The sequence below is a fragment of the Streptomyces sp. MAR4 CNX-425 genome, assembly GCF_048656465.1.
Lineage (GTDB): Bacteria > Actinomycetota > Actinomycetes > Streptomycetales > Streptomycetaceae > Streptomyces.
This window is the reverse complement of the sequence record NZ_JBMDLF010000002.1, coordinates 452967-510393: the sequence shown is the minus strand read 5'-3', so window position 1 is coordinate 510393 and position 57427 is coordinate 452967. Positions and strand designations below refer to the sequence as shown.

General features: G+C 75.8%; 47 protein-coding genes (2 of these 47 only partly in view). 30 read left to right on the top strand and 17 right to left on the bottom strand.

What is annotated here, in order from left to right:
• The 6 genes from ACHZ99_RS07490 to ACHZ99_RS07465 form a co-directional block, all read left to right on the top strand.
• Window positions 1-682: the 3' portion of an extracellular solute-binding protein gene (locus ACHZ99_RS07490; RefSeq protein ID WP_420303591.1), read on the top strand. The gene continues 569 nt to the left of window position 1, outside the view; the window shows 682 of its 1251 coding nt (coding positions 570-1251); the start codon falls outside the window, past its left edge; the stop codon is at window positions 680-682.
• Window positions 683-785: 103 nt separating this feature from the next.
• Entirely contained in the window at window positions 786-1661 is an 876-nt protein-coding gene (locus tag ACHZ99_RS07485; RefSeq protein WP_420303590.1) for a carbohydrate ABC transporter permease, read from the top strand.
• A 1-nt stretch (window position 1662) separates the two neighbouring features.
• Window positions 1663-2496: a carbohydrate ABC transporter permease gene (locus ACHZ99_RS07480; protein ID WP_420303589.1), complete on the top strand. Its 834-nt coding sequence runs from the start codon at window positions 1663-1665 to the stop codon at window positions 2494-2496.
• A 13-nt stretch (window positions 2497-2509) separates the two neighbouring features.
• A complete protein-coding gene (locus ACHZ99_RS07475) occupies window positions 2510-3961 on the top strand; it encodes a beta-N-acetylhexosaminidase (protein WP_420303588.1) in 1452 nt (483 codons plus the stop codon).
• The gene (locus ACHZ99_RS07470) at window positions 3958-5388 is read left to right on the top strand and encodes a cellulose binding domain-containing protein (protein WP_420303587.1); all 1431 of its coding nucleotides are present in this window, start codon (window positions 3958-3960) and stop codon (window positions 5386-5388) included. The genes ACHZ99_RS07475 and ACHZ99_RS07470 overlap by 4 nt, the downstream gene beginning before the upstream one ends.
• 294 nt (window positions 5389-5682) lie before the next feature.
• Window positions 5683-6264, top strand: coding sequence for a hypothetical protein (locus tag ACHZ99_RS07465; protein WP_420303586.1), 582 nt, complete (start codon window positions 5683-5685; stop codon window positions 6262-6264).
• A gap of 57 nt (window positions 6265-6321) precedes the next feature.
• On the opposite strand, the gene ACHZ99_RS07460 is transcribed toward ACHZ99_RS07465, so the two are convergent.
• Window positions 6322-7830, bottom strand: coding sequence for an arylsulfotransferase family protein (locus tag ACHZ99_RS07460; RefSeq protein WP_420303585.1), 1509 nt, complete (start codon window positions 7828-7830; stop codon window positions 6322-6324).
• Between the two features lie 95 nt (window positions 7831-7925).
• Window positions 7926-9041, bottom strand: coding sequence for an isoaspartyl peptidase/L-asparaginase family protein (locus ACHZ99_RS07455; protein ID WP_420303584.1), 1116 nt, complete (start codon window positions 9039-9041; stop codon window positions 7926-7928).
• A gap of 192 nt (window positions 9042-9233) precedes the next feature.
• On the opposite strand from ACHZ99_RS07455, the gene ACHZ99_RS07450 reads away from it, so the two are divergent.
• The gene (locus tag ACHZ99_RS07450) at window positions 9234-13052 is read left to right on the top strand and encodes a S8 family serine peptidase (protein ID WP_420303583.1); all 3819 of its coding nucleotides are present in this window, start codon (window positions 9234-9236) and stop codon (window positions 13050-13052) included.
• 101 nt (window positions 13053-13153) lie between these two features.
• On the opposite strand, the gene ACHZ99_RS07445 is transcribed toward ACHZ99_RS07450, so the two are convergent.
• Complete coding sequence (locus tag ACHZ99_RS07445; RefSeq protein WP_420304010.1) at window positions 13154-14170, bottom strand: LuxR C-terminal-related transcriptional regulator; 1017 nt, start codon at window positions 14168-14170, stop codon at window positions 13154-13156.
• Between the two features lie 133 nt (window positions 14171-14303).
• Between ACHZ99_RS07445 and ACHZ99_RS07440 the strand changes: the two genes are divergently transcribed.
• Window positions 14304-17744, top strand: coding sequence for a S8 family serine peptidase (locus ACHZ99_RS07440; RefSeq protein WP_420303582.1), 3441 nt, complete (start codon window positions 14304-14306; stop codon window positions 17742-17744).
• Window positions 17745-17999: 255 nt separating this feature from the next.
• Window positions 18000-18764, top strand: a complete 765-nt coding sequence (locus ACHZ99_RS07435; protein WP_420303581.1) for an SDR family NAD(P)-dependent oxidoreductase — start codon at window positions 18000-18002, stop codon at window positions 18762-18764.
• Window positions 18765-18855: 91 nt separating this feature from the next.
• Here ACHZ99_RS07435 and ACHZ99_RS07430 read toward each other — a convergent pair whose 3' ends face one another.
• The gene (locus tag ACHZ99_RS07430; RefSeq protein ID WP_420303580.1) at window positions 18856-19104 is read right to left on the bottom strand and encodes a hypothetical protein; all 249 of its coding nucleotides are present in this window, start codon (window positions 19102-19104) and stop codon (window positions 18856-18858) included.
• Window positions 19105-19435: 331 nt separating this feature from the next.
• Here ACHZ99_RS07430 and ACHZ99_RS07425 point away from each other — a divergent pair, with 331 nt between their 5' ends.
• The 3 genes from ACHZ99_RS07425 (at window position 19436) to ACHZ99_RS07415 (ending at window position 21495) form a co-directional block, all read left to right on the top strand.
• Window positions 19436-20257, top strand: coding sequence for a helix-turn-helix domain-containing protein (locus tag ACHZ99_RS07425; protein ID WP_420303579.1), 822 nt, complete (start codon window positions 19436-19438; stop codon window positions 20255-20257).
• A 2-nt stretch (window positions 20258-20259) separates the two neighbouring features.
• A complete protein-coding gene (locus tag ACHZ99_RS07420; RefSeq protein WP_420303578.1) occupies window positions 20260-20508 on the top strand; it encodes a DUF397 domain-containing protein in 249 nt (82 codons plus the stop codon).
• 177 nt (window positions 20509-20685) lie between these two features.
• Window positions 20686-21495, top strand: coding sequence for an SAM-dependent methyltransferase (locus ACHZ99_RS07415; RefSeq protein WP_420303577.1), 810 nt, complete (start codon window positions 20686-20688; stop codon window positions 21493-21495).
• Window positions 21496-21519: 24 nt separating this feature from the next.
• Here ACHZ99_RS07415 and ACHZ99_RS07410 read toward each other — a convergent pair whose 3' ends face one another.
• A complete protein-coding gene (locus ACHZ99_RS07410) occupies window positions 21520-22155 on the bottom strand; it encodes a YdeI/OmpD-associated family protein (RefSeq protein ID WP_420303576.1) in 636 nt (211 codons plus the stop codon).
• 106 nt (window positions 22156-22261) lie between these two features.
• Here ACHZ99_RS07410 and ACHZ99_RS07405 point away from each other — a divergent pair, with 106 nt between their 5' ends.
• Window positions 22262-22777 (top strand): GNAT family N-acetyltransferase, encoded by a 516-nt coding sequence (locus ACHZ99_RS07405; protein ID WP_420303575.1) that lies wholly within the window; start codon window positions 22262-22264, stop codon window positions 22775-22777.
• 118 nt (window positions 22778-22895) lie between these two features.
• Here ACHZ99_RS07405 and ACHZ99_RS07400 read toward each other — a convergent pair whose 3' ends face one another.
• Genes ACHZ99_RS07400 through ACHZ99_RS07390 form a run of 3 tightly spaced genes read right to left on the bottom strand, consistent with a single transcriptional unit; the run spans window position 22896 to window position 25908 of the window.
• Window positions 22896-23732 carry a heme ABC transporter ATP-binding protein gene (locus tag ACHZ99_RS07400; RefSeq protein ID WP_420303574.1) on the bottom strand — a complete coding sequence of 279 codons (837 nt, stop codon included), beginning with the start codon at window positions 23730-23732 and terminating at the stop codon, window positions 22896-22898.
• Window positions 23729-24892 (bottom strand): FecCD family ABC transporter permease, encoded by a 1164-nt coding sequence (locus ACHZ99_RS07395; RefSeq protein WP_420303573.1) that lies wholly within the window; start codon window positions 24890-24892, stop codon window positions 23729-23731. Before ACHZ99_RS07395 ends, ACHZ99_RS07400 begins: the two co-directional genes overlap by 4 nt.
• Window positions 24889-25908, bottom strand: a complete 1020-nt coding sequence (locus tag ACHZ99_RS07390; RefSeq protein ID WP_420303572.1) for a heme/hemin ABC transporter substrate-binding protein — start codon at window positions 25906-25908, stop codon at window positions 24889-24891. Before ACHZ99_RS07390 ends, ACHZ99_RS07395 begins: the two co-directional genes overlap by 4 nt.
• A gap of 107 nt (window positions 25909-26015) precedes the next feature.
• Between ACHZ99_RS07390 and ACHZ99_RS07385 the strand changes: the two genes are divergently transcribed.
• The 11 genes from ACHZ99_RS07385 to ACHZ99_RS07335 all read left to right on the top strand — a co-directional run bounded on the left by ACHZ99_RS07385 (window position 26016) and on the right by ACHZ99_RS07335 (window position 40334).
• A complete protein-coding gene (locus tag ACHZ99_RS07385; RefSeq protein WP_420303571.1) occupies window positions 26016-27494 on the top strand; it encodes an HtaA domain-containing protein in 1479 nt (492 codons plus the stop codon).
• Window positions 27495-27524: 30 nt separating this feature from the next.
• Window positions 27525-29159 carry an HtaA domain-containing protein gene (locus tag ACHZ99_RS07380; protein ID WP_420303570.1) on the top strand — a complete coding sequence of 545 codons (1635 nt, stop codon included), beginning with the start codon at window positions 27525-27527 and terminating at the stop codon, window positions 29157-29159.
• Window positions 29160-29576: 417 nt separating this feature from the next.
• A complete protein-coding gene (locus ACHZ99_RS07375; protein WP_420303569.1) occupies window positions 29577-30584 on the top strand; it encodes a hypothetical protein in 1008 nt (335 codons plus the stop codon).
• A 61-nt stretch (window positions 30585-30645) separates the two neighbouring features.
• On the top strand, window positions 30646-32169 hold the full coding sequence (locus ACHZ99_RS07370; RefSeq protein ID WP_420303568.1) for an amino acid permease: 1524 nt from the start codon (window positions 30646-30648) through the stop codon (window positions 32167-32169).
• Between the two features lie 45 nt (window positions 32170-32214).
• Window positions 32215-34785 (top strand): nitrate- and nitrite sensing domain-containing protein, encoded by a 2571-nt coding sequence (locus ACHZ99_RS07365; protein ID WP_420303567.1) that lies wholly within the window; start codon window positions 32215-32217, stop codon window positions 34783-34785.
• A complete protein-coding gene (locus tag ACHZ99_RS07360) occupies window positions 34782-35222 on the top strand; it encodes a roadblock/LC7 domain-containing protein (RefSeq protein ID WP_420303566.1) in 441 nt (146 codons plus the stop codon). The genes ACHZ99_RS07365 and ACHZ99_RS07360 overlap by 4 nt, the downstream gene beginning before the upstream one ends.
• Window positions 35222-35578: a DUF742 domain-containing protein gene (locus ACHZ99_RS07355; protein ID WP_420303565.1), complete on the top strand. Its 357-nt coding sequence runs from the start codon at window positions 35222-35224 to the stop codon at window positions 35576-35578. Before ACHZ99_RS07360 ends, ACHZ99_RS07355 begins: the two co-directional genes overlap by 1 nt.
• Window positions 35565-36173 (top strand): GTP-binding protein, encoded by a 609-nt coding sequence (locus ACHZ99_RS07350; protein WP_420303564.1) that lies wholly within the window; start codon window positions 35565-35567, stop codon window positions 36171-36173. The genes ACHZ99_RS07355 and ACHZ99_RS07350 overlap by 14 nt, the downstream gene beginning before the upstream one ends.
• Window positions 36174-36188: 15 nt before the next feature.
• Window positions 36189-37667 (top strand): FGGY family carbohydrate kinase, encoded by a 1479-nt coding sequence (locus tag ACHZ99_RS07345; RefSeq protein ID WP_420303563.1) that lies wholly within the window; start codon window positions 36189-36191, stop codon window positions 37665-37667.
• Window positions 37660-39090 (top strand): NAD(P)/FAD-dependent oxidoreductase, encoded by a 1431-nt coding sequence (locus ACHZ99_RS07340; RefSeq protein WP_420303562.1) that lies wholly within the window; start codon window positions 37660-37662, stop codon window positions 39088-39090. The genes ACHZ99_RS07345 and ACHZ99_RS07340 overlap by 8 nt, the downstream gene beginning before the upstream one ends.
• Window positions 39087-40334: an NAD(P)/FAD-dependent oxidoreductase gene (locus tag ACHZ99_RS07335; RefSeq protein ID WP_420303561.1), complete on the top strand. Its 1248-nt coding sequence runs from the start codon at window positions 39087-39089 to the stop codon at window positions 40332-40334. The genes ACHZ99_RS07340 and ACHZ99_RS07335 overlap by 4 nt, the downstream gene beginning before the upstream one ends.
• A 33-nt stretch (window positions 40335-40367) precedes the next feature.
• Here the strand turns inward: ACHZ99_RS07335 and ACHZ99_RS07330 are convergent, their stop codons facing one another.
• Window positions 40368-41552 (bottom strand): endonuclease/exonuclease/phosphatase family protein, encoded by a 1185-nt coding sequence (locus tag ACHZ99_RS07330; RefSeq protein ID WP_420303560.1) that lies wholly within the window; start codon window positions 41550-41552, stop codon window positions 40368-40370.
• A gap of 202 nt (window positions 41553-41754) precedes the next feature.
• Here ACHZ99_RS07330 and ACHZ99_RS07325 point away from each other — a divergent pair, with 202 nt between their 5' ends.
• Together ACHZ99_RS07325 and ACHZ99_RS07320 are read left to right on the top strand one after the other, a co-directional pair.
• Window positions 41755-42606: a glycerophosphodiester phosphodiesterase gene (locus tag ACHZ99_RS07325; RefSeq protein WP_420303559.1), complete on the top strand. Its 852-nt coding sequence runs from the start codon at window positions 41755-41757 to the stop codon at window positions 42604-42606.
• 143 nt (window positions 42607-42749) lie between these two features.
• Window positions 42750-43697: a beta-ketoacyl-ACP synthase III gene (locus ACHZ99_RS07320; protein WP_420303558.1), complete on the top strand. Its 948-nt coding sequence runs from the start codon at window positions 42750-42752 to the stop codon at window positions 43695-43697.
• A 34-nt stretch (window positions 43698-43731) separates the two neighbouring features.
• Here the strand turns inward: ACHZ99_RS07320 and ACHZ99_RS07315 are convergent, their stop codons facing one another.
• The 4 genes from ACHZ99_RS07315 to ACHZ99_RS07300 form a co-directional block, all read right to left on the bottom strand.
• Window positions 43732-44634 carry an aldo/keto reductase gene (locus ACHZ99_RS07315; RefSeq protein WP_420303557.1) on the bottom strand — a complete coding sequence of 301 codons (903 nt, stop codon included), beginning with the start codon at window positions 44632-44634 and terminating at the stop codon, window positions 43732-43734.
• A gap of 66 nt (window positions 44635-44700) precedes the next feature.
• A complete protein-coding gene (locus tag ACHZ99_RS07310; protein ID WP_420303556.1) occupies window positions 44701-45465 on the bottom strand; it encodes a hypothetical protein in 765 nt (254 codons plus the stop codon).
• Window positions 45466-45498: 33 nt separating this feature from the next.
• On the bottom strand, window positions 45499-46158 hold the full coding sequence (locus tag ACHZ99_RS07305) for a hypothetical protein (protein WP_420303555.1): 660 nt from the start codon (window positions 46156-46158) through the stop codon (window positions 45499-45501).
• A 203-nt stretch (window positions 46159-46361) separates the two neighbouring features.
• A complete protein-coding gene (locus tag ACHZ99_RS07300) occupies window positions 46362-46721 on the bottom strand; it encodes a hypothetical protein (protein WP_420303554.1) in 360 nt (119 codons plus the stop codon).
• A 256-nt stretch (window positions 46722-46977) separates the two neighbouring features.
• Here ACHZ99_RS07300 and ACHZ99_RS07295 point away from each other — a divergent pair, with 256 nt between their 5' ends.
• From ACHZ99_RS07295 to ACHZ99_RS07280, 4 genes are all read left to right on the top strand, one after another.
• On the top strand, window positions 46978-47619 hold the full coding sequence (locus ACHZ99_RS07295) for an exonuclease domain-containing protein (protein ID WP_420303553.1): 642 nt from the start codon (window positions 46978-46980) through the stop codon (window positions 47617-47619).
• The gene (locus tag ACHZ99_RS07290; protein ID WP_420303552.1) at window positions 47616-48548 is read left to right on the top strand and encodes a dihydrodipicolinate synthase family protein; all 933 of its coding nucleotides are present in this window, start codon (window positions 47616-47618) and stop codon (window positions 48546-48548) included. The genes ACHZ99_RS07295 and ACHZ99_RS07290 overlap by 4 nt, the downstream gene beginning before the upstream one ends.
• 99 nt (window positions 48549-48647) lie before the next feature.
• Entirely contained in the window at window positions 48648-51686 is a 3039-nt protein-coding gene (locus ACHZ99_RS07285; RefSeq protein ID WP_420303551.1) for a family 16 glycoside hydrolase, read from the top strand.
• 183 nt (window positions 51687-51869) lie between these two features.
• On the top strand, window positions 51870-52604 hold the full coding sequence (locus tag ACHZ99_RS07280; RefSeq protein WP_420303550.1) for a YqeB family protein: 735 nt from the start codon (window positions 51870-51872) through the stop codon (window positions 52602-52604).
• 70 nt (window positions 52605-52674) lie between these two features.
• Here ACHZ99_RS07280 and ACHZ99_RS07275 read toward each other — a convergent pair whose 3' ends face one another.
• The 4 genes from ACHZ99_RS07275 to ACHZ99_RS07260 form a co-directional block, all read right to left on the bottom strand.
• A complete protein-coding gene (locus ACHZ99_RS07275; RefSeq protein WP_420304009.1) occupies window positions 52675-55431 on the bottom strand; it encodes an FAD/NAD(P)-binding protein in 2757 nt (918 codons plus the stop codon).
• A gap of 209 nt (window positions 55432-55640) precedes the next feature.
• Window positions 55641-56180 (bottom strand): carboxymuconolactone decarboxylase family protein, encoded by a 540-nt coding sequence (locus ACHZ99_RS07270; RefSeq protein ID WP_420303549.1) that lies wholly within the window; start codon window positions 56178-56180, stop codon window positions 55641-55643.
• Entirely contained in the window at window positions 56177-57070 is an 894-nt protein-coding gene (locus ACHZ99_RS07265) for an SDR family oxidoreductase (protein ID WP_420303548.1), read from the bottom strand. The genes ACHZ99_RS07270 and ACHZ99_RS07265 overlap by 4 nt, the downstream gene beginning before the upstream one ends.
• A 127-nt stretch (window positions 57071-57197) precedes the next feature.
• Window positions 57198-57427, bottom strand: the end of a protein-coding gene (locus ACHZ99_RS07260) for a PQQ-dependent sugar dehydrogenase (protein ID WP_420303547.1). The gene runs 907 nt beyond the window's last position; the window shows 230 of its 1137 coding nt (coding positions 908-1137); its start codon lies beyond the right edge, outside the window; the stop codon is at window positions 57198-57200.

The window sequence follows — 57427 nt, the reverse complement described above, 5'->3', positions numbered from 1 at the left end:
CCAGAACTGGTACCTGCTCGCCGGCCTCATCTGGGACGAGGGCGGCGACCTCGCCGTACGGGACGGGGACGGGTGGAAGGGCGCCCTCGACACCCCCGAGGCGCTGGCCGCCATGGACTACTACCGCCGGCTCCAGGCCCTCGGGGAGGGGCCCAAGGACTCCGACGAGGCCGAACCGCCCCAGGTCGACATCGTCGCCAAGGGCGACGTCGCCCAGGTCGTCGCCGTCCCCGGCGGCGCGAAGCTCATCGAGGAGGCCAACCCCGAACTGAAGGGCAAGCTCGGCTTCTTCCCCGTCCCCGGCAAGACCGCCGCCGAGCCGGGCGCCGTCTTCACCGGCGGCTCCGACCTCATCATCCCCGAGGCGGCGGGCCGGCCCGACGAGGCGTACGACTTCATCAGGCTGCTCACCGGCGACCGGTGGCAGAAGAAGCTCGCCACCACGATGAGCTACGTCCCCAACCGGACCACCCTCGCCGGCGTCCTCGACGACGACCCCGGCGCCGCCGCCATGGCCGCGGCGGCCGCGGGCGGCCGGGCCACCCCCAACTCGCCCCGGTGGGCCGCCGTCGAGGCCGACAACCCGATCAAGGAGTTCCAGACCCAGGTCCTCACCGGAAAGGACCCCCGCGAGGCCGCCGAGGAGTCGTCCGCGGACATCACCGAGGCGCTGGACGGCTGACGCCGATGACCACCCACCTCTCCGCCGCCCGGCCCCGGCCGGCCCCGCGCCGGCCGGGCACCCGGCGCCCGGCCGGCGCGGCCGGCGCCGTCGCGCCGCCGCCGTGTGGCCGTACCTGCTCGTCGCCCCCACGGTCCTCGGCGCCGCGTTCCTCCTCGCCTACCCCCTGCTGCGCAACCTGGTCATCTCCGTGCAGCACTTCGGCATGGCCGAGCTGATCCGCGGCGGCGCCTCCTTCGCCGGCCTCGCCAACTACCGCGAGCTGCTGAGCGGCGGGGAGTTCTGGCGGGTGCTGGTCCGCACCCTGGTGTGGACCGGCGTCAACGTCGTCCTGATCATGGTGATCGGGACGCTGGTGGCGCTGATGCTCCAGCGCCTCGGCCGGGTGCTGCGGCTGCTGGTGCTGAGCGCGCTCGCGCTCGCCTGGGCCACCCCGCACCTGGCGGCCACCACCGTCTTCCAGTGGCTCTTCGCCTCGCAGCTCGGGGTGGTCAACTGGGCGCTGACGGCGGTCGGCTTCGAGTCGTACGACGGCTACGCCTGGTTCGCCGACGGCCGCGCCACCTTCACCATCCTCGTGCTGCTCGTCGTCTGGCAGTCGGTGCCGTTCGTCGCCATCACGCTGTACTCCGCGCTCGTCACCGTCCCCGCCGAACTGTACGAGGCCGCCCGCATCGACGGCGCCGGCGCGTGGCGCCTCTTCCGCTCCGTCACCCTGCCGCTGCTGCGCGGCGTGTTCGGGCTCGTGCTGTGCCTGGAGGTCATCTGGGTCTTCAAGTGCTTCACCCAGATCTGGGTGATCAGCGAGGGCGGGCCGGACGACGCGACCACCACGCTGCCGGTCTACGCCTACCGCGTCGCCCAGTCCCTGCACCGCTACGACCTCCAGGCCGCCGCGTCCACCGTCACCGTCGCGCTGCTGGCCGTCGCCCTGTTCGTCTATCTGCGCCAGCTGTTCCGGCAGGAAGGGGAGCTGTGACGTGAGGCATGCGAGGCTGCGCCGGCTGCCGCTCAACCTGACCGCGCTCGCGGTGTTCGCCGTCACCCTCTTCCCCGTCTACTGGATGGCCGTCACCGCCTTCAAACCCACCGCCGACATCACCGCCGCGACCCCCGTCTTCCTGCCCACCGACCTCACGCTGGAGCACTTCCGCACGGCCGCCGGCGCCGACGGCTTCGCCCGGTTCTGGCGCAACAGCCTGCTGGTGACGGTGAGCGCCGTGCTGCTCTCGCTGCTCGTCGCGCTCGGCGCCGCGTTCGCCGTGGCCCGGATGCGCTGGCGCGGCCGGCGCGCGTTCGTGCTGATGGTCTTCGTCGCCCAGATGGCGCCCTGGGAGGCGATGCTCATCCCCGTCTACGTCATCGCCCGCGACGCCGGCATGCTCGACCGGCTGTCGATGCTCACCCTCGTCTACTTCATGGTCACGCTGCCGTTCACCGTCATCGTGCTGCGCGGGTTCCTCGCCGGCGTACCCGTGGAGCTGGAGGAGGCGGCGCAGGTCGACGGCTGCACCCGGGCCGGGGCCTTCCGCCGGGTGACGTTCCCGCTGCTCGCGCCCGGGCTGCTGGCGACCTCGCTGTTCGGCTTCATCACCGCCTGGAACGAGTTCGCCTTCGCCAACATGCTCATCGTCAACAGCCAGGACGACCGGACACTGCCCGTCTGGCTCTCCTCGTTCAGCAACACCTTCGGCACCGACTGGGGCGCCACCATGGCCGCCGCGACCCTCTTCGCGCTGCCCGCGCTTGTGCTCTTCCTCGTCCTGCAACGCCGCGTCGCCGCGGGCTTCGCCACCGGCGCGGTCAAGGGCTGACGGGAGGAGACCGATGCTGATACCCCGCCCCCACCGGCTGGTGCGGCTGCCCGGCCGCTTCCCGCTCGGCCCCGGCACCGCCCTGCGCGCCGGCGACGGCGCCCAGCGGGCCGCCGCCCTGCTCCGCGGCTACCTCGGCCTCGACCTGCCCGTCACCCCCGACGGCGCCTTCGTCCTCGCCCTCGACCCCGCGCTGCGCGGCCTCGGCGCCGAGGGCTACGGGCTGACCGTCGGCCGCGACGGCGTACTCCTGCGCGCCCCGCGCCCGGCCGGGCTGCTGCACGGCGTGCAGACCGTGCGCCGGCTCGCCGCCGCGGCCGGCGGCGCGAGCCTGCCGTGCGTCCAGGTCAGCGACCGGCCGCGGTTCGGCTGGCGCGGCGTGCTCCTCGACGTCGCCCGGCACTTCCTGCCCGTCGGCTACCTGCGCGACTTCGTCGACCGCTGTGCCGGCTACAAGCTCAACGTCCTGCACCTGCACCTCACCGACGACCAGGGCTGGCGGCTGCCCGTCGCGGGCTACCCGCTGCTGACCGAGGTCGGCGGGTGGCGCAAGCAGACCGTCGGCGACGGCGTCCCGCACGGCGGCGCGTACACGCCCGCCGAGCTGCGCTCCCTCGTCGCGTACGCGGCGGAGCGCGGGATCACGGTCATGCCCGAGATCGAGCTGCCCGGGCACGCGCGGGCCGCGCTCGCCGCGTACCCGCACCTGGGCAACGTGCCCGGCCGCCGGCTGCCGGTCTGGGAGCGCTGGGGGGTGTGCGAGAACATCTTCGGCGTCCACGACGAGGTCTTCGACTTCCTGCGCACCGTGCTCGGCGAGACCCTCGACCTCTTCGACTCCCCGTACGTCCACATCGGCGGCGACGAGTGCCCGACCGCGGAGTGGGAGACCTCCCCGGCCGCCCGCGAACGCGCCCGCGCCGCCGGGCTCGCCGGGCCGCGGGAGCTGCACGGCTGGTTCCTGCGCCGGGCCGGCCGCCTCCTCCTCGACCACGGCCGCACCCCGGTCTGCTGGGCGGAGACCGGCGCCGCGGGGATGCTGCCGCGCGAGTTCACCGTCATGCCCTGGCGCGACGCCGCCCACGGCCTGGCCGCCGCCCGCCGCGGCCACGACGTCGTCATGACGCCGCACCGCTCCACCTACCTCGACTACCCGCAGTCCGACGACCCCGCCGAGCCCGCCGGGCAGCAGCCCGGCACCGTCACCCTCGCCGACGTCTACGCGGGCGAGCCCGCCCCCGCCGACTGGGAGCCGGCCGCCGCCGCCCGGGTGCTCGGCACCCAGGCGCAGCTGTGGACCGAGTACGCGCCCACCCCCGCGCACGTCGACCACCTCGCCTTCCCGCGGCTGGCCGCCCTGGCCGAGACCGCCTGGTCCCACGAGCGTGACCTCGCCGACTTCCGGCGCCGCGTGGCGGCGCCGGGCACCACCCCACGAACCCCCACCAAGGAGGAACGACCGTGACCAGAACACCGCGCAGGACCGCGCGGCTGCGCACCCCCTCCGCACTCCTCGCCGCCGCCGGACTGCTGGCCGCCGGGGCCGTCACCGCCCCGGCCGCCTCCGGCGCGCCCGCCGCGGCCGAATCCGTCACCGCCCAGTACCACGCCGGCTCCACCGGCGGTGAGCAGGCCGAGCCCTGGCTGAAGCTCACCAACACCGGCGACACGACCGTGCCGCTGAGCGGTCTGACGATCCGCTACTACTTCAAGGCCGACCCCGGCGCGCCCGGCTACCGCTTCGCCTGCTCCTGGGCGGTGCGCGGCTGCGCCCACGTCACCGGCACCTTCGGCTCGCTCGCCAGCCCCACGGCCGACGCCGACCGCTACCTGGAGATCGGCTTCACCGCGGGCGCCGGCTCACTCGCTCCGGGCGGCAGCAGCGGCGACCTGCAACTGCGCTTCCACCGCACGGACTGGCAGTCGATGAACCAGGGCGACGACTACTCCTTCGGCGCGTCCCAGACGACGTACGCGGACTGGAGCAAGGTCACCGTGCAGCGCGGCGGGGCCCTGCTGTGGGGCACCGCGCCCGAGGGCAACGACCCGGGCGACCCCGGCGACCCGGGCGACCCGCCCGACCCGAACGGGCCCGCGCTCTTCGACGACTTCGACTACACCGGCCACACCGACAGCCGCCTCGGACAGCGTGGCTGGACCGTGCGCTCCGGCTCCGGCGGCCCCGGCGCGCCCGGGGTGAGCTGGGCGCCCGATCAGGTCACCTTCCCCGGTGACGGCGCCGCTTCCGCGCTCAACCTGCGCACGTCGACCGACGGCACCGCCGGCGGCACCCGGCAGACGGAGCTGTACCACCAGCGCAAGTTCCAGCAGGGCACGTACGCCGCCCGGGTGCGCTTCAGCGACACGCCCGTCTCCGGACCCGACGGCGACCACATGGTGCAGACGTTCTTCACCATCACCCCGCTCGACGCGCCGATGGACCCGAGCTACGGCGAGCTGGACTTCGAGTACCTGCCCAACGGCGGCTGGGGCGAGCCGTCGAACATCCTCTACGCCACGTCGTGGGAGACCTACCGGCCCGACCCCTGGGAGGCGGTCAACACCCACACCGAGGCGCGGCAGAGCTACGCCGGCTGGCACGACCTCGTGATCACCGTCGACGGCGACTCCATCGACTACTACGTCGACGGACAGCCGTTCGCCGTGCACGGCGAGCCGTACCTGCCCGAGACACCGATGTCCATCAACCTCAACCACTGGATCATCTCCGGCGGGCTCGTGGGCAGCACCACCCCGCGGGCGTACGATCAGCAGGTCGACTACGTCTACTTCGCCAAGGACCAGACGCTGACGCCCGCCCAGGTCGACGCGCAGGTCGCCGCGTACCGCGCGGACGGGGTGACCCACCAGGACACCGTCCCGGCCGGCTGACGGACCACGGCCCCGACCGGTACGCCGCCGCCGCGCCCGCGGCGGCGGCGTACCGCCCCCGGCGCCCGGCGAAGCCGCCGCCGGACGGCCCTTCGCGGCTCACCGCCGGGTTGCGCGGCGTTCATCTTGCGGCCGGAACCTCGGCAGCACCGCCACGTCAGGACTCGGCACCCGGCAGGACTGGGAGGGCGTCATGGGCCAGCGACTTCGTCACCACGACCACCGCCACCGGCACGGCGGCGCCGCCGCCGGCGCCGCGGACCCCGCCGTCCGCACCGCGACCAGCCGCCGCGCATGAGCGGCGGGTACGTCCTCGGCGCCGACTCCGGACTGACCGAGCTGCGCGCGGCCGACCACCTGCTGCACGCGCTCGCCGGCGACCTGCGGCTGCCGCGGACCGCGTACGGCTGCACCCACCTCGTGACGGGGGAGCGGCCCCGCATCGCCGTCTCCCTCGCGCTCGCCGGCGCCGCCGAGGCGGCCGCCGCCTGGCGCTGGCTCACCGCCCGCGGCCACGCCGTCGCCGGGCTGCCGGGCGGCACCCGCCACGGCCCCGGCGAGGCCGCCGCGGCGGCGGCCCGCGCCGCCGCCGAGCACGCCTCGCGCAGCGTCGGGCGGGCGGTGCTCTACCCGGGGGCCGACGCGCTGACCGGGACCATGACGGTCGGCGAGCTGCTGGCCGCCTCGGCGATCGAGCAGGTCGTGCTGCTCGGCGCGCCCGGCGGCCCGCCGGGGGAGGCCCGGATGGTCACCCGCGGGCATGTGCGCCCGCAGTGGCTCGACGGGCGGCTGGTCCTCGCGGTGATCCCGGCGGCGGCGGAGACCCTGATCCCCTTCGAGGCCCCCGCCCCGGCGCCCTGCTGCACGGCCCGCTGACCGGCGGCGCCGCCGCGGGCCCCGCCGGTCCTCGGCGGCCCCCGGGTCAGCCCCCGGTCAGTCCGCGCCGTCCGCGTGCAGCGTCCGGGTCGCCAGTACCTCCCCCGCCGCGTCCACGGCGCTGACCCGTACCACCTTCGCGCCGTCCGGCACCGCGACCTCCGCCGTCGTGACGAAGCCTGCCCGGTCGACGGTGCGGGCCGCCGGCGTCCGGCCCGGGGCGCCGGTCTCGATCCGCCAGGCGTCGACCTCCGTGGCGCCGTTCCAGCTCATCGCGAGCGTGCCGGGGTCGCGCCACTCCACCGTCGGCTTCGTCGCGGGCGTGCCCGTCCAGTCGGCGCGTATCACCCGGTAGCTGTACGTGTCCTGCGGGAACGTCCCCGTGAACACCGGCTCCCCGCCGGCGAACTCCACCATCCGCCCCGCGCTGCCGTAGCCGAGCAGGATGTTGCCGCCCGCCGTCTGCCGCGCCGACCCCGCGAAGAACGTGAAGACCGGCTCCGGGGTCTGCACGTTCTCGACGAGCCGGGCGGTCATCGCCTTTTCGTCCAGCTCGTAGACGGCGCCGCGGGAGTACTGCGGGGTGCGCTTGTTGCCGTTGTCGAAGAGCATCAGCCGCCCGTCCGGGCGGCGCCGGGCGTCGTGCTGGTAGCTGGGCCGCTGCGCGGGGTCGGGGAAGGTGAAGTCGCTCGCCTCGCCGCCGAGGCGCCACCGCACGGCGCCGGTCTCCCGGTCGATCTTGTAGACGGTGCTGGTGTGCCGGGCGCTCATGAGCAGGTCGCCGTCCGCGTCGTACGCCAGGGAGTTGGTGTGGACCGGGTCCACCGTCTCCCCGGTGAGCGGCTCCTGGGTCTCCGTCAGCGGGATGTGGTCCAGCGCGCTCCACTCGAAGAGCACCTCGCCGGTGTCGGCGTCCTGCTCCTGGACGACGGCGTCGATGACCTGGGCGTCCGGCCTCCCGCCGTACTCGGTGAGGTCGCGGGTGACGTACTCGAAGCCGAGCAGCAGCACGCGGGAGCCGTCGGGGCTGATCTCGAACTCGTGGCTGTCGGTGAAGGAGCCGTTCATCCGGTAGGAGGCGATCTCCCGGTAGGCGGAGTCCAGCAGGACGTACTCGCCGCCGAGGTCGGTGTTGTCGTAGACGCTCAGGGCCGGCTCGCCGCGGAAGGTGACGGGTTCCAGGTTCATGTACGGGCCCGGCTTCCACCACACCGGCTCGCCGGTGTTGTCGTAGATGGCCGCGCCCGCGAGGTCGCCGCCGATCGGGGCGGGCGTGGTGAGGAGCACGCCGTCGTCCTCGCGGCCGGTGGTGGTCGTGGTGAGCGCGGGCGGCGCCGCGGCGTCCGGCCGCGCCGTACCGCCGCCGAGCGGCGGCACGGCGCCGTCCGGGGCGGCGGCGCCGGGGTGCGGGTGCGGGTTCGCGGGCGGGGCCGCGGGCGCGGCGGCCGCGCCGCCGGCGAGGGCGACGGGGGCGCACAGCGCCGTCGCGGCGCCGAGCACCCGGGCCCGTAACAGACGGGGGCGCGGGCGGGCGGGGGTCTGCGGTGACCGCTGCTGTTGACGCACGGGAATCTCCTTGACGGTGGGGGCGCCCGGCCGGGCGGGGGCACCAGGCTGGTGGAGGGGGCGGCGGGAGACAAGCCCCTGCCGCCCCCCTCACGTCACTCGTCGGCGAAGATTTTGACCACGATCTCGCCGTCGGCGGTGGCGTACCCCCGGTACATGCCGGAGGTGTTGAAGGTGAAGGCGAGGTTCTTGCGGGAGTCCAGCGCGATGACCCCGCCGGTGTCGTCGCCGCCGATCGCCTCGGTCTTGTCGATCGCCGACCCGGCCGCCTTCGACACCGACCGGTGCAGGTACTCGACCTGCGCGGAGATGGTGTGGGTGACGGCCTCGCGGATGAACAGCTCGCCGGTGCCGGTCGCCGACGCCGCGATGTTGCCGTTCTTCGCGTACGTGCCCGCGCCGACGATCGGCGAGTCGCCGACGCGGCCGACGGGCTTGTTCGTCAGCCCGCCCGTGGACGTGCCGGCGGCCAGGTCGCCGTCCTCGTCGAGGGCGACGGCGCCGACCGTGCCGGTCTCGCCGAAGTCGAAGTCCGACTCGCCCCCCTTGGCGGCCATCAGCGACTCCCAGCGCCGCTCGGTGAAGAAGTAGTCCTGGGTCACCAGGTCGATGCCGCGGTGCTGGGCGAAGCGCTCGGCGCCCTCGCCGCTCATCAGCACGTGGCGGGAGTGCTCCATCATCTCCCGGGCCAGCGAGATCGGGTTCTTGACGTGGGTCACCCCGGTCACCGCGCCGGTGTCGAGGGTCGCGCCGTCCATGAGGGACGCGTCCAGCTCGTTCTCCGCGTCCGTGGTGAACACCGCGCCCTTGCCGGCGTTGAACAGCGGCGAGTCCTCCAGCACGTTGATCGCCGCCTCGACGGCCGCGGTGCTGTCCTGCCCGCCGGCCAGCGCCCGCTGCCCGGTGCGTACCGCCTCGGTGAGCTTGGCCCGGTACTCCCGCTCCAGCTCGGGCGGCATGTCCTCGCGCCGCAGGGTGCCGGCGCCGCCGTGGACGGCGAAGACGACGTCGCGGGCGCGCTCGCTGGTGTTGGGGTCGCCGGACCCGCCGCGGTCCTGGACGGTGCGGGTGCCGGACGCCGCGGCCGGGGACCGGTCGCCGGGCGCGTCCTGCCGCGGCGCGGCGGCCGCGCCGAGGGCGGTGACCGGGATGATCACGACCGCCGCCGCGAGCAGCGCGGTGCGTGCGAGCGTCGATGTCCTGCGAAACATGTGCCGCTCCTCTCGCTGGTGCACGTTGTCACCGGCGGCCGGACGCGCGTGCCCGGCCGCCGGGGGCGAGCATGACGACGTACGGGCCCGCTGCCAAGTGCCGCCGACACCGTTGTCGTACAGGCGACATGTCGCAAGCCCGGCACCGCAGAGATCGTGACAGCCGGCCCGCCGGGGCCGAATGCTTGCCCCGTGCATCTACGACGAGTACAGCTGCCGGCGCTCGCCACCGCGGGCGCGCTCCTGGTCACCCTGGCGCCCTCCGCGGCCCCGTCCGCCGCCGCACCCGGCGGCGCGACGGCCGCGGACCGGGCGCCCCGCTCCTCGCTCAGCGTCGTCACGCTCGTGACCGGCGACCGCGTACGGCTTGAGCGCTACCCCGACGGCCGCCAGGCCGCCACCGTCATACCGCGCGACGGCGCTTCGGACGCCGGCGCGGCCGGCGGCTTCGAGCAGCTGGAGATCGACGGCGACCTGCACGTCATCCCCTCCGACGCGGTGCCGTACGTGGGCTCCGGCGCCCTGGACCGCGACCTGTTCAACATCTCCGAGCTGGTCCGGCAGGGCTACGGCGACGGACGCAGCAAGCGGATCCCGCTGATCGTCTCGTACGCGAAGGGCGCGCGCGCCGCCGACGCCGCGAAGCTGCCCGGGGTACGGGCCGGCGCCGCGCTGCCCAGCCTCGGCGCCCGCGCCGTCAAGACCGGCAAGGACAGCGCGGACCGGTTCTGGGAGGCCGTCGACGACGACCGCAAAAACGTCCGTACGGCGGCGGAGCCGCGGCTCGCCGGCGGCATCGAGCGCATCTGGCTGGACGGCAGAGTCCGCGCCTCGCTCGACCGCAGCGTGCCGCAGATCGGCGCGCCCGAGGTCTGGCAGGGCGGCCACGACGGCACCGGGGTCACCGTCGCCGTGCTGGACACCGGCGTCGACGCCGGACACCCGGACCTCAAGGGCAAGGTTGACGAGGCCCGCAACTTCTCCGACAGCCCCACCACCGGCGACGCCTTCGGCCACGGCACGCACGTGGCGGCCACCGTCGCCGGCACTGGCGCCGGTTCCGGCGGCTCCCGCAAGGGCGTCGCCCCCGGCGCCCGGCTGCTGGTCGGCAAGGTGCTCGGCGACGACGGCTTCGGCTCCGAGTCGCAGGTGCTCGCCGGCATGGAGTGGGCCGCCGGGGCCGGTGCCGACGTGGTCAACATGAGCCTCGGCACCGACGCGCCCACCGACGGCACCGACGCGCTCAGCCTCGGCCTGAACCGGCTGACCGCCGAGACCGGCACCCTCTTCGTCGCCTCGGCCGGCAACACCGGCCCGCGCTCCGCCACCGTCGGCTCACCCGGCGCGGCCGACGCCGCGCTCACCGTCGGCGCCGTCGACCGCGACGACGCGCTGGCCGACTTCTCCAGCCGCGGCCCGCGCGTCGGCGACCTCGCGGTCAAGCCCGACATCACCGCGCCCGGCGTGGACATCGTCGCCGCCCGGGCGGCGGGCACCGCCATGGGCACGCCCGTGGACGACCTGTACACCGCCGCCTCCGGCACCTCCATGGCCGCGCCGCACGTCGCCGGCGCCGCCGCGCTCCTCGCCCAGCGCCACCCCGGCTGGGACGCGCAGCAGCTCAAGGACGCCCTGGTCAGCACCGCGCAGCGGCACGACGAGCTGACCGTGTACGAGCAGGGCGGCGGGCGCGTGGACGCCGCCCGCGCCGACGCCCAGCAGGTGTACGCCACCGGCACCCTCGGCTTCGGCAGCGTCGAGCCGGGCGGCGCGCCGGTCCGCCGCGAGATCACGTACACCAACGCCTCCGACGCCCCCGTGACGCTGCAACTCGACGTCTCCCTGCGGGCGTCCAGCGGCAAGCCGGTCCCGGCCGACGCCGTCGGGCTGCCCGGCGGCGGCACCGTCGAGATCGCCGCGGGCGGCACCGCGACCGTCCCCGTCACCCTCGACCCGGCGGGGCTGAACCCCGGCCGCTACGGCGGGTACGTCACCGCCACCGCCGGCGGCACCGTCGCCCACACCACCATCGGCGCCGTCCGTGAGGCCCCCACCCGCACCGTCACGCTGCGCGGCATCGACCGCTCCGGCGAGCCCGCCTTCGTCAACCCCGTCACCCTCTTCGGCGAGGACGACCGCTACGACGTCGTCTCGTACATCCCCGAGGGCAGGTCGATGACCGTCGAGGTGCCGGAGGGCGACTACTTCCTGCACGCCGTGATCTCCGACAAGGTCGTGAACGGCAGCGTCGACAGCCTCGTCGTCGACCCGCAGCTGACCGTGGACCGCGACCTGGAGGTCGTCCTCGACGCCCGCGAGGCGAACGAGGTGCGGATCGAGACGCCGAAGCCGGCGGTGCAGGAAGCCGCGATGAGCTTCTACAGCCACCGCGAGTTCGGCAGCCGCAGCATCTCCCACGGGCACATGGAGTTCAGCGTCGACGGCCGCAAGCTCTACGTCACGCCGACCGACCGGGCCCGCGACGGCGTCTTCGAGGTCTCCTCCCGCTGGCAGCTGGAGGCGCCGATGCTGACCGGCACCGTGCGCTGGCCCGGCGGGCGCGAACCCGTCGACGCCGTCCGGCTGATGGGCCGCTCCCCGGCGCTGGACGGCACCCGGCGGCTGCCGCTGGCCGACGCCGGCGCGGGCACCGAGGCGGAGTTCGCGGCCCTCGCGGACCGCGGGGTCGACCTCTCCCGCGCCGCCGTCCTGGTCGACGGCAAGAGCCCGCAGGACGAGAACGTCGTACGGGCCGCCGCGGCCGCCGGCGCGCGCTACGTCATCGTCGCCGGCCCCGAGGGCTCGCCGGCCTGGAGCGTGTGGCGGCCCGGCGGCGAACGGCTGCCCGCGGTGGGGGCGATGGTCCGGCACGACGTCGGCGAGCGGCTGCGCGCGGCGCTGGCCGAGGGCCGGACGACCGTCGAGCTGCGGGGCACGCCAGCCAGCCCGTACATGTACGACGTGATGCAGGTGGCGAAGCAGCGGGTGCCCGAGCACGTGGTGCACCGGGTGAGCGGCGCGAACACCGCCACCGTCCGGACCGGCTACCGCGACTCCGGCGGCACCCCCTGGACGAAGGAGCAGCGCTTCGGCTGGCGGCCGTGGATGGACACGGCCATCAACCAGTACCAGCGGCACGTGCCCACCCCGCACGAGCGCACCGAGTACGTGAGCGCCGGCGACACCCTCTGGCGCCACAACGTCCACCACCGCTACACCTACGACACCTTCAACCCGCTGGCGGGCGGCATGATCCAGCCGGCCCGCACCTACCGGCCGGGGGAGCGGGTCCGGGAGACCTGGTTCGCGCCGGTGGTGCGGCCCGCGATCCCGCGCGGGGTGCCGGGGCTGACCTCGTACCGCGAGGGTGACCGGCTCACCGTCCGGATCCCGGAGTTCGCCGACTCCGAGGACGGCCACTACAGCCGCCTCGACGGCGGCGACTGGGGCGGCGTGCCGGCCGACGAGTCGTCCGCGGCGCTCTACCGCGACGGCGAGAAGCTGGCCGAGGGCCGCACGGCCTGGGGCGCGTTCCCCGCGGGCGGCGACGGCGGGAAGGGCGAGTACCGGCTCGACCTCGCGGTCGACCGGACCACCCCGGAGTGGCGCACCTCGGTGAGCACCCGCACCAGCTGGGAGTTCACGGCCGACCGCCCGTCGGCGGGCGAGCAGGAGCTGCTGCCGCTGCTCCAGCTGGACTACGACGTGCGGACCGACGACTGGGGCGCGGCTCGCGGCGGGCGGTTCGCCTCGCTCGGCATCACGGCGCGGCACCAGGACGGCATCGACGGCCGGCGCATCAAGGGGATGGAGGTCGCCGCGTCCTTCGACGACGGCGCCACCTGGGACGACGCCGTGGTGATCCGCTGGTGGGACGGCGGCCACCGGGTCTTCCTGCGGCACCCCCGGGTGGGCGACGACGGCGGCTTCGTCTCGCTGCGCGTGAAGGCGTGGGACGACGCCGGCAACAGCGTCGAGCAGACGGTGAAGCGGGCGTACGCGCTGAAGTGACCCCCTGTGTCACCGGTGCGGCCGGAACCCTCCGGCCGCACCGGCGGCCGCCGTCACCGCGGTCGGCGCCGCGGTCGGTGCCGTCGGCGCGGCCACGCCCCTCACGGCAGCCAGTCGCGGCGGGCCGCCTGCCACACCAGCTGCGCCCGGGTGTCCGCGCCCACCCGGCCCATCATGTCCCGCAGCCGGCGCTGCACCGTGCGCTGGCTGATGCCCAGCTGCGTCGCGATCGCCTTGTCCGCCAGCCCCGCCACCACCAGCGACAGCAGATAGCGCTCGTCCTCCGCGAGGGCCGGGCCCGGCGCCCCGGCGCCGTCCCCGAGCCCGGTCAGCTCGCCCGCCCCGGTGACGTGCAGCGGGGAGGCGGCCGCCCACTGGCTCTCGAAGAGCGCGATCAGCGCGTCCAGCAGCGCGCTGCCGCGGACCACCGCCACCGTCGGCTCGCCGAACCTGCTGTCCGCGCTCGGCACCAGCGGACACAGCGCCAGCGCCCCGTCCGCGATCATCAGCCGCACCGGCAGGGCGCTCGCCGCCCGCGCGGCCTCGCCCGCGCGCACGCCGAGCGCGACGTTGCCCAGCATGCCGGGCTCCTCCAGCAGGGCGCGCTCGTAGATCACCCGGTAGCGCACGCCCTTGGCGAGCATCTCGAACTCCTCGTCGTTGTCCTCCGACGGCATCGCCACGTGCCCCGCCTTGCAGAGCGCCAGCACCTCCCGCCGCGAGCCGTACGCGAGGTCGCGTATCTGCTGCCGGATCGCCGCCACACCCGTGACCACCTCGACGAGCTGGCGCGCGTCGCGCCGCCGGCCGCCCGCCCGGAACTCCTCGGCCAGCTCCGTCACCCCGCGCCGGGCCCGCTCCAGCTCCTCCTGGCCGCGCAGCAGCCGCGGCCCGAGCGCCACGTCCGGCGCCACCGGCACGAAGTGCCCCGCGCCGCCCCGGCGCCGCTCCGGGCCGCTGACCAGACCCTTCTCGTGCAGCGAGGTCAGCAGCGACTCCGCCCGCGACAGGCCGAGGCGCAGCTCCGCGGCCACCGTCTGCGCGTCCGCGCCGTGCAGCCCGACCAGCAGCCGGTACACCCGTTCCTCCGTCGGCTCGACGCCCGCCGGCTCCAGCACCGTCTCCACACTCCCTCCGCCCCGGGCCGCCGCCGCGTGCCGTACGCCCCGTCTGACCAATTGCCGACATGGCGACAAGTCGCCATCAGCAACCGCTTCCAGGGGGCCGGACCAGCCGGTTACAACCCCAGTCATGCATCTTTCGCTCCGGCGTCACCTGCCCGTTCGGGCCGCCGTGCTCGGCTGTCTCGCCACCTTCCTGGCCACCGTGCCCTCACCAGCCACTGCGCTGCCGGAATCGTCAGTGTCACATCCGGCGGCGTCCGCCCCCGCGGCCACCGCCGTCCCGGGCGCCCCCGCCGTACCCGCGTCCGGCCCGGGTGCCGGCGCCGCGGCGGCGGCCGCGCCGGGCACCGAGGTCACCCTGGTGACCGGCGACACCGTCACCTTCGGCCCGGTCACCGACGGCCGTCCGACCGTCTCGGTCGCGCCCCCCGAAGGCGCCGCCGGGGGCGCGTCGTTCACGACCCTGCGGGAGGACGGTGACGTGTACGTCGTCCCCGACGACGTCGCCCGCCTGGTGCCCCGCGTCCTGGACAGGGAACTGTTCAACGTCAGCGCGCTCGCCGCGATGGACTACGACGACGCCGCCACCGACACCCTCCCGCTGATCGTGCGCGGCCCCCGCCCGCTGGCCGCGCTGGACGGGGCGACCGGCGCCCGCCGGCTGCCCAGCGTCGGCGCCACCGCCGTCGAGGTGCCCAAAGAAGCCGCCGCCGCCTTCACCGAGCGGCTCACCGCCCCGGCCGGGCCCCGGGCCGCGGCCGGGGTGACCAAGGTCTGGCTCGACCGCGAGGTCCGGGCCACCGAACTCGACTGGAACCTCGGCATGGTCGGCGCCCCCGAGGTGTGGGAGAGCGGCCTCAGCGGCGCGGGCGTCGACGTCGCCGTCCTCGACTCCGGCATCGACGCCGGCCACCCCGACCTGCGCGGCCGGGTGACCGCCGCCGCGGACTTCACCGGCAGCGGCAGCACCGGCGACCCCCACGGCCACGGCACGCACGTCGCGTCCCTCGTCGCCGGCACCGGCGCGGCCGCCGACGGCGCCCGGCGGGGGGTCGCCCACGGCGCCCGGCTGCTGAACGCCCGGGTGCTGGACGGCGAGGGCCGGGGGCAGTCGTCCTGGGTCATCGCCGGCATGGAGTGGGCCGCGGAGCAGGGCGCCGAGGTCGCCAACCTCAGCCTCGGCGCGCAGCCCGCGGGGGGCGACGACCCGGTCGCCCTGGCGCTGGACGCCCTCACCGCCGACACCGGCACCCTGTTCGTCGCCGCGGCCGGCAACTCCGGCCCGTGGGGCTCCACCGTCCAGTCGCCGGGCGTCGCGGCCAGCGCGCTGACCGTCGGCGCCGCGGTCCCGACGGGGCGGCCGGCGCACTTCTCCAGCGTCGGCCCGACCCGGGGCACGTACCGCGCCAAGCCCGACCTGATGGCGCCGGGCGCCGGCATCACCGGCGCCCGCTCCGGCGGCGGCACGGCCGATCCGTACACGACCATGGACGGCACCTCGCAGGCCACGCCGCACGTCGCGGGCGCCGCGGCGCTGCTGCTGGAGAAGCACCCCGACTGGAGCTGGCAGCGGGTCAAGACCACGCTGATGACCACCGCGGACGGCGACCCCGACCGGACCCTGTCGCAGGTCGCCGGCGCCGGGATGCTCGACCTGCCCGGCGCCGTCTCCGACACCCTCGCATTCGACCGCGGCAACGTCGACTTCGGCTACCTGCGCCACCCCGACAGCGCCGAGCCGCGGTCCGTCGCGTTCTCCGTCACCAACCACGGCGACCGGGCCGAGCACCTGGAGCTCACCGACAACGCCCGCGACGTCTACGACGACGCCGCGCCCGGCGACCTGGTCACCCTGAGCCCCGCCCGGGTCACCGTCGAGCCCGGCGAGACCCGGCGGATCACGGCCACCCTCGACCCCGCGGCGGCGCAGCCGCGCGTCTACCACGGCGGCGTGGTGGTGCGGCGCGACGGGCACGACACCGTCACGCTGCCGCTCAACGTCTACGTCGAACCGCCCCGGCACGACATCCGGCTGACCGTGCTCGACCGCGACGGCGAGCCCTGGGCGGGCGGCACCGTGTGGGTCGCCAACATGGACGACTACCGCCCGGTGACCGGCGGCGGCTCGCAGGCCGTGCATCTGGACGAGAACGGACAGGGCACCGGCCGGCTGCTGCCCGGGCCGCTCAGCGTGCTGGCGAAGGTCGAGACCCCGGCGCGCGACGGCTCCCCGGCCACCGTGGCGTTCGCCGGATCGCCCGAGGTCGTGCTCGACCGCGACATGGAGTACACCATCGACGCCCGGAAGGCGAAGCGGCTGCGGCCCGCGCGGGTCGCGGGCGCCGACACCCGCGTCGGGCACGTCTCCGTCCACTACCAGCGCGGCGACGCCCGCAAGGGCGTCGGCATCGGCGACGGGATCTACGCCACCGGCGAGGAGGTCGAGAGCGGCCGGGTGTTCCTCCAGCCGACCGGGCCGGTGGAGCGCGGCACCGTGGCGTTCGAGACCCGCTGGCGGCTGGAAGCGACGGGGCCGGAGCGCAGCCGCCGGGCCGACGTGTACGACCTGGTGCTCGGCGGCGAGACGGTCGCCGACCCGCCCGCCTACGAGGTCTCCCGCGCCGAGGTCCGCGACCTCGCCCGGCTGCGGGCCGACTACCGCTCGCTCCTCGGCCGCCCCGACGGCTACGTCGAGACCCGGGCCGCCTACTCCTCCCGGATCTCCGCCGCGTACTCCATGAGCGAGCCGCTGGACGTGCCGCGGCGCCGGACCGAACTGGTCACCGCGGGCCCGGAGGTGAGCTGGCGGCACTGCGTGGCGGCGCCGGCGGCGGCGGACACCTCGCTGTGCGGGGCGACGACGTCGTACGAGCAGGGGGAGCGGCGCTCGCCCGTGTGGTTCCGGGGCACGGCGCCGGCGGTGGTCTCCGGCGTCCACTACGGCGGCAGCATCTCGCTGCCCTTCCGGCACCTGAGCGACGGCGAGCACCACGGCGTGGTGGGCGACGCCGACGCGCTGGGCACCGGGACCCGGCGGCTCTACCGTGACGGCGTCGAGGTACCGCCGCGCGGGCCCCGGAGTTCGTACTACGACGTCCCGCCGGAGCCGGCGACGTACCGCCTGGAGCACACCTCGCGGCCGGACACCGCGCTGCTGCCGATCGGCACCCGCACCCGCACCAGCTGGACCTTCCCGTCCCACGGGCCCGAAGCCGGCGGCCCGGCCACCCATCCGCGGCTGCTCGCCGTGGACTACCGGCCGCCCACCCGCGCCGACGGCTCCCTGCGCGCCGGGGTCCCGCTGCTGATGGGGGCCCGGATGGTGTCCGCCGCCGAACCGACCGACTGGCGCGAGGAGAACGGCAGGCTGCGGCTGTGGGTGTCCACCGACTCCGGTGAGCGCTGGCACCGCATGGTGGTCGTACCGCTCCCGGACGGCTCCGTGCTGGCCGCCGCGGTGGGGGTGCGGCTGCGCGCGGGCGACACCGTGTCCGTACGGGCCGAGGGCCGGGCCGCCGAGGGCCGGGCGATCGACCAGACCATCGTCGACGCCTACCCGGTGCGCTGAGGCGCGCCGGGGGCGGAGACGGTGGCGGGGGCCGCTGCGTGACCGGCGGGCGCAGCGGCCCCCGCACCCCGCACCGCGATCCCGGTCATAGATCCGATGAATTCCCCCCGAGGTGACGGATCTTCGCTCCGCGGGGTGTCGAAGACGGCGATCGATCTGATAAACATGCAGTTCGTGCTACGTGCCCGTGTGTGCCGCGCCTGACGGATCCGCGCACACCGGGAAAGTCGTCGGAGGACGGGAGGCCGGTCAAGGATGAGGGACTTCGACGGACTCAAGGCCGTGGTGACCGGCGGGGCTTCGGGCATCGGCCTGGCCACCGCGCGGCTGCTGGCCGAGCGCGGCGCCCGGGTCGCCGTCCTCGACCTCGACGCCGAGGGGGTACCGCACCCCCTGCTCGGCCACCGCGCCGACGTCTCCGACGACGCCTCCGTCGCCACCGCCGTCAGCGACGCGGCCGGCGCCCTGCGCGGCATCGACGTCCTCGTCAACAACGCCGGCATCGGCGCCGCCGGCACGGTCGAGGACAACGACGACGACGAGTGGCACCGCGTCCTCGACGTCAACCTGCTCGGCGTCGTACGCACCACCCGCGCCGCGCTGCGCCACCTCCGCCGCTCCGCCCACCCCGCGATCGTCAACACCTGCTCCGTCGCCGCCACCGCCGGCCTCCCGCAGCGCGCGCTGTACTCCGCGACCAAGGGCGCGGTGCTGTCGCTGACGCTGGCCATGGCCGCCGACCACGTGCGCGAGGGGATCCGGGTCAACTGCGTGAACCCCGGCACCGCGGACACCCCGTGGGTCGGCCGGCTGCTGGACCGGGCCCCCGACCCGGCCGCCGAGCGCGCCGCGCTCAACGCGCGGCAGCCGATGGGCCGGCTGGTCACCGCCGACGAGGTCGCCGCGGCCGTCGCCTACCTGGCGAGCCCCGCCGCCGCGTCCGTCACCGGCACCGCGCTGGCCGTCGACGGCGGGATGCAGGGCCTGCGGCTGCGGGCACCGGAGCCCGACCGGTCCTGACCGGCCGCGGCCCGCCCGCGGTCACGCCCGCGGCCCGACCGCGGTCACGCCCGCGGCGCCCGCCCCGTACCTCCGCACGGCGCGCCGGCCGTCAGGCGCGCGCCTCCTCGATGGCCTCCGGCGCCGTCGTCCACTCGACCCCGCCCCCCACCGGCACCAGCCACGCCATCCGCGGCCCGGCGGTCTGACGCGGCGCGGGAGCCGACCACGCCGAACGGGTCTCGGGCTCGGGGCAGATGGCGCGGAGTACGCCGGTGCGGCCGGAGGTGCGGTCCAGCACGAGCTTGCCCAGTAACGGATGGCGTTCGTGTCCCAGGCCGAGGCCCAGTCTGCTGCTCACGATGCGCTCCTCGGAGGTTCGTACGCGGTCGAGGATGTGCCCCCTCCCGGCCGTGGTCGCCGACCGGGTTCCGGAGTCGCCAACTGCCGTGCGACCGGACCGCGGTGGTGTGGGGGCCGTGGGCGCGGTCGGCGTGGCAGGCAGGTCACCACACTATGACCCTCGACAACGGCAGTCCGCAAGCATCGGCCTGATAATTTCAGAATGTGTGCGGCCCCCCTGTCAGTCTCAGACGGGGCATGACACACTCCCGGAGTAGCAGCCGTGCCGGGAGGGGAGGAACGTGGGCGATACACGCTCGGGTGGCGGAAGCGCCCCGACCGTGCTGCGCATGGTCCTGGGCAAGCGGCTGCGGCACCTGCGCGAGCAGGCGCGCGTCAGCTTCGAACAGGCCGCCGAGGCCATCGACGTGACGCCGCTGACCGTGCGGCGGATGGAGAAGGCGGAGGTCGGCCTGCGCATCCCGTACGTGCGGGAGCTGCTGCGCACCTACGGCGTCTCCGGCGCCGAGACCGACGACTTCCTGAGGATGGCGAAGGAGGCCAATCAACCGGGGTGGTGGTACAAGTACCGGACCGTTCTCCCCGACTGGTTCCGCGCGTACGTGAGCCTGGAGAGCGACGCCACCGTCATCCGCATCTACGAACCGCACTACGTACCCGGACTCCTGCAGACACCCGACTACGCCCGCACGCTCTTCCGCATCGGCTTTCCCAACGAGCCGGACGAGGACATCGAGCGGCGGGTGACGCTGCGCACCACCCGCGCGGACCTGCTGACCGCGCCGACGGCGCCCGCGATGTGGGCCGTGCTGGAGGAGTCGGTGCTGCGCCGGCCGGTCGGCGGGCGCGAGGTGATGCGGGCGCAGATAGACCGGCTGATCGAAGCGATCGAACTGCCGAACGTGAAGATGCAGATCATGCCGTTCTCGGCCGGGCCGCACCCCGGCGCGTTCGGCCCGTTCCACTACTTCCGCTTCGGCTTCACCGAACTGCCCGACATCGTCTACACGGAGAACCTCACCGGCGCGGTCTACGTGGACCAAGCCGACGACGTCGTCGGGTATCTGGAAACACTGGACCGGATGGCCGTCCAGGCCGATCCGGTGGACCGGACCAGGGCACTCCTGGTGGAGATGCGTAAGGAGTACTGACCATGCGAGCCGACCCCCCGACCTTCCGCACCGGCGTCCCGGCTACCGAACTCGGCACCGAGGGCTGGCAGAAGCCCTGGAGCGGCACCAACGGCGGGAGCTGCGTCGAGGCCAAGCGGCTGCCCGACGGCAGCGTCGCCCTGCGCCAGTCCACCGACCCGACCGGCCCGGCCCTCGTCTACACCCGCGAAGAGATGGTCGCCTTCCTGGAGGGCGCCAAGGCCGGCCAGGCGGACTACCTCGTCGCCTGACGAGCCGCGGGACCGGCCTTCTGCCGGGGGAGTGGACCGGGGCGTACGGCACCGCCCGTCCGCCCCGGTCCGCCCCCGGCGAACGGCCGAAACGGTCCGTACGACCGAGCACTGAACAGTAAGTTGGACGGCACGCGAGACGGCGGCACCCGAGCGCCGCAGGGCAGGAGATTCCCGATGGCAGAAGGCCGGGCCACCCCCGCGGAGGGGGCCCTTTCCAAGATCGACACAACGGTGCCGCACTCGGCCCGGATCTGGAACTACTGGATGGGCGGGAAGGACAACTACGCCGTCGACCGCCAGGCGGGCGACGAGTACCGCGAGATCGCCCCGAACATCGAGACGATGGCCCGGGCCTCGCGTGACTACCTGATCCGCACGGTGACCCACGTGGCCGGCGAGGCCGGCATCCGCCAGTTCCTCGACATCGGCACCGGCCTGCCGACCTACGACAACACCCACCAGGTCGCCCAGCGGCTCGCGCCCGAGTCGCGCATCGTCTACGTCGACAACGACCCGTTAGTGCTGCGGCACGCCCAGGCGCTGCTGACCAGCACCCGCGAGGGCGAGACCACCTACGTCGACGCCGACCTGCACAAGCCGGAGACGATCCTGGAACAGGCGCGCAGGACGCTCGACTTCTCGCAGCCGGTGGCGCTGATGCTCATGGGCATTCTCGGCCACATCAAGGACTACGAGGAGGCCAAGTCCATCGTCCGCCGCCTCCAGGCGGCGCTGCCCTCCGGCAGCTACTTCGTCCACTACGACAGCACCGCCACCGACACGGCCCTCCAGGAGGCCCAGCAGGGGTACGACGACACCGGCGCCGTCCCGTACGTGCTGCGCAGCCCGGACGACATCACGGCGTACTACGACGGCCTGGAGCTGATCGAGCCGGGGATAGTCTCCTGCCCCCTGTGGCGACCCGAGGCCGGCACGGAGCCGGAGCCCACGGACGTCTACGGCGGGGTGGCGCGCAAGCGCTGACCGGGGGTGGGCTGGGGCGCCGGGCTACGGCCTCCGCTCGTCCGGACGCCGCCCGGCGGCCAGCGTCTCCGTCACCCGCGCCAGCTGCGCCGCCCGGCTCTCCGCCGTACGGGCCCGCAGCAGCCGCAGGATCACCCGGTAACGGTCCGTCTTCCCGAGCCCGTCGAAGAAGGCGGCCGCCCGCGGGCTGCCCGCCAGCGCCGCGGCGAGGTCGGGCGGCACCTCGGCGTCCTTCTGCGACGCGTACGCGGCCTCCCACCGGCCGTCCGCCTGCGCGGCCCGCACCGCGGCGAGCCCCGGCGCCCGCATCCGGCCGGCCGCGGTCAGGACCCCGACCCGGTCCACGTTCACCTGCGACCACTGGCTGCGCGCCCGGCGCGGCGTGATCTTCTGCAGGTAGTGGGAGTCGTCGAATCCCTTGCGCAGGCCGGTGATCCAGCCGTAGCACAGCACGGCGTCGTCGACCTCCGCCGACGTGACGGAGGCGATCCCCGAGCCCTTCTTGGCGACCTTGAGCCACAGGCCCGACCGCAGGTCGTGGTGTGCGTCGAGCCAGGACTCCAGCCCGGCGGCGTCGGCGAACGCGCGGACCGGCGCGCCGTCGGGGGAATCGGCGCCGGAGGAGTCCGCGCCGGGGGATTCGCTGCCGGTGGCCGCCATGGGTACGTGTCCTTTCACCGCCGCTACGGCCACCGTACGTCGGGCCGGGGTACTCCGCCGTGGCCCGCGCGGGCGGATGTCGTACCCCGCGGTTAGCGTGGGGGACATGACGACGTACGACGAGCAGCCCACGCTGCGGCCCGCCCGCCCCGGGGACGCGGCGGAGGTGGCGCGCATCTGGCAGAGCGCGTGGCGGGACGCCCACCTGGGCCATGTCTCGGACGAGCTGGTGGCGATGCGCACGCCGGAGTCGTTCGCCGCCCGGGCGGCCGCGCGGGTGCCGGACACGGCGGTCGCCGAAGCCGGCGGCGCGCTCGCGGGGTTCGTGACCGCCGTGGGTGACGAGGTGGAGCAGCTCTTCGTCGCGGCGGAGCACCGCGGCACGGGAGTGGCCGCGCTGCTGCTGGCGGAGGGGGAGCGGCGGGTGGCCGCCCGGGGGTACGGGCGGGCCTGGCTCGCGGTCGTCACGGGCAACGCGCGGGCGCGCCGGTTCTACGCGCGGCAGGGATGGGCGGACGAGGGCCCGCTGGACTACCGGGCGGAGGGACGCGACGGCCCGGTGACGGTGGACTGCCACCGGTATGCGAAGCCGGTGACGGGCGGCGCGACCCCCGGGGCGTGACGGCCGCGGCCCGCGCGGGCGCCGCGCGGCCCTGCTCACGGAAGGGGACGGAGGCGCCGGCGCACCCGCGCGTCGAGCCGCCCCCGGAGCGGCCTCCCCGCCGCCGCGGGCGGGCCCGTCACGGCTCGCGGCGCGGGAGCACCAGGACGGCGCCCGTGCGCGGGTGCGTGAGGACCTCCACCGGGTGCCGGTAGACCGCGCCGAGCAGCGCGCCGTCGAAGACCTCCGCCGGCCGCCCGGCGGCCGCCACCCGGCCCCCGTCCAGCACGGTGACCTCGTCCGCGTACGCCGCGGCCAGGCCCAGGTCGTGCAGGACGACCACGACGGCGTCGCCCGCGGCGGCCCGCTCCCGCGCCAGCCGCAGCACCAGCTCCTGGTGCCGCAGGTCGAGCGCGGCGGTCGGCTCGTCGAGAAGGAGCAGCCCCGCCCGCTGGGCCAGCACGCGCGCGAGGGCGACGCGGGCGCGCTCGCCCCCGGACAGCTCGGCGAAGGGGCGCCGGGCGAACTCCGCGGTCTCCGTCACCTCCAGCGCCCACGCCACCGCCTCGTCGTCGGCGTCCTCGGCGGGGGTGCCGGCCCAGGGCGCGCGGCCCATCCGCACGACGTCCCCGACGGGGAACGGGAAGGCCAGGGAGGCGGACTGCGGCAGCACCGACCGGCGCAGCGCCAGCTCCGCCGGCGACCATCCGGCGATGTCCCGGTCGCCGACCCGTACCTCCCCGGCCTCCGGCGTGAGGTCGCCGGCCAGCGCGGCCAGCAGCGTCGACTTCCCGGCGCCGTTCGGCCCGACGAGGGCGGTGAGGCGCCCGGCGGTCGCGGTCAGCCGCACGCCGTCGAGCACGGTCCTGCCCCCGAGGCGTACGACCAGGTCCCGGGCCTCGGCGGCGGTGGTGCCCGCCGGCAGCGGCGCCGGGAGGGACCGGCCCGGCCGGGCGCCCAGCAGCGTACGGATCATGCCCAGCCCCCCTGCCGGCGGCGGGTCCTGCGCAGCAGCCAGAAGAAGAACGGGCTGCCCACCAGCGCCGTCAGCACCCCGAGCGGCAGCTCCGCCGGATCCGCCACGGTGCGCGCCGCGAGGTCCGCGACGACCAGCACCAGCGCGCCGCCCAGCGCGCTGCCCGGCACCAGGAACCGGTGCCCGGGCCCCGCCGCCATCCGCAGCAGGTGCGGCACCACCAGCCCCACGAACGTGATCACGCCCGCCACCGCCACCGCCGCGGCCGTCAGCAGCGCGACCACCAGCACCAGCGCGATCCGCAGCCGCTCCACGTCCACCCCGAGGTGGCGCGCGGGCCGTTCGCCGAGGGCGAGCAGGTCCAGCTTCCGCGCGTACAGCGGCGCGACCGCCAGGCCCACGGCCGCGCAGGGCAGCACGGCCAGCACCTTCGGCCACGTCGCCTGCGAGAGCGAGCCGAGCTGCCAGAAGGTGATCTGCGTGACCTGCGCGTTGTCGGCGAAGAAGACGAACAGGCCGATGAGCGCGCCCGCGAAGGCGTTGACGGCGATGCCGGTGAGGATGAGCGTGACGACCTCGGTGCGCCCGCCGGAGCGGGAGAGCGCGTAGACCAGCAGCACGGTGGCGAGCCCGGAGAGGAACGCGAAGGCGGAGACGGTCCAGTTGCCGAGGACGTCGGCGCCGAGGGCGATGGCCCCGACCGCGCCGACCGCGGCGCCCGACGAGATGCCGATCACCCCGGGCTCGGCCAGCGGGTTGCCGAACACGCCCTGCATGAGCGCCCCGGCGCAGCCCAGCGACGCCCCGACGAGCACGGCGAGCACGACGCGGGGGAGGCGGACGTTCCACAGCACGCTCTCGCCGACGCGGCCCAGGTCCCCGCCGCCGAGCCGCAGGCGGTGGGCGGTGGAGGAGAGGACGTCGCCGGGGGAGATGTCGTACGCGCCGATGCCCGCGGCGAGGACGACCGCCGCGAGGAGCGCGGCGGCGAGGGCCGCGGTGAGGACGGCGGCCCGGCCGCGTACGGCGGCGGGGGCGCCGGGCGCGGGCGGCGGGCCCGGGGTCTTCGTACGGTACGGGGCCGGGGCGCCCGCCCGGCGAGCGGCAGGGTCGTCCGCCGGGGCCCCGGCGGACGGCGGCAGTTGTGCCGAGGAGGTCACCGGCCCTCGCCCGGGCCGTGGATCTGCGCCACCAGGCTGCGCAGCACGGCGTCCGTGCGCGGCCCGTAGTTGAGCAGCACGCCGTCGTCGACCGACGCGATCCGCCGGTCCATCGCCGCGGGGGTCTGCGCGACGCCCGGCAGCTCCACGAGCCCGTCGACCCCGCCCACCGACTCCAGCCCCTTCGTCATCACCAGCAGCACGTCCGGCGCCGCCTTCGCCAGCGCCTCGCTGGTGATCGGCGTGAAGTCCTTGCCGAGCCCGGACTCCTTGCCGGCGTCGACGCCCCCCGCCGCCTCGATCAGCGAGGACGCCCCGGAGCGCGCGCCGCCCAGCAGGTACACGGAGGCCGAGCCGCGCACGTACAGGAACGCCACCCGCGGCTTGTCGCCGCCGTCCGGGATGTCGCCGCGGGCGGCCTCGATCCGCTCCGCGGTGTGCGCGCGCAGCCGCGCGCCCTCGTCGGGGACGCCGAGCGCGGCGGCCACCGCGTCGATGCGGCCGGCGACGTCGTCGAGCCCCGCCGCGGGTTCGAGGACGACGAGCGGCACGCCCGCGGCGCGTATCTGGTCGACCGCCTCCGCCGGCCCGGTGGTCTCCTCGGCCAGCACCACGTCCGGCTCCAGCGACAGCACGCTCTCCGCGGAGACGTCGTGCGCCTGCGTGACCACCGGCAGGTCGCTCGCCTGCTCGAACGTGGCGGTCACGTCGCGGGCGACGACGCGGTCGCCGAGCCCCAGCGAGAAGACGAGTTCGGAGAGCGAGCCGCTGAGCGGCACGATCCGGTCCGCCTCGGCGACGGTGACCTCGCGCCCGTCGGCGGACGGCACGGTCGCGGGCAGTTCGGGTACGGCCTTCGCGGTGACCGGCTCCACGCGGTCGGCGGGCGCCTTTGCTCCCGTGCCCGCGCCGCCGTCCCCGGAGTCCGCGCCGGACGTGCCGCCGCAGCCGGCGAGGGCGAGGGCCAGGGCGGCGGCGGCCGCAAGGGCGCGGGAGATACAGGGAGTTCGCGGCACCGGTTCCACCTTCGGCGTTCCAGGGGGCTCGCAGAGCCGGGGGCTTCCGGCCTGCTCGGCGATAGCTTAGGTTAGCCTCACCTAAGAAACCAGATCGGAGGGGACCCATGCTGCGGCGCCTGCGCGTCCTGGCCGCCACCTTGCTGCTCACCGGCGCGCTCGCGGCGGGCGCCGGCGTCGCCGTCGCGCCGCCGGCGCAGGCGGCGGCCCGCACCGTCGACGGCGGCCGGCTCGACTGGGGCGTCAAGGAGTCGTTCCTGACCTACGTCACCGGGCCCGTGGCGCAGGGCGGGTGGACCCTGCTCGACGGCGCCGCCTCCGGATTCCGCTTCCACTCCGCCACCGGCTCGTACGACCCGGAGACCGGCGCGCTCACCGCCGCGTTCGGCGGCGGCGTGCGCTTCACCGGGCACGAGCAGAACGGCACCCACCGGCTCGACCTGACCCTGCGCGCGTTCACCGTCCGCATCGCGGACGGCCGCGGCACCCTGCACGCCGACGTCGCCGGCAAGGACCGCGAGACCGGGCGGACGAGCACGTCCAGCCAGGCCGCGCTGGCCACCCTCGACCTCGGCGGGCTCGACATGCGCGGCGCCGGCAGCCCGATCGCGCTCGACGGCGTGCCCGCCACGCTCACCGCCGAGGGCGAGCGCGCGTTCGCCGGCTACTACCCCGCCGGCACGGCACTCGACCCGGTCAGCCTGTCGGTCGACGTCCGCGCGCCCGGGGCCGGTTCGGACGAAGAACCCGCTCCGCCGGAGAAGCCGGCCGACGGCAGCGGCGAGCGAGGCGAGGGCGCCGGGAAGGCCGCCGCCGGGAAGATCCTGGACGGCGCCGTCGACTGGGGCGTACGCCGCACCTTCCGCGACTACGTCACCGGCCCCGTGGCGCAGGGGAGCTGGCGGCTCGGCGGCGGCGCCGAGGACGGCGGCGCGCTGTTCCGCTTCGGCCGGGCGGAGGGTTCGTACGACGCGGAGAAGCGGCGCCTCGACGCCCGCTTCGCCGGCACCCTGCACTTCACCGGCGAGCGCCTCGACCTCCGGCTGAGCGGCGTCTCCGTGACCGTACGGGACGGCCGGGGCACCCTCGTCGCGGACGTCACCGACGACGGCGACACGGCCGGGAACACCCCGGTCGTGACCTTCCCGGCCGGGCGGCTGAAGGCGGCGGAGGGCCTCGTCGCCGTCACGGACGCGCCGGCGAAGCTCACCGCGGCGGGCGCGCGGGCCTTCGGCGGCATGTACGAGGCGGGCACCGCCATGGACCCCGTCTCCGTCGCCGTCGCGCTCGACGCCGGCGCCGACCTCCCCGCCCTGCCCGACCTGGGCAGCGACCCCGGCCCGAGCGCGAGCCCGCAGCCCGCCGACGCGGCGGGGAAGCGGCGCGCCGCGGCCGGCGCCGCCGGGGAGACCGGCTCGTCGTCCACGTCTCCCGCGGTGCCGCTGGGCGTGGGCGCGGCGGGCGTGCTGCTCGCGGCGCTGCTCGGTTACGCGGCGGTGCGCCGCCGCCGTACGGCGTCCGCCGCCCCCGGTCCCGAAGCCACCGAAGCCACCGATGACGCCGGGAAGCCCGGCACGACCGACTGAAGCACCGACACTCCTGAGGAGAACCACGACATGACCGCCACCCCGCTGCGCCTCACCGCAGCCATCGCCGCCGCGACCGCCCTGGGCGCCGTCGCGCTGGCCCTGCCCGCCGCGGCCGCCGGCGGCGAGACCGGGGCCGGGGCCACGGCCGTCGACCTGACCGACGGCACCCTGACGTGGGGCGTGAAGCAGTCCTGGCGCAGCTACGTCGTGGGCGTCGCGCACGGCGGGATCACCACCGCGACCGGCGCGGAACAGGCGCCGGACAACGGGCTGTTCACGTTCACCGGCGGCACCGGCACGTACGACCGGCCCACGCACGCGGTGGACACCTCCTTCGACGGCAGCGTGCGCTTCGTCTCCACGCAACACCGCTTCGACATCGAGCTGGCGGACCTGAAGCTCACCACCGAGGACGCCACCACCGGCGCGATCACGGCCGACGTCACCGCCGCCGGGCGGACGGCGCAGGACGTGGAGTTCGCGGACCTCGACCTGTCCGGCGTCCGGCCCGGCGGCGGCGCGGACGGCGCGATGACGTTCGCCGACATCCCGGCGACGCTGACCGCCCAGGGCGCACAGGCGTTCAACGGCATGTACGCGGAGGGCACCGAACTCGACCCGGCGACCCTGTCGGTGCGTGCCGCGGGCGACGGCGGCGCGGACGGCGGCGCCACGAACGGCGGCGGCACCGGCGGCACGGCGGGCTCGGCCGGCGGGTCGGACGGCGGCGGAACGGGCGGGACCGGCGGAACCGGCGGAACCGGCGGAACCGGCGGAACCGGTGGGACCGGCGGGTCGGGTGGCGGCGGCGACCAGGGCGGCACCACGGCGACCGGCGGCTCCACGGGCTCCGCCGGCTCGTCCGGTACGGACGGCGGCACCGGGCAGGGCCCGCAGACCCCCGGGGCCCTCGTCGACGGCCGGCTGGACTGGGGCGTGAAGAAGTCCTTCCGCGACTACGTCACCGGCCCCGTCGGCCACGGCAGGATCGACGTCTCCGGCGGCGCCGCCGAGAACTCCGGCGGCTTCCGCTTCCCCGACGCGCAGGGGGAGTTCGACGCCGACGGGCCGTCGCTGGACGCGGCGTTCGGCGGCGCGGTGCGCTTCCGCGCCCACGAGGAGGGCGGCGCGTACGCGCTGGACCTGAAGTTCGGCGACCTGAAGGTGCGCGCGGACGGCGACGGCGCCGCGCTGGTCGCGGACGTCTCGTCCAAGGACCGGGAGAGCGGCGAGGTCACCGAGAGCGACGACGTCGCGGTGGCCGACCTCGACGTGGCCCCCGCGGAGCTGACGCCCACCGACGACGTCGTCCGGCTGACCGACATCCCGGCCGCGCTCACCGAGGACGGCGCCGCCGCCTTCGGCGGTTTCTACGAGCCGGGCGCCGCCCTCGACCCGGTGAGCCTGGCCGTCACCCTCGACGAGGACGCCGAACTCCCCGGCACCGGCGACCCCGGCGACGCGGCCGCCGGCGGCGCCCAGTCCACCGGCGGCGCCGCCACCGCGGGCACCCCCGCCTCCGTGGGCGGCGCCGGCGGCTCCCTCGCCGACACCGGCAGCGGCACCCCGGCCACCCCCCTCATCGCCGCCGCCGCGGCCATGACCACCGCCGGCGCGGCCGCCGTGTACACCATGCGCCGCCGCCGCCCGGCCGCCGGCTGACGCCCCGCCACCGGGAGCGCCGCCCGTCACCCACGGCGACGGGCGGCGCTCCCACCCGAGCCGTACGGCGGGTCGGACGGCGATTGGCGGTCCAGACCTTTCGTTGCTAGTCGGCAACAATCTTCGGTGGATTACACAGACGGCCCTCCTGTCGCTACGATCCCATCGACCCCATCACGTACGTCTGTTGGAAAGCCGCGCACCAGCACCACGTACCACCCGCGTGCGCGCGCCCGAGGTTTCGATGAACATCGCAAGGCAGTCGCCGCGGCGCCTCCGCTTAGCCGGGCCGCCCGGCCCCCTGTCGCGTCGCCCCACCCGCGGGCCCGGGCCGCCGGATCCCGCCCGCGCCGGGGGGCGCCGTCCACGTACGCACGCACCGCACGCGCGAGTCAGCGCGCTCCGCGGGGGGTGGTGATGGCGCGCGGCGGTGCCTCCGGCCGTGGCGGGGACTTCCGGCCCGTCTACCATCTCGCCGGCCTCGACGACGACTTACGGGCCGTCGTCGACGACCTGCGCGTCGGCCGGTGGATGTCCATGCGGGCGCTGCTCGCCCGCACCGGCGCCGACTGGGCGGCGCGTACCGCGCGCTCCCAGGTGCTCGGCGTGGTGGCCGCCAAGTCGGCGGTGGTGCAGATCTGGCTGGACGAGGAGCCGGAGAGCGCCGACGCGCGGATGATGCTGGCGCGCGTCGCCGTCGGGCGCGCGGTGCAGGCGCACCGGCAGCGGCACCCCAGCGCCGGGCAGCTGGAGGAGGACGCGCGGCAGGCGTGCCGGGAGGCGGCGCTGCTGCACCCCGGCGATCCGGTGCCGTGGGTGTGCCTGCTGGCGCTGGCGCAGGCCGACCCGCGCCAGCTGCGCCCCGAGCACCGCTCGGGCCCGCCGGAGAACCTGCTGCCGCGCGGGCCGTGGGGGCTGCTCGACGAGGTCGTCAAGCGCGACCGGTACAACCGCGAGGCGTACCACCGCGTGCTCCAGCTCTGCGCCGCCGCGGGCGGCTCGCAGGCGTACGCGATGGACTTCGCCCGCTGGGTGGGCTCCTGGGCCCCGACCGCCTCCCCGCTCCTCGTGCTGCCGCTCTTCGCGCACGCCGAGCACTACCACTTCGAACGCCGCCGCGGCCGCGGCGACGCGCTCGTGCACCGCCAGTGGTCCCGCGAGGACATCCTGCGGGACTCGCTGCGCGCGCTCGACGGCTGGTTCGACGTCACGAACGCCGACGTGCGCTCCGTGCTGGACCTGAACCACCTGGCCCACGCGCTCAGCGCGGCCCGCGAGTTCGACGGGGCGGCCCGGGTGTTCACCGCGCTGGGCCCCTACGCCACCCTTCTGCCCTGGGCGTACGTGTCCGAGGACCCCGACCGGCAGGACCTGGCCGAGGCCGAGTTCTTACGCGCCCGCTCGCTGGCTCTCGGTAGCGGGTGACGGCCGTACCTGTCCCCTTTTGACTGTCATGCCCCTGCCACTCCCCATCGGAGGTCACCCCATGTCACAAGCGCCGGTCAGCACCGCCGGCACGTCCCGGCGCAAGGACGACGACGCCCACCTCCGCGATCTCGGCTACGAGCCGGAACTCGCGCGGCGCATGGGCCCGTTCGGCAACTTCGCCATCTCCTTCTCGGTCATCTCGATCCTCTCCGGGTGCATGACCCTGTACGGCTTCGGGCTCAGTACCGGCGGCCCGGCCGTCATGATGTGGGGCTGGGTGGCCGTCGGGCTCTTCGTGCTCTGCGTCGGCATGGGCCTGGCCGAGGTGACCAGCGCGTACCCCACCTCCGGCGCGCTCTACTACATGGCCCACCAGCTCGGCGGCCCCCGCTGGGGCTGGTACACCGGCTGGCTCAACCTCCTCGGCCTGCTCGGCGCCATCGCCGGCATCGACTACGGCTGCGCGCTGTTCCTCGGCGCGTTCTTCAACCTCCAGTGGGGCTTCGAACCCACCGCGGAGAAGACGCTGCTGATCTTCGCCTGCATCCTGGTGCTGCACATGACGCTGAACCTGCTGCGGGTGCGCGTCGTCAGCCTCCTCAACTCGATCAGCGTCTGGTGGCACCTGGCCGGCGTCGCGATCATCGTCGCCGTCCTGATCATCGCCCCGGACAGCCACCAGTCGGCCGGCTTCGTCTTCGGCGAGTTCAACAACGACACCGGCTGGAACAACCCGTTCTACGTCACCGCCATCGGACTGCTGCTCGCCCAGTACACCTTCTCCGGCTACGACGCCTCCGCCCACCTGTCCGAGGAGACCACCCAGGCGCAGGTCAGCTCCGCCAAGGGCATCGTCCGCGCGATCTGGGTCTCCTGGGTCGCCGGCTTCGTCCTGCTCGCCGGGCTGACCTTCGCCATCCAGGACTACGTCGGTACCCAGAACTCCGTGACCGGGGTGCCACCCGCGCAGATCTTCATCGATGCCATCGGCGAGGGCGGCGCCAAGGCCCTGCTGCTCATCGTCATCTGCGCGCAGCTCTTCTGCGGCAACGCCGAGACCGCCGCCACCGCGCGGATGGTCTTCGCCTTCTCCCGCGACGGCGCGCTGCCCGGCTCCAAGCTGTGGCGCCGGGTCTCGCCGAGCACCGGCGTGCCCACCCGGGCGGTCATGCTGTCGGTCGCGGTCGCGTTCTGCCTGGCGCTGCCGTCGCTGTACTCGGAGACCGCGTACGGCGCGGTGGTCGCCATCAACGTCATCGGCATCACCCCCGCCTACGCCATCCCCATCTTCCTGCGGCTGCGCGCGAAGAACCGCTTCGTGCCCGGGCCGTGGAACCTGGGCCGGTGGAGCCCGGTGGTCGGCTGGATCGCGGTGTGCTGGGTGGCCGTGATCACGGTGATCTTCTGCCTGCCCCAGGAGTCGCCGGTGAACGTGAGCAGCTTCAACTACGCCTCGGTGGCCCTGGCCGCGGTCCTGCTGCTGGCCACCGTCTCGTGGTGGGCGGCCGGCCGGCGCTCGTACAAGACCCCCCTCTACACCGCCGACCCCGAGATGGCAGAGCTCGGCAAGGACCTGGTGTGACGGCCGCCGGGCCGACCGAAACCGACCAGCGCTCCGTGAGGTCCGATGTCCGCATCCACTCCCACCGCTCCCGGCGGGCGTCAGCTGCGCCTGCGCACACTCCTCCGCTTCCTGGCCGCGGTCGTCGTGGCGGCGCTGACGGCGCTGGCCGCGACCGGCGCCGTCCGGGAGCTGAACCGGGCCGGTGCCGTGCAGGACTACGCCGACACCCTCGACCGGCTCCAGGAGCCGTCGTTCGCGCTCGTCGCCGAGTTGCAGGCGGAGCGCCGGATGACCGCGCTGCACTGGGCCCGCGGCCCGGTCAACGCCGCCCAGCTCGGCAACCAGCAGGCCCTCACCGACGAGGCGGCCGTCGAACTCCGCGAGCTGGCCGCGGAGCTCCCCGACGCCTCCGCCCGCCCGCCGGTCGAAGCCGCCCTGCGCCGCGTCGCCGCACTCGGCGCCGTACGCGAACGGGCCGCCGCCCGCTCCGGGGACCGCGACGAGGTGCTGACGGCGTACACCGACGCCATCGGGGAGACCATCGGCGTGCACTCCCGGCTGCGCGCCCACAACGGCGACCTCGCCCAGGGCGCCCGCCCGGTGACCGCCCTGCTCCAGGCCGGCGAGTCGCTCGCGCTCCAGGACACCCTGCTGGCCGGCGCGCGCGACGGCCGGCTCCGGGCCGCCGACCACGCCCGGTTCGCCGAGGCCGCCGGCGTGCAGCGCTTCGCGTACGGGACGCTGGCCGGACCGCTGCTGCCCGGCGGGGAGAAGGACCGCTACGACGCCCTCACCGCCTCGGCGGAGTGGGCCGCGAAGTCCCGCATCGAGGACGCGGTGATCGACGCGGGCCGCGACTCCGGCGGGGCGGTGGCGCTGCCCGCCGCGGCCGAGGGGTGGTCGCGGGCGTACGAGCGCGTCGGCCCGAGCCTCGCGGGCCTGGCCACCGCGCGGATCCAGGCGCTCGCCGACCGGGCGGCGGACCGGGCCGACGAGCTGCGCCTGACGGCCTACGCCATCGCCGCCGGCGGCCTCGCGCTGGTCGGGATCGTGCTCGGCGTGGTGCTGTGGATCAGCCGCACCATCGTCCGGCGGGCCGAGGAGGTGCGCTCCAGCGCGCTGGCCGTCGCCCGCCGGCAGCTGCCGCAGATGATCGTCCGGCTCCAGCGCGGCGAGGAGGTCGACCTGTCGGCGCTGCCGACGCAGGTCGCCGCCGCCGACGAGTTCGGCGAGATCTCCAACGTCGTCGCCCGGCTCGCGGAGGAGGTGGTCGAGGCGGCGCGGATCGTGCACGAGGAGCGGTTCGGCTTCGAGAAGTTCGCCGAGGGCGTCACCATGCGGGCCGTCACCCTCATCGTCGCCGTGCTGCGCACCCTGGACGAGCTCCAGCACCGCTACGCGGACACCGACCCCGCGCTCCTCGCCGAGCTGTACGAGCTGGACCACCTCACCGTGCGGGTGCGGCGCCAGCTGGAGAACCTGCTGGTGCTCTCCGGCGGCGCCGTGGCCAACCCGCACACGGAGCCCGTGCACATCGCCAACCTGATCGTCGACGCGGCCGGCGAGTCCCGCGGCTTCGCGCAGGTCACCAAGGAGTTCCGGGCCGAGGCGTGGGTGGTGCCGGAGGTGGCCGGGGAGCTGACCCACCTGATCGCCGAGCTGATCGAGAACGCCACCACCTACTCGCCCAGCGGCTACGAGGTCTTCGTCCGCGCCACCGACACCGCCACCGGCGTCGCGATCGAGGTCGAGGACAAGGGCCGGGCGCCGGAGAGCTGGTTCTTCGAGGCGCTCAACGGGCGGCTGCTGGACGTCCCGCCGTACGCGGTGCTCGCCAAGTCCTCCGACCAGCTCGGCCTGTTCGTCGTCGGGCAGCTCGCACAGCGGCACGGGATCCGGGTCACGCTCCAGCAGGGCCGCTTCGGCGGCGTGCTGGCGGTGGTGCTGGTGCCGTCCGCGCTGCTCAGCGGCCCGCCGGAGCAGCTGGCCGACCGCACCCCGGCGCGCAGGTCGCTGCCGGGCCGCTCGGGCCCCCGGCCCGCGAGGCGGCGGGAGCCGACGGCGGCCGGCCTGGTGCGCCGCGAGCCCGCCCGCCCCGGCGGCGCCGCGGGTCCGGTACGCCCCGTCGATCCGGCCCCCGACGCCGCTCCCGACACCGCCCCCGGCGAAGGCGACGGCGGCGCGCCGGCCCCGGAGCCGCGCGGCCTGCCCGCCCGCCGGCCGGCCGCGCCCGCGGAGCCCGCCGCCCCCGAGCACGTACGAGCCGAGGAGCCCCTGCCCGTACGCACCAGGAAGCCCCGCCCCGGGCCGGGCCCCGGGACCCACCCCGAACCGGCCGGTGAACCCGCCCACGAACCGACGGAGGAAGTGCCCCTGACCGTCCCCGCCACCCCCGGGACCGAGACCGTCCCGCCGCCGCACGCGCCCGAGCCCCAGCCCGGGGCCGAACGCCCCGCCGCCCGGGCCACCGGGCTGCCCCAGCGGGTGCCCGGCTCCAGCATGGCCGGCCAGCTGCGCGACGGCAGACGCCGGCCCGCCACCGCCATGGACGGACGTCCGCTCGACAGCATCGAGTCGGCGTTCACCCAGCTTCAGGAAGCCCTGACCGACCCGGAGGAAGACAGCGACCGATGAGCAGCCTCAGGCACGTGAAGAACGTCATCCCCGCGAGCCCGGAGGACGCGGCCGTCTTCGACAACCTCCGCGACAACCTGCAACTCGTCCCGGACCTCACCGGCTTCGTGCTGCTCGCGGACGACGGCCTGGCCCTCTGCGGCTACGGCCTGGACTGGAGCCGCGACGACGTCCAGACCATCGCCGCCGCCTGTTCCGGGCTCGCCAGCCTCGCCGACGGCCTGTCGATGCCGGTCGACGGCGGCTCCGTACTGCACCTGAACATCACCATGGAGCGCAGTCACCTGATCCTCACCGCCTGCGGAAACGGCAGCACGCTCGTGGTCTACACCTCGGGCCCGGAGTCCATCGGTCTCGCCATGCGCGAGACGGTCCGCGTCGCCCGCGCCTTCAAGCACCAGCTCGGCGTCGGGTCCCGCAGGGACCGCATCCGGTAATGAGCGCGCCACGGGGAACGCGCAGAACGCGGACGTTCGCGCTCACCGGCTCACGCACCGACCCCGCGCCCGGTGAGCAGTTCACGATGCACTCCACGGTCCGCGCCGCCGTACTGGCCGACGACGTGCGCAATATCCCCGAGGAGTGGCAGACCATCCTGCGGCTGTGCAGCGGCCCCGGCATCGCCGTGGCCGAGCTGGCGGCCCGTATCGAGATGCGGCTGACCCCCGCCGCCGTCCTCCTCGCTCAGCTGCTGGAGCAGGGGCTCATCGAACACAGACCGCCGATGAGCGATCCGGACGCCATGAACATCGACTTCCTCCGACGAATCAGGAGCGGCCTTGAACGAGCCTGACACCCGGGCCCCCGACGCCGTCTGGGACGCCTACCTCCCACCCGTCAAGATCCTCGTGGCCGGCGGGTTCGGGGTCGGCAAGACCACGGCGGTCGGCGCCGTCAGCGAGATCACGCCGCTGCGCACGGAGGAGCAGCTGAGCGCGGCCGGGGTGGGCGTGGACGACCTGTCCGGCATCGAGCAGAAGTCCGCGACCACCGTGGCCATGGACTTCGGGCGGATCACCCTGGACGTGGCGGTGCTGATGCTGTTCGGCACGCCCGGCCAGGAGCGGTTCTGGTTCATGTGGGACGACCTGCTGCGCGGGGCGCTGGGCGCGGTGGTGCTCGTCGACACCCGGCGGCTGGACCGGTCGTTCGCGGCGGTCGACTTCTTCGAGAGCCGCGACCTGCCGTTCGTCGTGGCCGCGAACTGCTTCCACGGCGAGCAGGACTACGATCCGGAGGAGATCCGCGACGCGCTCACCCTGAAGGAGCCCACCACCCCGATCGTCCTGTTCGACGCCCGCGAGCGCGAGTCGGTGCGGGGCGTGCTGCTCGCCCTGATGGACCATCTGATCGCCGCCGCGGAACCGGCCCACGCCCAGCGACCGTAGGAAGGCCCGCCCGCCATGACGACCGTGCTCGCCATCGACCAGGGCACCTCCGGCACCAAGGCCCTCGTCGTCGACCCAGCGGCTTCAGGCGACGGCGGTGCCGGCGGCGCCGGGGTCCTCGCCCTCGCCGAGGTGCCGGTGACCCCCGACTACCTGCCCGGCGGCGGCGTGGAGCAGGATCCGGCGCAGCTGCTCGCGTCGGTGCTGGCCGCCGGGCGGCAGGCCGTCGAGGCCGCCGGCCGGCCGGTGGACGCCGTCGCGCTCGCCAACCAGGGCGAGACGGTGCTCGCCTGGGACCGCGCCACCGGCAAGCCGCTGTCCCGCGCGGTCAGCTGGCAGGACGCGCGCTCGCAGCGGCAGTGCGACGAGCGCGCGGACGCCGCCGGGTGGGTCGCCCGGCGCACCGGGCTGGTGCTCAACCCGTACTTCTCCGCGCCGAAGATGACCTGGCTGCGCGAGAACGCCACCCGCGAGGGCGTCGTCACCACCACCGACACCTGGCTGCTGCACCACCTCACCGGCGCGTACGTCACCGACGCCGCCACCGCCAGCCGCTCGCTGCTGCTCGACCTCGACGCCGTCGACTGGGACCCCGAGCTGGTCGCCCTCTTCGACCTCGACCCCGCCGGGCTGCCGCGGATCGTGGCCTGCGACGAGGTCGCGGGCACCACCGCCGCCTTCGGCGCCGAGGTGCCGGTGGCCGGGCTGGTGGTCGACCAGCAGGCGGCGCTGTTCGGCGAGGGCTGCCTGACGGCGGGCACCGCCAAGTGCACCTACGGGACCGGGGCGTTCCTGCTCGCCAACACCGGCGAGGCCGCGGTGCGCTCCGGCTCCGGGCTGACCACGTCCGTCGCCTGGCGGGCCCGCGGCGCCACCCCGTACTGCGTGGACGGCCAGGTGTACACCGCGGCCTCCGCGGTGCGCTGGCTCACCGAGCTGGGCCTGGTCGGCTCGGCCGCGGAGCTGGACGAGGCGGCGGCCGACGACGCCGCGGGGGTGGTGTGCGTGCCGTCGTTCGCCGGGCTCGCCGCGCCCTGGTGGCGCTCGGAGGCCACCGCGTCGTTCGCCGGGCTGACCCTGGCCAGCCGGCGCGAGCACCTGGTGCTCGCCGTGCTCCAGGGCGTCGCCGCCCAGGTCGCCGAGGTGACCGGGCTGGTCGCCGCCGACCTCGGCGGCCCGCTGACCCGGCTGCGCGTCGACGGCGGGCTCACCCGCAGCCGCACGCTGATGCAGGCGCAGGCCGACCTCTCCCAGGTGCCCGTCGACGTCTACCCCTCGCCGCACGCCACCGCGCTGGGCGCCGCCGCGCTCGCCCGGATGGCGCTGGAGCCGGGGCTCCCGGCCGCGGACGCGGTGCCGCGGTGGACGCCGGGCCGGACGTACGAGCCGCGCTGGCCGCGGGCGCGGGCGGAGGAGTTCCTCGACCGGTGGCGCACGGCCGCGGGCGCCGCGCTGCCGCGGCAGGACGCGCCGGCGGGCGACGGGCATGGCTGAGCCGCCCGGCCCGTACGACGTGGCGGTGGTCGGCGCCGGCGTCGTCGGCTCCGCCGTCGCCCGCGAACTCGCCGGCCACGAGCTGTCCGTCGCCCTCCTCGACGCCCGCGACGACGTCGGCGAGGGCACCAGCAAGGCCAACACCGCGATCCTCCACACCGGCTTCGACGCCACCCCCGGCACCCTCGAATCCCGCCTGGTGCGCCGCGGCTACGCGCTGCTGTCCGAGTACGCCGCCGCCACCGGCATCGCCGTCGAGCCCACCGGCGCCCTCCTCGTCGCCTGGACCGACGAGGAGCTGGCCGCCTTGCCCCGGCTGCACGACAAGGCCGCCGCCAACGGCTACGAGCACTGCGCACGCCGCACCGCCGACGAGGTCTACGCCGAGGTCCCCGCGCTCGGCCCCGGCGCCCTCGGCGGGCTCGCCGTCCCCGGCGAGTCCGTCATCTGCTCCTGGAGCACCACCCTGGCGCTGGCCACCGAGGCCCGGGCGCGCGGCGCCGCCGTCCTCCTCGGCCACCGCGTCGAGGCCGCCGAGCCCGGCCCGGCCGCCACCGTGCTGCGCACCACCGCCGGCGACGTCACCGCCCGCTGGGTCGTCAACGCCGCCGGCCTCGCCGCCGACACCGTCGACGGGCTCTTCGGCCACGACCGCTTCACCGTCACCCCCCGCCGCGGCGAACTCCTCGTCTACGACAAGCTCGCCCGCCCCCTCGTCCCCCGCATCGTGCTGCCCGTGCCGACCGCACGCGGCAAGGGCGTGCTCGTCAGCCCCACCGTCTACGGCAACGTCATGGTCGGCCCCACCGCCGAGGACGTCGCCGACCGCGGCGACACCGCCACCACCGCCGCCGGGTACGACCACCTGCTGGCCCGGGGCGCGCGGCTGCTGCCCCGGCTGCGGGAGGAGGAGGTCACGGCCGCGTACGCGGGCCTGCGCGCGGCGATCGACCGCGACGACTACCTGGTCGAGGCCGACCCCGCGCGGCGCTACCTGCTCGCCGGCGGCATCCGCTCCACCGGCCTGTCCGCGTCCCTCGCGCTCGCCGAGCACGTCCGCGACCTGCTCGGCGCCGCCGGCCTCGCGCTCGTCCCGCGTACGGAACTGCCCCCGCCGCCGCGGATGCCGAACCTCGGCGAGGCGGGGCCGCGTCCGTACCGCGACGCGGAGCTGATCGCCCGGGACGGCGCGTACGGCCGGGTCGTCTGCTTCTGCGAGCGCGTCACCGAGGGCGAGATCCGCGACGCGCTGCGCTCCCCGCTGCCGCCCGCCGGAGCCGACGGGCTGCGCCGCCGCACCCGCGCCATGAACGGCCGCTGCCAGGGCTTCTTCTGCGCCGGCGAGGTCGAGGCCCTGCTGGCCGGCGGCCCGGCCGCCGCCGCGCCCACCGCCCCCGACCCCGCCCCGGAGCCCGGCCGATGAGCACCGCACTCACCCCCGACGTCGTCGTGGTCGGCGCCGGCCCGGCCGGGCTGACCGCCGCCGCCCGGCTGGCCCCGCGCCTGCCGCCCGGCCGGGTCCTCGTCCTCGACCGCGAACGTGCCGCCGGCGGCATCCCCCGGCACAGCGACCACACCGGCTACGGTCTGCGGGACCTGCACCGCCTCCTCGACGGCCCCGCCTACGCCCGGGAGCTCACCCGACGCGCCGTCGCCGCCGGCGCCGGGATCCGCACCGGCGCCACCGTCACCGGCTGGGCCGGCGAACGCGCCCTGGACGTCACCACGCCGCGCGGGCTGCTGCGCGTCGAGGCCCGCGCCGTGGTGCTCGCCACCGGCGCCCGCGAGCGGCCCCGGCCCGCCCGGCTCATTCCCGGCGACCGGCCCCCGGGCGTGCTGACCACCGGGCGGCTGCAGCACCTGGTCCACCTGCACGGCCGCTCGCCCGGCCGGCGCGCGGTGGTCGTCGGCGCCGAACCGGTGAGCTGGTCGGCGGTGCTCACGCTGCGCGCGGCGGGCTGCCGGACGGCGCTGATGACGACGGAGCACGCCGTGCCCGAGTCGTACGCCGCGTTCACCCGCCCCGGGCGGCTGGCGCTCGGCGTGCCCGTGGCCACCCGCACCCGCGTCGTCCGGATCAACGGCCGCGGCCGGCTCACCGGCGTCGAGATCGAGCACCTGGACACCGGGCGGCGCCGCACCGTCGCCTGCGACACCCTCGTCCTCACCGGCGACTGGGTCCCCGACCACGAACTCGCCCGCACCGCCGGGCTCGACCTCGCCCCCGGCAGCGCCGCGCCGCTCACCGACACCGCGCTGCGCACCAGCGCGCCAGGGGTCTTCGCGGCGGGCAACCTGCTGCACCCCGCCGACACCGCCGACGTCGCCGCCCTCGACGGGCGGCACGTCGCCCACCAGGTGCTCCGCGCGCTCGCCGGGCAGGAGCCGGCGCCGGGCCCGGGCGTGCCGCTGATCGCCGACCCCCCGTTCCGCTGGGTCGCCCCCGGATTGCTGCGCCCCGGCGACCCGCCGCCGCCCCGGGGCCGGCTGCTGCTGTGGTCCGGCGAGCTGGTCCGGGTGCCGCGGGTGACGGTACGTCAGGACGGGCGGGTCCTCGGCCGCCGCGCCCTGCCGTGGCCCGCCTCGCCCGGCCGGGTCTTCCGGGTGCCGTGGCGCCTGGCCGCGGGCGCGGACCGGCGCGGCGGGCCGGTGCACATCGGCCTGTGACCCGGCCCGGCCTTCGCCCGCGGGCGGCGCTTGCTACCGCCCGCCGCCGAGCCGGAGCCGGGTGACCACGCCGGCGTGGTCGGACGGCCAGTAGCCGGTCGGCTCCGAGCGGTCCGCGTCCTCGTCGCCGATCACCTCCGCCGCGTACGCGCGGGGGCCGCCCGGGCCGTACAGGACGTGGTCGATGCGGTGGGAGAGCGCGTTGGCGTCCCGCAGCGAGCCGCGCTGGCCCGCCGTCCAGCCGCCGTCCGGGTCGCCGCCCGCGGCGGTCCAGGCGTCGGCGTAGCCCGCCGCGGCGAGGATCCCGTAGGCGCCCTCGGCGTCGCCGGGGCGGGAGTTGAAGTCGCCGGCCAGGACGACGGGGTGGGGCGAGCCGGCGAGGGCGGCGGCCAGCTCGCGGGCCTGGGCGGCGCGCACGTCCGGGCTGCCGAACGCCTCCAGATGGGTGTGGGCGAAGCGGAACGTCTCGCCCCGCACCGTGACGTCCACCGACGACCAGCCGCGCGGCACCACGAAGGACAGCCCGGGAATCCCGGACGGCAGGACGGCCTTCGCGTCGTACGCGGCGGAGACGGCGTTGGCCGTCCGCAGCCGGGCGGCGGGCAGCCCGTCCCGTACGACGATCACGTCCCGGTCGGTGAACCGCGCCTCCTCGGTGGCCGACACGGGCATCCGGCCGGTGAAGTTGTCGTTGGCGGCGACGGCCCGGTAGGGCGTGCCGCGCGCGGCCAGCTCGTCGAGCAGCAGCGCCAGGAAGTCGTAGCGCACCTCCAGCTGTCCGCCCAGCGGCCCCCGCTCCCAGCGGGCCACCTCCTGCAACCCCACGACCTCGGGCCCGTGCGCGGCGAGCAGGTCCGCGATCGCCGTCGCGCGCTCACGGAAGTCGGTCGCCTCCATCGCCGCGTACACCTCGCCCGCGCGCTCCGTGAGCTCCGCGCTGCTGCCCGCGGCGAACAGGGGCTTCAGATCGGCGCCGAGGTAGACGTTGTACGTCGCCACGCCGACGGCGCGCGCCCCGCCCGTCTCCCGGCTCTCGCGCGCCTCCCGGCTCTCCCGCGCCCGCTCCGTACCCTGCACCTCGTGCTCCCGCTGTCCGCCGTCCCGGTCCGGCCCGCCCGTCCCACCGCACCCTGCCACCAGCGCGGCCACCAGCGCCGCGGCCAGCGGGCCCGGCGCCGCCGCCCGGCGCGCCCGGCCGCCGTGCCGTATGCCCCGCATCGCTCCGCCTCTCCGCCGCGCCGCCGCTCTCCGCCTCCGCGCCCGGGCCCGTACGCGCACACCGCATCCCAGCATCCGGCGCACCGCCGGGCAAGCATCGTCATTCCCTGACCACGCGCCCTTGAGGTGATCGTCAGCTTTGTTTAACGTCACGTCCTCAGCCTCGGCAGCACCACCAACACCACGAGAGCGAAGGTCAATTGTGAAGCTCGTGAGATCCCTGCTGCGGGCGGCGCCCGTCCTCGCGGCCCTGACGGCCACCGGCGTCCTCGCCGGCGCGTCCGGCGCCCAGGCCGCGTCCGCCGGGCCCGACGTCATCGCCCACCGCGGCTCCTCCGGCGTGGCGCCCGAGAACACCGCCGCCGCCACCCGGCTGGCGGTCCGCCAGGACGCCGACTTCGTCGAGATCGACGTGCAGCGCACCAAGGACGGCAAGCTCGTCAACTTCCACGACTGCACGATGGAGCGGACCACCGACGTCGAGGAGGTCTACCCGGGCCGCCCGAGCTACCACGTCTCCGACTTCACCTGGGCCGAGCTGCGCGAGCTGGACGCCGGCTCCTGGTTCTCCGACCGGTACGCCGGCGAGCCGCTGATCACCGTCGACCGCGTCATGGACATCATCGACCGCAAGTCGGGCCTGCTGGCGGAGATCAGCCCCTGCGGGCACTACGACGCGAGCCTGCCCGCCGACCTCGCCGAGCTGCTGCGGGCCAACCCGCGCTACACCGCGCGCGCCCTGGCGAACGACCAGCTCGCCGTGCAGTCCTTCGAGCTGGACGACGCGCAGGGCTTCAAGAACCTCATGCCCGAGGTGCCCGTCGGCCTCCTCGACGCCGACCGGCCCACCGAGGCCGAACTGCTCGCGCTGAGCGAGTGGGCCGACCAGGTCAACCCGCAGTACACCGTCACCGACCAGGCGCTCGTCGACCGCGTTCACGAACTGGGCATGGACATCAACGTCTGGACCGTCGACGAGCCCGGCGCGATGCGCAGGATGGCCGGACTCGGCGTCGACGGCATCATCACCGACTACCCGCAGTCCCTCACCTGAGCCCGCCGGGCCGCCGCAATGGCGCGTCCCGCCAAAACCCGGGGCAGCCGCTTTGGGGGATGTCCCCTGCCCGGGCCGGGGCGGAGCGGGCAGACTCGGAGGCGTACGCCAGGCGCACGGAACCGCCGCGGAGGAGACCGCCCATGACCGGATCCCGGATCGTCGCCCTCGGGCACTACCAGCCCGGGAAGGTGCTGACGAACGACGACCTGGCCGCGTTCGTCGACACCAGCGACGAGTGGATCCGCTCCCGGGTCGGCATCCGCGCCCGGCACGTCGCCGGGGACGACGAGACCGTGGACCTGATGGCCGCGCACGCCGCCGCCAAGGCGCTGGCCGGCGCCGGCACGAAGCCCGGGGACGTCGACCTCGTCATGGTCGCCACCTGCACCGCGGAGAACCGGGTGCCGAACATGGCCGCCCGGGTCGCCGAGCGGCTCGGCATCCCCGCGCCCGCCGCCATCGACGTCAACGTCGCCTGCTCCGGCTTCTCCCACGCCCTCGCCCAGGCCGACCACGCCGTCCGGGCCGGCGCCGCGAGCCGCGCCCTGGTCATCGCCGCGGAGAAGCTGACCGGCGTCACCGACTGGACCGACCGCTCGACCGCCGTCCTCACCGGCGACGGCGCCGGCGCCGCCGTGGTCGCCCCCGCGGCCACCGCCGCCGAGACCGGCATCGGCCCCGTCGTCTGGGGCTCCGCGCCCGAGATGGGCCCGGCGGTCCGTATCGAGGGCACCCCCGCGGTCTTCGCGCAGGAGGGCCAGGCCGTCTACCGCTGGGCCGTCAAGGAGCTGCCGCCGATCGCCCGCCGCGTCTGCGAGCGCGGCGGCGTGGCGCCGACGGACCTCGCCGCGGTCGTCCTGCACCAGGCGAACCTGCGGATCATCGAGCCGATCGCCCGCGGCCTCGGCGCGCCGCAGGCCGTCGTCGCCACCGACGTCACCGAGTCGGGCAACACCTCGGCGGCGAGCGTGCCGCTGGCGTTCTCGAAGCTGGTGGCGCGCGGCGAAGTGGAGTCCGGCGCGCCGGTGCTGCTCTTCGGCTTCGGCGGCAACCTGTCCTACGCGGGCCAGGTCGTGCGCTGCCCGTAGCCCGGTGGCCCCCGCCGGCCGCCCGCGGCCCGGCTCAGCCGCCGATCGCCGACAGCCGCGCGAACTGCTCGTCCGACAGCACCAGGTCCCGCGCCGCCATGTTCTCCGCCAGGTGGCCGGTCGACGTCGTGCCCGGGATCGGCAGCACGTTCGGCGCCCGGCGCAGCAGCCACGCCAGCGCCGTCTGCGCCGGCGTGGCGCCCAGCTCGGCCGCCACCTCCGCGACGGTCCCGCCGGGCGCGGCCAGCTCGCCGACGGCCATCGGGAAGTAGGGCAGGAAGGCGATGCCCTCGGCGGCGGTGTAGTCCACCACGGCCTCGTGGTGGCGCGTCGCGAGGTTGTAGAGGTTCTGCACGGAGGCGATGGCGGCGACCTCGCGGGCCGCGCGCAGCTGGCCGACGTGCACCTCGGACAGGCCGATGTGCCGCACCTTGCCCTCGTCCTGCAACTCCCGGAGCGCGCCGACCTGGTCGGCGAGCGGCACCTCGGGGTCCACGCGGTGCAGCTGGAACAGGTCGAGGCAGTCGGTCCGCAGCCGGCGCAGGCTCAGCTCGGCCTGCTGCCGCAGGTACGCCGGCCGGCCCAGCGGCTCCCACATCCCGGGCCCGGGCCGGGTGAGGCCCGCCTTCGTGGCGACGACGAGGCCGTCCGGGTACGGGTGCAGCGCCTCGGCGACGAGCTCCTCGACGGCGCCGAGCGCGTAGGAGTCGGCGGTGTCGACGAGCCCGACGCCGAGGTCGACCGCGCGGCGCAGCACGGCGACGGCCCCGGCCCGGTCGCGCGGCGGCTCCCAGATGATCGCGTCGGACGGCGGGATGCCGGGGTGGTCGGTGAGCCGCATCGTGCCGTACCCGATGCGGCCGACCGGCGCGTCGCCGCCGATGCCGTACGCGGTCCCGGCGGCGCCCGGCGGCCGGGCGGGCGGTGAGTTCGTCATGCCGACGACGCTACCGCCCCGGACGGCGGGCGGCGGCCCACCGACGCGGGGGTGTCCGGCCGCCGCTCAGCCCGCGGCCTCCGGGAACAGCATGGTGAACGGCTCCAGCATGCCGGCGGAGTCGCGGACGTAGGGCTGGTCCAGCTCCCAGACCAGGAAGAGCAGGAACGCCAGCAGCCCGCTGTGCAGCCCGGCGAGGATCAGCTCGCGCGCCGAGCGCTGGATCTGCAGGGCGAAGACCATCCCGACGGCGACGAGCCCGCCGGCGATCAGCCCGAACCACACCAGCGACGGCATCGTCGGCCCCGAGTTCAGCGCCCGTTCGTTGCGGGCCTCCTCGGCCGCCGCGATCCGGTCGCCCAGCGCGTAGGCGGCCCGGTTCTCGGCGTCGGTCACGGGGACGTACGCGAACACGCCGCGGCGCACCTCGTCGAGCAGTTCGTCGCCGCGCTCGTCGAGGCCCTCGCCGTCCTGCATCCGCGGCCACTCCTCGTGCACCGCGTAGGCGACGTACGCCGTCACGTCCGCCCGGATCTCGGCCCGCACCGGGGCCGGGTACCCGGCGAGCCGCTCGACGGTCTCGTGCAGCGCGAACGCCTCCCGCCGCACCGTGTCCTCCGCGCTGCCCTTGGCCTCCCAGACGCCGGCGATCGCCAGGCCCAGCACGATCGCGAACACCACCCCGATCATCATCGTCATGTACTCGATGACGTCCGGGGTCTCGTCGGGGTCGAAGTCCTCGTCGGGGCGGCGGTTGCGCAGGACGGTGACGAGCACGACGACCGCGATGGCGGCGGCCATCGCCAGGGTGAGCATGAGCCATTCGGACACGGGCGGCCTCCGGCGGGGCGGGCTGCGGGGCGGTCAGGAGCGGTTGCGGGCGGCGGAGCCCGAGCCGCCGAGCGCGGCGGCGGCCAGGACCGCGGGGGCGACGAACAGCAGGGTTCTGGTGACGGGCGAGGTGCCCTCGTCGACCTCCCGGGGCGGCGGCTCGTGGTACAGGGGCCGCAGCGACGGCGACGGCGTCGGCGTGGGGGAGGGGGTGGGGCCCGGCGTCCGGCCGGGGGAGGGCGCGGGCCGTACGGGCGTGGCCGCCGGCGGCGCGGCGGGCTCCGGCGCCCCGGGCTCCGGCGGGGCGGGCGCGGGCGCCTGCGGCGCGGGGGTACGGGCCGGCGGAGGCGGCTCGGGCGTGGGCGTCGGTGGGGGTGGCGGTGTGGGCGACGGGGCAGGCGGGACCGGCGGGGCAGGCGGGGGCGCGGGCGGCGGCGCCTCCCGGCCGCACCCCCGGCGCACCGCCTCCCCGACGCCCTCCTCCCGCGCGATCCGCCCCAGCTCCGCCAGCGGCAGGTCCCCGCCGACCCGCACGCACCCGTCGCCGGGCACGGCGAGACCCCGTACGGCGGGGGCGCGCGGCGCGTCGGCGGCGGCCGGTGCCGCCGCGGCGCCGGCGGCGGCGAGCGCGGCGAGCAGCGCGGCGGCGCGTACGGCGGGCCGTGCCGCGCGCGGTGTCTCGTCCCGGGTCACGGCCGGAAGCTGCTCAACGCCGCGCCGGACTACACCCTTCGCGCGCGTAATCCACCCGCAGGCGCGAGCCGCGGCGCGCCCAGGTCGCACGCACGCTCGCGGACCGTACATCCTCCGGACGGCCGGAGGCGTTCTTCACCGCCGGGCGGCGGGGTGACGCGCCGGTCGGTCGCGTGACCGGCGTGCCCGCCGCCCGGCGCCGCTCAGCGGGCTTCCGGGGCGTCGAACCGGAGCGAGCGGAGCTCCAGCGCGTCCCGGGCCGGCCTGCCGTGCGCCTTCAGCCGCCACTCGGGGCCGGTGCAGTTCGCGCCGCGGTAGACCGTCACGGCGGTGTCGGTGTCGTTGTGCGGGCCGTAGCCGGGCGTCTTCTCGTCGTCGCCGACGGCGTACAGGTTGACGCACTTCCCGCTCACCGGGTCGTGCAGGGCGACGTGCTGCTCCTGGCCGAAGCCGTCGACGTACGTGTAGTGGAAGTCGCCCTGCGCCGCCTGCGCGGGCCCGGCCGCCGGCAGGACGAGGGCGAGGGCGGCGAGACAGGCGCCGAGGGCGGTGCGCAGCTTCATGACGTGCCTTTCCGGAGGGGATCGGGGATGGTGCGGCCCCGACCCTAGAAGGGCGGCCGCGGGCGAATCGGTTCCGCCGGATCATCCGCTCCGTGCGTCCCGCGAGCACCACCCGTTCGGGCCAGAATGATCACCATCGGACGATCGGCGGCAGGCGCCGCCCGGGCCGGGCCCCGGAGGACTCGCCACCCCCCCCGTGCCCGCCCCGGCGCCTCCGCGCCCGTACGCTGGCCGCCGCGGAGATCAGGAGGGTCACGTGCCGTCATTCATCCTCTTCGACCTTGAGTTCACCACCTGGCCGGGAGCGCAGGAACGGGACTGGGGAGGGCCGGGCGAACTGCGGGAGATCGTGCAGATCGGCGCGCTGCGGCTGGGCCCGGACCTCGCGGTGGCCGACGAGTTCGAGACCCTGGTCCGGCCGGTCGTCAACCCGCGGCTGTCCCCGTACTTCACCGAGCTGACCGGCATCGACCAGGAGACCGTCGACCGCGAGGGCCGCGAACCGGCGGCGGCGCTCGGCGACTTCCTCGGCTTCTGCCAGGGCCGCTCCGTGCTCTCGTACGGCAACGACATGGTCGTGCTCGGCGAGAACGTCGGCTGGGCCCGGGCCCGCGGCGAGCAGGTCGCGCACGGCTTCCTCCACCACGGCTTCGTCAACGTCCGCCCCTGGCTCAACACCGTGGCGCCCGGGACCGCCCCGGCCAACGTCGGCCGGCTCTGGCAGGTCCTCGGCCTGCCGCGGCCCGCCGCCGGCGCCGAGCACTCCGCCCTCTTCGACTGCCACTCCTTCGCCGCCGCGCTCCGGCACCTCCACGCCGCGGGCGTCCCGCTCCCCGCGGGCTGCCTCCAGGAGCCGCCGGCGGCGCCGCCGCGGCCGGCTCGTACGCTCCACCCATGACACCTCTGGGAGCGAAGGACCTCACCGGGGTCTGGGGGACGCTGCTGCTGCCCCTGGACGACGGCGACGCGATCGACCGGGGCCGGCTGGCCGGGCAGCTGGACGCGCTGCTGGCGGCCGGCCTGCACGGGATCTACGCGCACGGCACCGCGGGCGAGTTCCACACCCTGGCCGAGGACGAGTTCGACGCCGTCAACGAGCTGCTCGCCGAGCGCTGCGCCGCCGCGGGCGTGCCGTTCCAGATCGGCGCCTCGCACCCGGTCGCGCAGACCGCGCTCGCCCGGGTGCGCCGCGCCCGCGAACTCGCCCCCGGCGCGCTCCAGGTGATCCTGCCGGACTGGCTGCCGCTCGCCGACGACGAGGCCGTCGCGTTCCTCACCCGCGTCGCCGAGGCCGCCGACCCGGTGCCGCTGGTGCTCTACAACCCGCCGCACGCCAAGACCCCGGTGCCGCCCGCGCTGCTCGGCCGGCTGCTGGCCGAGGTGCCCGCGCTCGTCGGGCTGAAGACCGCGGGCGGCGACGACGCCTGGTACGCGGCCGTGCGCCCGCACACCGACCGCTGCTCGGTCTTCGTCCCGGGCCACCTGCTGGCCTCCGGCGTCGCCCGCGGGGCGCACGGCAGCTACTCCAACGTCGCCGCGCTCGCCCCGGCCGGCTCGGTCCGCTGGTACGAGTCGATGCGCACCGACCCGGCCGCCGCGCTCGACGTGCAGCGCCGGATCGCCGAGCTGTTCCGCCGGCACGTCGCGCCCTTGCAGGCCCGCGGCCTGTCGAACCCGGCGCTCGACAAGTTCCTCGCCGCCGTGGGCGGCTGGGCCGGCACCGGCCTGCGCACCCGGTGGCCGGCCACCCCCGCGCCCGAGGAGGCCGTGCTCCCCGCCCGCCGCGACGCCCACGAGCTGGTTCCGGAACTTTTTTCTCTGGCGTGACAAAGTATGGACACGTCAAGACGAAGTCTTTAGGCTCGGCGCCGCACCCGCCCGGATTCCACAGGTTCTTCCGCCCCTCTTTCGCGTCTGGAGGAACGAATGTCCGCACGGCTGTACCGGCGTGTCCGCAGACGGATGACCACGGTGCTCGCGGCGGCCTTCCTCGTCGGCGGCTTCTGGACCGCGCCCGCCGGCGCCGAACCCGCACCCGACCCCGAACGGGCCCCCGGCCCGCAGAACCAGCCCTTCGCCGAACTCCCGCCACAGGAGCCCGGCGTCACGCTGCGCACGTACGACGTCCAGGTCCCGCTCGACGAGATCTGCACGCTCAAGCCCGCGCAGACCCCGAACGTCGACAAGCTCATGCCGCAGATCGACTTCTCGACCGCCGGGGACTTCGGCTTCGAGGACAACTTCGTCTCGCACACCATCGCCAATGTCGACGTGCCCGAGGACGGTACGTACACCTTCCGCCTCACCAGCGACGACGGCGCGCGGCTGCTCATCGACAACCAGGTCGTCATCGACCACGACGGGCTGCACGGCACCGATCCGCCCAAGGACGGCACGGTCGACCTGACCGCCGGCTACCACTCGCTGTTCATCGAGCACTTCGAGCGCGGCGGCGGGCAGCAGGTCACCCTGGGCTGGCAGCCGCCGGGCGCGGACGGCTTCACCACCGTGCCGAACTCGGTGCTCAGCACCGACGCGGGCGTCGTCCGCGTCACCGCGCCGGGCCGCAAGCTGTGCGAGGGCTACACCGACTCGCCCGGCGACGGCCTGCCGCTGAATGGCGTCCACCCCGACTTCGAGCTGACCGACCTGCGCCCCGAGGGCTTCGAGCCGCAGGTCTCCGCGATGGACTGGCTGCCCGACGGCCGGCTCGCGGTGGCCACCTGGGGCGGCACCGACAACGTCGCCGGCGAGGTCTACCTCCTCGACAACGTCACCGGCGACACCTCGCCCGAGCAGGTGACGGTGGAGAAGGTCGCCGAGGGCCTGAAGGAGCCGATGGGCGTCACGTACGTCGACGGCGACCTCTACGTCTCGCAGAAGCACGAGCTGACGCGGCTGAAGGACACCGACGGCGACGACGTCACCGACGCGTACGAGACCGTCGCCACCTGGCCGTTCAGCGACAACTTCCACGAGTTCGCCTTCGGCCTGCTCTACCGGGACGGGTTCTTCTACCTGAACCTCTCGGTCGCCATCGACTACGGCGGCGCCACCACCGACCCGCAGCCCTCCGAGAACCGCGGCACGACCATCAAGGTCAACCGCGAGACCGGCAAGGTCTCCTACGTCGCCGGCGGGCTGCGCACCCCCAACGGCATCGGCAGGGGCCCGGACGACGACCTCTTCGTCCTCGACAACCAGGGCGGCTGGCTGCCGTCCTCGAAGCTCCTGCACGTCAAGCAGGACCGCTTCTTCAACCACTACACCAACCCCGGCGGGCCGTTCGACGACCGCCCCGTCACCGAGCCCGTGCTCTGGCTGCCGCAGAACGAGATAGCCAACTCGCCCAGCACGCCGCTGTACCTGAAAGAGGGCACCTTCGCCGGCCAGCTCCTCTTCGGCGACGTCACCTACGGCGGCATCCAGCGGGCCGACCTGGAGAAGGTCGAGGGCGCCTACCAGGGCGCCGTCTTCCGCATGACCCAGGGCCTTGAGGCCGGCGTCAACCGCATCAGCATGGGCCCCGACGGCGCCATCTACGCCGGCGGCCTCGGCGCCGGCGGCAACTGGGGCCAGCCCGGCAAGCTGACGTACGGGCTGCAGAAGCTGACGCCCGGCGGGAACGACGCCTTCGACATCGTCTCGATGGACGCCACCGGCACCGGCTTCGAGATGCGCTACACCAAGCCGCTGTCGCAGGAGACCGCCGACGGCCTCGCCGCGAAGTACTCCGTCACCCAGTGGCGCTACGTCCCCACCCCCGACTACGGCGGGCCCAAGGTGGACGAGGAGGTGCTGCCGGTGACCTCCGCGGAGCTGTCCGACGACCGGAAGACCGTCACCCTTCAGATCCCGGGCCTGAAGCCCGGCCACGTGGTGCACGTCCGCTCCCCGCGCCCGTTCACCGCCGAGGGCGGCACGGAGCTGTGGAGCACCGAGGCGTGGTACACGCTGAACAACATCCCCGGTGACGAGGAGCGCGCGCCCACCGCGTACGAGGCCGAGGAGGCGGCGCTGGCGGGCGGCGCGAGCCTCGCCACCGACCACGAGGCGTACTCCGGCCGCGGCTTCGTCGCCGGCTACGGCACCAAGGGCGCGTCCACCACCTTCGACGTCACGACCGGGAAGGGAGGCACCTACGACGTCGGACTGCGCTACTCCAACGGGCCGAACCCCTTCACCGGCACCAAGACGGTCAGCATGTACGTCAACGGCAAGAAGGTGAAGCAGCTCCCGCTGGCGTCCACCGGCACCTGGGAGGAGTGGACGAGCCGGACCGAGAAGGTCCGGCTGCGCGCGGGCCCCAACACCATCCGCTACGTCAACGAGGGGGACGACACCGGTCACGTCAACCTCGACATGATCACCGTCCACCGCAGCGGCGAGGCCCACATCCTCTTCGACGGCGCCGACCGCTCCGCCTTCCAGCACGTTGACGGCAGAACGCCCGAGTGGCCGCTGCTCGACGGCGAGGCCATGGAGGTCTGCTGCGGCGACATCCGCACCAAGCACGCCTACCGGGACTTCAAGCTGCACGTGGAGTTCTGGCTGCCGGAGCTGCCGCCGGACGTCACCGGGCAGGACCGCGCCAACAGCGGTGTCTACCTCCAGGAGCGGTACGAGGTCCAGATCCTCGACTCGTACGGCAAGGACCCGCTGGCGAACGACGACGCCGCCGCCCTCTACAAGAAGAAGGCGGCCGACGTGAACGCGGCGAAGCCGCCGGGGACGTGGCAGACGTACGACATCACGTTCCGCGCGGCCCGCTTCGACGCCGACGGCAACAAGACCGAGGACGCGCGCATCTCGGTGGTGTGGAACGGCGTCACGGTCCACGACGACGTCGCCGTCGACGGCCCGACCGGGGCCGGGAAGCCGGAGACGCCGGTCGCCGGCGCCATCAAGCTCCAGGACCACGGCAACCCCGTCCGCTACCGCAACATCACCGTCCAGCCCCTGTGACGCGGCGGTGAGCCCCGCCGGCCCCGGAGCCCCCGGCTCCGGGGCCGGCACGCGTCCGGCACCGCCGTCCGGCAGGCAGCGACGAAAGTCGTAGCCGCCGGCGCGCTCCGCAGACCTTCGGCCGATCTCCGCCGCGCCCCGCGTCCGTAGCGTCGTCGGGGACGGAAGGAAGGACGACCGACGATGGATTCCGGAGCACCCGCGATGTCCCGTGACGACCGCCTCGCCGAACCCGCCGCCACCGTGGGCCCGGGGCTGGTGTACCGCCTGCTGCTGCTCGCCGGCCTCCCCGCGCTCGGCGCGCTCCTCGGCTGGCTCGTCCCGCGCATAGCCGACCGGGTCGCCGGACTGCCCTGGGCCCCCATGCAGGGCCCGTTCGAGCTGGTCGCCTCCTTCGACGACGGGCGGACGGCGGTCGCCGGCCCCGCGGCCGGGCTGGTGCTGGGGCTCGGCGGCGGGCTCCTGGCGTTCGCGATGGCCATGCGCGTGACCTTCGAGGACGACACCGTACGGATCCGCAAGGACGGCGAGTCGCGCATCCTGGCCCGCGCCGAGGTCGCCGCCGCCTTCCTCGACAAGGACCGGCTGGTGATCCTCGACGCCGACTCCCGCCAGCTGGTGCGGCGCTCCTGCGACCTGGAGCCCGGCGACCTCGACCGCGGCTTCACCGCGCACGGCTACCGGTGGCTGCACGAGGACCCGTACGTCGGCCGCTACCACCGCTGGGTGCCGGACTCCGCGGAGCTGTCCGCGGCGGCGAACGCCGTGCTGAAGGCCCGGGAGCACGCGCTCCGGAAGAAGAACGGCACCGATGCGGAGGAGCTGCGCGAGGAGGCGCAGCGGCTCGGCTACGTGCTGCGCGAGGAGGGCGCGCGCCAGTACTGGCGCCCGCTGCGGCCCGGGGCGGCCGAGGGGTGAGCGCGCGGCCCGGCCGCGCGCCGGTGCCGCGGAAGCACCGGCCGTACGGACCGTGCGGCGCCCCCGCGCCTCAGCCGTCGCCGGGCAGGGCCGCGAGGCGCCGGTGGTCGGCGGGGGAGTCGCGGCGGTCGAGCCGGGTCTCCAGCAGCCGCCGCGCCGCCTCGCACCGGCCGCCGGACACCAGCGCGAACAGCAGCGTCTCCTCCACCACCTCGCGCTGCGCGGCGCTGCCGCCGACCTTGCGCAGCACCGGCCGGATCGCCTCCAGCCGCGCCACCGCGTCCGGCCAGCGCTCTTCCAGCACCGCCTCCAGCGCCTCGCACAGCGGCGCCACCACCTCGCGCTGCACCGGGTCCGCGCCCGCCGCGTGCGTCCGCAGCCGGCGCAGCGCCGGCAGGTCGCCCGCGGCCGTCAGGGCCACCGCACCGTGCATCGCGGTGAACGGCGTCGCCGGCCGCTCCACGACCTCCCGCTCGACCGCCGCCAGCACGCCCTCCACGGGCTGCTCCCCGGTCCAGCACCCCGACATCCGGGCCCGCCACAGCAGCGACCCCGAGTCCACCAGCGCCCGCACCCCGCTCACCCGGCCCGGCGCCAGCTGCGTGAACCAGCGCCGCCGCACCGCGTCCGGGTCGTCGAGCGCCAGCTCGTGCAGGGCGACGTGCCAGGAGAAGTGCGCCCGGTGCGTGGCGCCGCGGCCCTGGTCGCCGATCCAGCCGTCCAGCCAGTCCCGGCCGCGCGCGTGCGCCCCGGTCTCGTAGTGGACGTGGGCGAGCGCGTGCACCGCGTGGCCCGCGGCCGGCTCCACGGCCAGCGCCCGGCGGGCCAGCTCCGCGGCCTCGTCGAAACGGCCGTCGTCCTGGCGCATGAAGGCCAGCAGCGAGGTGTGGAACCAGTGCCCCTCGTACGCGGGCGTGGTGCGCTCCACCAGCCGCCGGGCCATCGCGCCGTCGAGGTCGGTGACGCCGGAGAACGCGATGGTCGGCACGGCGGCGCTGAGCGCCAGCGCGTCGCCGGGGTACGCGGCCAGGTGCCGGGTCAGCGCCGCGTCCCCGGCGTCGCCGGAGCCGGCGATCCGGTGGGTGACGACCTCCACGAAGGCCCGCTCCCGGTCGTCCGCGCGCTCGCGCGCGGCCCGCTGCGCGTCGGCCAGCGCACGCGGCACGTCGACCCCGGCGCCGCACTCGTGCCCGACGAGCGCGAGCGCGGCGTGCCCCAGCGCGAAGCCGGGGTCCAGCTCCACGGCGCGGGCGAAGGCGGTCTCGGCGCCGGCGCGGACCTTCAGCAGCCGCTCCAGGCCGGTGCGGTACGCGGCGGCGGCCGCCGCGTGCGTCGACACGGGCAGGCCGGTGACGTCGGTGGGCCGCCGCCGGCCGCGTACCGGCTCGCGCAGCGGCTCCAGCACGGCGGCGGCCACCTCGGCGGCCTGGGCGCGGATCTCCGGGACCGCGGTGGTCTCCCACAGCTCGCCGCGGCGGGCGGAGCCGAGGGTGAACAGCGGCGGGGGCGTGTCGCCGGGGCGGGGGCCGGCCGCGGGGGAGCCGGCCCGTCTCGCGGGAGCGCGGCCGGGGGCCGGGCGCAGCCGGCCGGCGTCGGTGGCGACGCCGATGCCCAGCGGGCCCGGCACGGCCGTGCCGTCGGCCAGCAGCCCCCGCCACAGCGGGTCGGCGCACTCCTCGACGCGCAGGCCGGGACCGGTGCAGTCGACGACCCAGCCGACGGCCAGCGTCCGGCCGCCGCTCAGCGTGACGTCCAGGCCCCCGTCCGGCCGCTCGGCGACGTCCCCGACCTGCCCCCGGTGCAGCCGCAGCCGGCGGGCCGCCAGCGCCCGCCGCACGGCCTCGGCGGTGGCCGGGGGCATGCGGTGGCGGTGGACGTTCCAGCGGGAGGCGTCCCGGGCCAGGAAGTCCGCCCGGTCGGCGTCGGAGAGGCGGGCCCACACCGCCTGCGTCAGCGGGCGCAGCCCGTCCACGGCGGGGCGCCAGTCGCCGTGGGCGCGTACGGCGGCGGCGACGTGCCGGCGGACCGCGGCGCGCAGCTCCGCCAGCGGCAGGCCGGGCAGGTCGGCGGCCGGCTGGAGCGGCGGGAGCGCGATCAGCGCGTGCGGGCGGGGCAGCTCGCCGCCGCGGGAGACGGCGTGCACCCGGCGGCCGGGGGCGGCCAGGGTGAGCGCGACGTCGACGGCGGTCAGGCCGGTGCCGACGAGCAGCACGTCGCGGGCGCCGCCGGGGGCGGCCCCGGCGGCGCCGGCGGCCTCGGCGGTATCGGTGGCGAGGGCGTCCAGGGCGCCGGGCGCCCAGGGGTCGGCGACGAAGCGGTCGCCGGCGCGCAGCGCCGCCGGCGCCCAGGCGGGCGGGCCGGGCGCGGGGCCGGTGGCGATGACGACGCTGTCGGCCCGCTGGGTGCGGCCGTCGGCGAGGCGCAGGGTGGCGGGCCCGCCGGGGGCCCACGTACAGCCGGTGGCCCTCGTCCGCAGCCGGCGCACCGCGACGGTGCCGTGGGCCCGGATGACGGCCTGGCCGAGGGAGTCGGCGAGGTAGGCGCCGTAGCGGTGCCGGGTGACGAAGTCGCAGGCGGAGGCGGCGGGTTCGCCGTGGGCGTGGAGCCAGCGGACGAAGTGGGTGGGGTCGTCCGGGTAGCAGCTCATGCCGCCGGCCGGCACGTTCAGCCGGTGCCGCGGGTCGGGCGTGGCGTACGCGACCCCGCGGCCCGCCTCGGGCGCCGGGTCGATCAGCACCAGCTCCAGCGGCGTGCTGCGCCGGACCGCGGTCTCGCAGAGCTGCATCGCGGTCAGGGCGCCCGCGGCGCCCGCGCCGACGACGGCCACGACGTGGCGGGCGGGACCCGCGGCGGTGGGGGACGAGGGCGCGGCCACGGTACCTCCAGCTGAGCCGGGAACGATGTCGTCCATGATCTCGCGTCTGCGGGGCCGGTCCACCCCCGGGCTCCCGTCGACGTGACGAGGCTACTGCCTTCCTATTCCTAGCACACCGGTGGGAATAGTAGGAATCTCGTGCGGGGAGGCGCACGGGGGCGCTAGCGGGGCGGGTCCGGCCGGAGGCGCAGCGCGGCGATGGCGGTGGCCAGCATCTCGTAGTGGCCGGCGAGCAGCAGCAGCTCGATCGCCGCCTTCTCGTCCAGGTGGGTACGCAGCTCCCGCCAGCCCGCGTCGTCCAGATCCCGGTCGTGGTGCAGCGCGTCGACGGCGGCCAGCAGCGTGCGCTCGCGGTCCGTCCAGCCGGCCGCCCCGGGGCCCCGGGCGACCCGCTCGACGTCGGCGGGCGTGACCCCGGCCCGGCGGCCGAGCCGGCGGTGGTGCTCGAACTCGTAGCGGCAGTCCCGCAGATGGGCCACCCGCAGGATCACCAGCTCGGTCTCCCGGCGCGGCAGCGTGCCGCGGGGCATCAGCCGGCCGGCGAACCGCAGCCAGCCGCGGAACAGCCGGCGGTGCCGGCCGAGCACGAGGAACAGCGCGGGCGGGCGGGTGCCCGCGACGCGGCCCGCCGCGCGGCTGAGCAGCCAGGTGGCCAGGCCCACGTCGCGGCGCCTGCCGGGGGCGATCCGCGGCGCGCTCACCGCGCGTCCCGGTCCGCGGGCGGGGCGGCGACGGCGCGGCGCAGCAGCCGGTGGGTGGCGGCGTTCATCGCCCGCATCGCGAGCGCGTACAGCGGCGGGGCCGCGCGCTGGAGCGCGTGGGCGGCGCGTACCCGCCCGGAGGTGTGCACCAGGTAGCGGTTCCGCGCCATGCCCGTGAGGATCATCGCGGCGACCTCCTCCGGCGACTCCGCCTGTCTGCGGAAACCGGCCTGGAGCCGCCGGAACGCCCTGCTCTCCTTGTCCACGCCGACGATCTCCACCGTCTCGGTGAGCGGCGTGTCCACCGCGCCCGGACAGACCAGGCTCACGCCGATGCCGTGCCGCCGCAGGTCGAAGCGCAGCACCTCGGAGACCCCGCGCAGCCCGAACTTGCCCGCGCTGTACGCCGCGTGCCAGGGCAGCCCGAGCAGGCCCGCCGCCGACGAGACGTTGACCAGGTGGCCGCCCCGCCCGCCCGCGATCATCGGGGGCACGAAGGTCTCGATGACGTGCACCGGGCCCATCAGGTTGACCTCGACCATCGCCCGCCAGTGCCGGTGCTCCAGATGCTCCACCGTGCCCCACGCCGAGATCCCGGCGACGTTCATCACCACGTCCATCGGCCCGCCCGCCGCCGCGTGCACGGCGCCGGCCACGGCCCGTACGGCGTCGAGGTCGGTGACGTCGGCGGCGCCGGTGTAGCGCACGGTGCCGCCTCGCGCGCGGATCCCCGCGGCGGCGGCGTCGAGCCGGTCCCCGTCCAGGTCGGTGAGGAACAGCTCCGCGCCCCGGGCCGCGGCCAGCGCGGCGGTCGCGCCGCCGATGCCGCCGGCCGCGCCGGTGACGAAGATCCGCCGTCCCGTCAGGTCCCGCAACCCCGGTCGCCTCATCTACCGAACGGTAACGTTCCGCGCCCGCGGGCGGAACAGGGCGGGCGGCACCGGGCGGGCGGCGACGAGAGCCCGCGGGCCGCGCTGCGGCGGCCCGCGGGCGGGGTCGTGCCGGGGTGCCGGGGCGTCAGCCGGCCGCGTCGAGCCGCTGGACCGCGCCGCCGATGCCGAGCACGTACAGCTCGTTGTCGCCGTCCTGGACGAACGAGATGACCTCGCCGCCGCTCACGCCGAGGTCGCTCTCGCCGGTCACCTCGCCGTTCTCGACCGTGAGGGCGCGTACGGTGCCGTCGCAGTAGTCGCTGAACAGGTACTGCCCGGCCAGCTCCGGGATCGCCTCGCCGCGGTAGACGAAGC

What these genes read in the sequence shown, in the direction of transcription:
- ACHZ99_RS07465 (WP_420303586.1), top strand. Translation starts at nt 5,683, where the DNA reads ATGAGCGGCGGGTACGTCCTCGGCGCCGACTCCGGACTGACCGAGCTG.
- ACHZ99_RS07355 (WP_420303565.1), top strand. Translation starts at nt 35,222, where the DNA reads ATGAGCGCGCCACGGGGAACGCGCAGAACGCGGACGTTCGCGCTCACC.
- ACHZ99_RS07285 (WP_420303551.1), top strand. Translation starts at nt 48,648, where the DNA reads ATGTCCGCACGGCTGTACCGGCGTGTCCGCAGACGGATGACCACGGTG.
- ACHZ99_RS07330 (WP_420303560.1), bottom strand. Translation starts at nt 41,552, where the DNA reads ATGCGGGGCATACGGCACGGCGGCCGGGCGCGCCGGGCGGCGGCGCCG.
- ACHZ99_RS07365 (WP_420303567.1), top strand. Translation starts at nt 32,215, where the DNA reads ATGTCCGCATCCACTCCCACCGCTCCCGGCGGGCGTCAGCTGCGCCTG.
- ACHZ99_RS07345 (WP_420303563.1), top strand. Translation starts at nt 36,189, where the DNA reads ATGACGACCGTGCTCGCCATCGACCAGGGCACCTCCGGCACCAAGGCC.
- ACHZ99_RS07265 (WP_420303548.1), bottom strand. Translation starts at nt 57,070, where the DNA reads ATGAGGCGACCGGGGTTGCGGGACCTGACGGGACGGCGGATCTTCGTC.
- ACHZ99_RS07435 (WP_420303581.1), top strand. Translation starts at nt 18,000, where the DNA reads ATGAGGGACTTCGACGGACTCAAGGCCGTGGTGACCGGCGGGGCTTCG.
- ACHZ99_RS07280 (WP_420303550.1), top strand. Translation starts at nt 51,870, where the DNA reads ATGGATTCCGGAGCACCCGCGATGTCCCGTGACGACCGCCTCGCCGAA.
- ACHZ99_RS07455 (WP_420303584.1), bottom strand. Translation starts at nt 9,041, where the DNA reads ATGTTTCGCAGGACATCGACGCTCGCACGCACCGCGCTGCTCGCGGCG.
- ACHZ99_RS07340 (WP_420303562.1), top strand. Translation starts at nt 37,660, where the DNA reads ATGGCTGAGCCGCCCGGCCCGTACGACGTGGCGGTGGTCGGCGCCGGC.
- ACHZ99_RS07400 (WP_420303574.1), bottom strand. Translation starts at nt 23,732, where the DNA reads ATGATCCGTACGCTGCTGGGCGCCCGGCCGGGCCGGTCCCTCCCGGCG.
- ACHZ99_RS07415 (WP_420303577.1), top strand. Translation starts at nt 20,686, where the DNA reads ATGGCAGAAGGCCGGGCCACCCCCGCGGAGGGGGCCCTTTCCAAGATC.
- ACHZ99_RS07370 (WP_420303568.1), top strand. Translation starts at nt 30,646, where the DNA reads ATGTCACAAGCGCCGGTCAGCACCGCCGGCACGTCCCGGCGCAAGGAC.
- ACHZ99_RS07300 (WP_420303554.1), bottom strand. Translation starts at nt 46,721, where the DNA reads ATGAAGCTGCGCACCGCCCTCGGCGCCTGTCTCGCCGCCCTCGCCCTC.
- ACHZ99_RS07315 (WP_420303557.1), bottom strand. Translation starts at nt 44,634, where the DNA reads ATGACGAACTCACCGCCCGCCCGGCCGCCGGGCGCCGCCGGGACCGCG.
- ACHZ99_RS07440 (WP_420303582.1), top strand. Translation starts at nt 14,304, where the DNA reads ATGCATCTTTCGCTCCGGCGTCACCTGCCCGTTCGGGCCGCCGTGCTC.
- ACHZ99_RS07385 (WP_420303571.1), top strand. Translation starts at nt 26,016, where the DNA reads ATGCTGCGGCGCCTGCGCGTCCTGGCCGCCACCTTGCTGCTCACCGGC.
- ACHZ99_RS07475 (WP_420303588.1), top strand. Translation starts at nt 2,510, where the DNA reads ATGCTGATACCCCGCCCCCACCGGCTGGTGCGGCTGCCCGGCCGCTTC.
- ACHZ99_RS07320 (WP_420303558.1), top strand. Translation starts at nt 42,750, where the DNA reads ATGACCGGATCCCGGATCGTCGCCCTCGGGCACTACCAGCCCGGGAAG.
- ACHZ99_RS07425 (WP_420303579.1), top strand. Translation starts at nt 19,436, where the DNA reads ATGGTCCTGGGCAAGCGGCTGCGGCACCTGCGCGAGCAGGCGCGCGTC.
- ACHZ99_RS07410 (WP_420303576.1), bottom strand. Translation starts at nt 22,155, where the DNA reads ATGGCGGCCACCGGCAGCGAATCCCCCGGCGCGGACTCCTCCGGCGCC.
- ACHZ99_RS07375 (WP_420303569.1), top strand. Translation starts at nt 29,577, where the DNA reads ATGGCGCGCGGCGGTGCCTCCGGCCGTGGCGGGGACTTCCGGCCCGTC.
- ACHZ99_RS07290 (WP_420303552.1), top strand. Translation starts at nt 47,616, where the DNA reads ATGACACCTCTGGGAGCGAAGGACCTCACCGGGGTCTGGGGGACGCTG.
- ACHZ99_RS07420 (WP_420303578.1), top strand. Translation starts at nt 20,260, where the DNA reads ATGCGAGCCGACCCCCCGACCTTCCGCACCGGCGTCCCGGCTACCGAA.
- ACHZ99_RS07405 (WP_420303575.1), top strand. Translation starts at nt 22,262, where the DNA reads ATGACGACGTACGACGAGCAGCCCACGCTGCGGCCCGCCCGCCCCGGG.
- ACHZ99_RS07335 (WP_420303561.1), top strand. Translation starts at nt 39,087, where the DNA reads ATGAGCACCGCACTCACCCCCGACGTCGTCGTGGTCGGCGCCGGCCCG.
- ACHZ99_RS07360 (WP_420303566.1), top strand. Translation starts at nt 34,782, where the DNA reads ATGAGCAGCCTCAGGCACGTGAAGAACGTCATCCCCGCGAGCCCGGAG.
- ACHZ99_RS07380 (WP_420303570.1), top strand. Translation starts at nt 27,525, where the DNA reads ATGACCGCCACCCCGCTGCGCCTCACCGCAGCCATCGCCGCCGCGACC.